The sequence below is a fragment of the Ignavibacteria bacterium genome, from assembly GCA_017302895.1.
Classification (GTDB): Bacteria; Bacteroidota; Ignavibacteria; order Ignavibacteriales; family Ignavibacteriaceae; genus UTCHB3.
This window is the reverse complement of the sequence record JAFLBV010000001.1, coordinates 1,038,088-1,095,758: the sequence shown is the minus strand read 5'-3', so window position 1 is coordinate 1,095,758 and position 57,671 is coordinate 1,038,088. Positions and strand designations below refer to the sequence as shown.

Below are 57,671 nucleotides of genomic sequence, written 5' to 3'. Positions count from 1 at the left end.
AAGTGAAACTCAGCGTAATGAAATTTAGTGAATTGAAGCCCCACTTGAAGCCAGCTTTTCTTTTCGCTGCAGGTTGCGTCGTGCTGCTCCTTCTGAATTTTTTCTTCCTGCTTCCTGCCCGTGCGGAAATAAGAAAGGAATTTGCATCTCTCGGACTGACTCCGGGAGATGATATCAATACGGGAATGCAGGCGATTTATTCAAAAATCGACCTCTTGATCAACAATGATACCACAACAAGATATAACCTCTTTCCCTCAGTGGAAACGCGACAACTTCGTCTTCTTGTGGACAGTATCCAGTTTTCACTTACGACCGGATTCAGATATTCCATTTCCGAGATGGATTCTGTAAAATACAAAGATTTTGTTATCAAACAGTTCAAAATCCAGGGAAAATCTTCATTCCTCGGTCTCTCCGGTTTTATATCATCAATTGAAGAATATCCGATGCTCATGAGATTTGCATCCGCCGATTTCAAGTATTATGGCGTTCTGGAAGGGAGTGTTTCATTTGTCGAGTACGAACTGGTGCTCGCAGTACCACTTCAACCGGAAGGATTTTTTCTGCCTCAGGTTACCTGGGAGGCTGACAGTCTGTTTGAGCAGGTTGATATTTTTCTTCCTTTTGTTCCAAACATCCAGTCAGTTTCCGATGCAGGAACAATAGACCTTTCCGAGTATGAACTTCGTTCCATTAAGAACGGGGAAGCTGTGTTCCAGCATCTGAGATTCAATACAAAAATGGTTTTGAAGACGGGGGATGAAGTAAAACACGGGATAATAAAGGAAATCACCGAAAACAGCGTAAAAGTCCTCTTTCTTAACAGGAATGAAGTTGATTTGGTTGAATTAAAAGTTAGTGATTGATTATATTTTGTTTCAATATTTTACAGAGTTGCCATGAGTCTAATTTTAGCGGTCGATGACCACGAACAGAATATCAAGTATCTTGAAACAATACTAAAGCGGGAGAAGCACGACTTCATATTTGCGTATGATGGTGAAACAGGGATGAAAATGGCGTTTGAATATCTCCCCGACCTGATTCTGCTGGATATCATGCTTCCGGGAATGAACGGACTTGAGGTGTGCCAAAATCTCAGTTCCGACGAAAAAACAGCCGACATTCCGATAATTCTCGTTACCGCAAGAGTAACGGCCGAAGACACCTCCATCGGTTTACAGGCAGGTGCCCATGACTATGTTAAAAAACCGTTCGACAGAGTGGAGATTCTCGCAAGGATCCATTCAGCCCTGAAATTCAGAGAGATCAGAAAACAGATGATCGAGTCGGAGAGACTGAATATGTTCGCCGCGACAGTGGTAACCGCCAATCACAAAATAAAGCAGCCGCTTACCGTAATTAAACTGGCTGTTTCTGCACTGAAAAGAGAAATCAGCAAACCGGAACTTTCGAAAGAAGCCATTACGAAAAGAATTGACTACATCGAAACCGCAGTGAACGATGTCGCCTACATCCTCGATCAGCTCAAGGAAATACAGGAGCCGAAGATGTCGGACTATGTAAAAGATGTGAAAATGGTCGATATCGAGAGTTCAACAAAGCTTTCTGACCCGGAGCTGTAGTTGTTCTCAAAATTCAGAAGTGAAATTAAAGTCCGCCCCGATGATGTGGATGTGAATAATCATGTCCATTTCACAAAATATCTCGATTATGTACTTGCCGCAAGATATGACCAGATGGAAAACAACTATAAATTCCCGATGGATGATTTTCTGAAAAGAAAACTCACATGGGTCGTCTCAAAAACCACAATTGAATATAAACGATCGCTCATGATGGGTGACACTGCACTGGTTGAGACCGGAATGGAATCTTTCGGGGGAGCCAACTGTACGGTTGATTTTACCATATTTAATAAAAAAACCATGAAGATCGTCGCAACCGGAAAGTTCTTCTACACTTTGGTATCTTCTGAAACTGGGCGTCCGGTTCGCCTCCCCGATGATGTAATCTCCTACTACTCTATTTAAACATAAAAAAGGCTGCCATTTTCAGACAGCCTTTGATAAAAAGCTCCAACCGGAATTAGTTTTGAGTAGTACCGGCTTTTTTAGCGCTTGGGTGTGTAACCTTTTCGGGTATCGCGTGCACTTTGCTTTCAGGATTATGACAGCTCATGCAATCGATATCTTTAGGGTTAAAGTTTTCAACCTTCATTTTGTCGACATGGCATGAAAGACAGGCTGCTGCTTCTTTTGGATTGGCAACTTTGTTCTTGTCAGCGATTTCCTTTGCTTCCGGTTTGTCGAAAGCTTCAGTTACTTTGGCATGATTGGTCTGAAGCCATGCCTTGAACTCATCAAATTTGTTTTTGCCTTCTTTATGACAACTGTTGCACATTTTTATTTTTGCATCAGCGGGTGCCTTTTGGGCGGTTACTGTACCGGCGGTAAAAAAGAATACCACAGCGGCTAACAATAAAAGGTTCTTCATAGGGTTTTGTCCTTTACTAATTAATTTTTTTCGCAACTTAAAATAATCCTCTTTATATTTATATGCAAGATATTTTGTAACATCTTTCACTATTTTACCACCCAAAATCAAAAAAGTTCCATTATTTTTATGTCATGGCAATAGATTAAATTGCATTCCTTAATCTCAGTTATTATGCCAAAGAAAAAAACAGACAATTCCGCTTATTCTTTCCTGCCCGTGGATTCACTTCCGATTGGGATCGTGATTTTCGACAACGACCTCGTGACCACATCCATCAACTCCGCCCTCTTCAGGATGGGAGTTCTTAATCAGTCAATTTCGGAGGACAACCAATCCGTCAATCTTCTTGAAACCCGGCTTTTCGATTATGTCGATCTTGCTGAAGACCTCCTCAAAGTAAAAGATGGAATAGCCTTCGAAAGAGAGATAAGAAGAATAAGTTCGGGGAAAAGAAACATAAGCCTGATTTGTAAATGTGTTCCTCTTTATTCGGATGATGACTTTTCAGGTGGGCTGATAATAGTGGAGGATCTCCGGGTAATTCCCGAACTCGTAATGAGTACGAATCTCCACTATGAAAAGACCGGCGACATCCTTTCGTCATTGTACGATCTCGTCTTCATAACAAAGGATGATGGTAAAATTCTTTTTTACGGAGGGCGACAGGTCTTCAAGTATTTAAGCGAAAGTTCACCTGTCCTGAAAGAGTCTGTTTTTTCACTCCTGAAACTGAATCCGACTTCCATTAAAGTGACAGAACTGCAATCATCCACTCTGATTGAACTTAAAAAGGACCGGGAATTACACTTTCTGAACCTTAAGTCAATTCCTTTTTTCGATGCTGACGAAAAACCCAGAATTCTGTTCACCCTTGATGATGTGTCGCATCAGGAGATGAATTTGAAATCTCTTGAAAAGCAAATAGGAGAACTCTCGACTTACGCAGTTCTCGCTGAAAAAGGGGGGCTGGCGATTTTCTCCGTAAACAAAAAAAAGGAAATCGTATCATGGAGCAAGGAAGCCGAAAACTTTTTTGGCTACAAAAAACTTGAGGTCTTCAACAAAAATGTCTCCCTGATTATCAACCACTTCCCGCCGTTACTCAAGGGGGGTGTTTTCAGGTCTCTCTACAACTCTGCAAAAAACACCGGACTCGGTGAGTTCAGACTGATCGAAAATATCGATTCCCAGGGCGGCGCCACCATTATCTGCCGGGATATTTTCGAAGAGGAAAAGGAAAAACGGGCTCTGCAACTTACAAACCGGCAGTTGAGAACCTTTTTGAATTCATCCGAAGACCTCATCTGCGAATTCGACAATGAAGGACGGATCATTAAGGCAAATGAAAGATTTTACTCGATCCTCTCATATGATTCACAAAAAAGAGACCTGAATCTTAACGATCTTTTTACGGATGAGAGCATCGTAATTGACCAGGTGCGAACTTCCGGCATTCAAAAAAGAAATTTAAGAGCTAAAACGAGCACCGGCAGAGTCTTCCCGGCGGAAGTTACTTTCGTTTATTTTGAGGAAGACGAGACATTCTCAAGCTTTGCCTGCCTGATAAGGGATATTTCCTCAAGGGAGAAGACTACTCAGGACATCCTTCTGATGCAGTCAATCTTCGAGGCATCCAACGATGGAATTGCCGTTGAAGAAGCGGATTCTCTCATCTTTGTGAACAACAGCTTTGTGAGAATATTCGGATATGATTCTGAACTCGAGATTATCGGGAAAAGCTTCAATTCCTTCATACATCCTGTAGATGACCCGTTGAACTCAACAGAGGGAAAGGAATTTAACGGAGTAAAAAAAGACGGGAATGCTTTCATCGCAGAGGTGTCGAGAGCTTCATTCGAATTTAACAACAAAACCTTTAATGTCCTAATCGTCAGGGACATCACTCAGATGAGGCTCGCCAGGAAACTGATCGAGGAGTCCGAAGCAAAATACAGAAGTATAGCCGAGAATATTGATGACTTTTTGTGGGTCTCCGAAATAGTCGAAAACCGGCTCTCTCCTGTTTTTGTCACCTCCTCATTTGTCGCCATGACCGGTTTTAAAGTCTCAGAATTTGTCGGAAACAACCATTTCTGGTTCAGGATAATCCACCCCGAAGACCTCGATGGCTATTTCCTTGACCTCAAAAACCTGCTCAGGAACAAATACAAAAACGGCGGTGCTCTTGAATGCAGAATAATCGCAAAAAACGGCGCCTCAATCTGGGTAAAAAATAAAATTTCTTTCGTGAGGGAGGGCGACAAGATTGTAAAAATGTTCGGGCTTGTTTCTGATATCACAAAACAAAAGCAGGCTGAAGACGAAATTAACCAGTCCACCGAAAACCTGAAAAAACTGAACGAAGCCAAAGACAGATTTATCTCGATTATCTCTCACGACATGAGAACCCCGTTCAGTTCCATCTTGGGATTTACCGATTTCCTTCTCTCCGAGGAAATGTCGCCCGAAGAGATGAAAAAATACATCACTTATATTCAGGATTCGACAAAAATCATGCTTGGACTGGTAAACTCCCTTCTCGACTGGACACGGCTCCAGACAGGAAAAATGAAGTTCGAACCCGTCAAACAAAATCTGCATCTTATCGTCAGTAAATCTTTTTCTGCAGTATCCGGAACAGCCCTGCAAAAAAATATTACACTTCAAAATAATATACCTGAGGAAGTGGTTGTTTTTGTCGATCAAAATCTTGTGTTGCAGGTTTTCAACAATCTCTTCTCCAATGCCATTAAATTCACTCCCAAAGGAGGTTTGATTACCGCCGGGATTACAGGGAAAGTGGAGGGCCGATTCCTTGAAGTATTTGTGAGGGATACAGGAGTCGGAATAAAGAAGGGGGATTTGGACAAGGTTTTCAAGGTAGACACAAAATTCACAACTGTCGGTACTGCCGGTGAAAAAGGAACAGGTCTCGGTTTAAGCCTCGTAAAGGAAATTGTTGAGAAACATGGAGGGAGTATTGATCTGACAAGCAAGGAAGGAGAAGGGACGACCTTCAACCTCTCGTTGCCAATCGCCTCATCCCGTATTGCTCTCGTGGAATCCAGTGCCACCGACCGGGTACTGTACGCAAAGATCATCTCCAATCTCCTGCCGGGTTATGAGGTTGATCAATTTAAGGATATCGAAAGTGCTGCAAAAAGTATCATCAATTCTGTACCAGCTTTGGTAATCTCGGGACATTCCTTCGATGAGAGGACGGGACTTGACCTGATTAAAAGTATCAACTCATCCTTCGACAGGGCAAGGATACCTGTGATAATTCTCGGAAACGGGCTCGGTAAAAGCGAAAACATTGCTTATTCAGAAGCAGGAGCGGAAGCCATATTCAATAAGCCCGTCAATCTTCAGAAATTTAAAGAAGCCATTTTGAATGCTGTCAAAACAATATTTACCCTGAAACCACTCAACAAATAGAATATGGATAATCTTAGAGACCAGATACTCGACTCAATTAGTGAAGCAGTGTTTACTGTGGACAAGAATCTCAGGATTACCTATTTCAACAGTGCCGCCGAGGAACTGACCGGTCATCTGAAGGAAGAAGTACTGAACAAAATTTGCAAGCGGGTATTCCAGCCGTCAAACTGCTGTGTCAAATGTCCCATGCTAATGGTACTTGAATCAAAGAAAAAGGTGAACGATTTTTATTCCGAAATCTGCACTTCAAGCGGTGAAAGGAAGCAGGTGAAAATGTCAGCTTCTCTCCTGCGCGCTGACGACGGCACACCCGAGGGAGGAATTATCTCCGTAACACCCGTCTCGGAAATTGAGAAGTTGAAAAGGGAACTTGAAGGAGAAACCGATTTCCATGGCATTGTGGGAAGAACCCCCGAAATGAGGGAAATTTTTGATCTTATTCAGGATGTGGCTTCAAGTGATGTCCCGGTATTTATAAGAGGTGAGTCGGGTACCGGGAAGGAAATGGTTGCAAATGCCATTCAGATTCTCTCCAACAGACGGTTCAATCCTTACCTGAAAGTCTCCTGTTCGATCTTCCATGACAATCTCCTCGTCAGTGAGTTGTTTGGTCATGCAAAGGGGGCATTTACAGACGCACACAAGGAAAGAACCGGAAGATTTGAAATTGCAGACACCGGTACCATTTTCCTCGATGAGATAGCAGAAATACCGCTATCGATGCAAATAAAACTTCTTCGTGTCCTTCAGGAAGGGACTTTCGAAAGACTGGGTGAGTCAACCACGAGAAAAGTGGATGTCAGGGTAATTGCAGCTACGAATATCGATATCGACCGCGCTCTTGCCTCAGGAACAATGAGAGAAGACCTTTACTACAGACTGAATGTTGTACCGATCATTGTCCCGCCCCTTAGGAAAAGAAGGGATGATATTCCATTGCTCGTCCATCATTTTTTGAAAAAATTCTCCAGCATTTTCAAGTCAGGGGAAAAATTCCTTGACGATGATGCCCTCGATGTGTTAATGAAATATGACTGGCCCGGCAATATCCGTGAACTTGAGAATGTGATGGAATATCTTTTTGTCAGGTCGCGTCATGATGACCGCATTACTGCCTCAAAACTTCCCGAAAATCTGAAAAGTGCCCGTAAAGCGGAATCAACAGAAAACGAACGGTTCATAAGCACAATGTTCAGCCACGATTTCTCCGAAAAGGAAAGAATTCTCACAGCCCTCACCAGACACCGGTGGAACAAAGGAAAAGTCGCATCTGAGCTGAACATGGGACGAACCACCCTCTGGAGAAAAATGAAATCACTTGGCATCGAAGAGAAATAAATTGTTTCAATTGTGAAACGATTTGTTTCTTATCCCCTAACCCGTTTTAATCAGACAACTTATCTCTCAATTAGCGCTCTAATGAAACATCATGTTTCATTATGCCTCCTTTTTATCCTCATTTCCGCTCGTTAAATCCAGCTTTTTTTTGGCAAGGTTTTTGCAGCATTACTGCACTATGTCAGAAATGTTAGCAAACAATTATTTTATAGTCAGAAACTACGCTAAAGCCAGAGAGGTTTTTCTAAGGCTTCCGGAAAGCGTACGAAACAGCGATGCAGTAAAGAAAAAACTTGTATTGTGTGAAATATTTCTCGGGAATCCCCTGTCAGCACTGGACTATCTTTTGCCTCTGGTGGTCCAGAATCCCGGGTTTATTTTCAAGACCGATTTGGAGTTGGAGGACTGCCCCTGTAGAGATCTCATTTGTGAGCTCGAACAACGACCCGGCTTTTCACAGGAAGATGATTTTTGCCTCCTCTCCATTTCCATTCTCTGGCTTTATTGCAGCCTTGAAAACTCACTTCATTATCTCGAAATGCTCACTTCACTCAACGAACACCCCAAAGTAAACGAACTGAAATTTCAAATACAAAAACACATAAACCACAATCTAATGATTAATTCAACGGAGTAATCCCAATGAAAATATCTACCGTGCTATTTTCTTTAGCATTAATATTGTTTCTAACATCTGACGGCTTTGCACAACCTCAGAATTTTAACACTTCACTTCATAAAACCCGCGCCGGTAAGTACTTCTGGTATTCAGCCGCCAACGGCGGTTTCGAGGGTCTAACCGGAGTTCCCGGAACTCATCCCAATCTTGAATGTGAAGGCTGCCACGGAGCAACCAATGCAGACGGACAGGCTTATACAGGTACCTACTCACCATCATGTATCGATTGCCATCCCTCAAACAGTGCTTTCAATCCTGATTCACTTAAAGAAGCCCAGTGTAAAAGCTGCCATTCAAGACAAAATACCGAAATTTCTCTCGGTTACAATGATGTGCACAGAGCTGTAAATATGAAATGCTGGGACTGCCATGGTACAGAGGATATGCACGGTGACGGCGTTCAGTACAACTCGATGTTGCAACCCGGAGCCATGAAAACCGACTGCCAGCAGTCAGGTTGCCATGTTACCCTTACTGCTGCACATGCCGGATATGACCCGCACCAAGGGAAACTCCACTGTAATTCATGCCATGCAAAATCGGCTATAACATGCTACAACTGCCACTTTGACTCGCAGGTTGAACATCACCTTAAGAGACCTCGCCAGCAAATGAAAGATTTCGTTTTCCTCGTAAACCGGGTAAAAGACAATAAAGTAGGTGTCGGTTCGATGCAGAGTCTCACCTATCAGGGTAACAAATCATTTTACGCAATTGGTGTTTACTCCTCACATACCATCGTAAAAACTGGTGCCAGAACATGTACAGACTGCCACGCAAACTTTGGCGGTTCCATTCCTGCAATCACTGAATTCAATACAACAGGTGCCATTAAGTTTGCAACCTGGAATCCTGCTGACAGCACCATGTCGAACCTTAAAGGTGTTATCCCCATACCTAACAACTATCAGACCTCCTTTAAAATGGACTTCCTGAAATACATGGGAAGTACAGGAGACCCTGTTGCACCATCGAAAAACTGGATTCCAATCGGAGAAGATGTGGCTGACGGTGCACATATGCAGTACACAAATCCTTTGACCTATCAGCAGATGCAGAAACTTGGTATGACCCCAACTTCAGTCGATGATTTCAATACATCCAAATTTGAATTCAGACTGAATCAGAACTACCCAAATCCGTTCAATCCATCGACCAAAATATCCTTCTCACTGCCGAATGATGGCGAAGTTACACTTCACATCTATGACAGTAATGGTAAACTTGTTCAGACATTATTGAATGGACCGATGAACACCGGACTTTATAACTTCACTTTTGACGGTTCAAAATTGGCGAGCGGAGTTTATTTTGCAAGACTTACGAGTGGGAAATTCGTGAGCACCCAGAAGATGATTCTCCTCAAGTAACATTGAGAAGCAAATGATCGCTATCCCGGCACCCTCCCTTTTCGGGAGGGTCACCGGGAATTTTTTTATAATTTTACTCTTACGCCTGCGGAAATTCCGAAATATGATCCGTTCGATTTCGATTCTGTGTAGGTAGTGCTTCCGCCCGATGTAGAGACAGTCTGCTGAGCAAATTCATGTCCGAGAAGGGCATACCTTGCGTTCACATCGAGATTAGCTACAACACCGATTCCAAAAACCACACCAACACCAATTCCGAGATATTGCTTTGTTTCTGATGCTTCAGAAGTCTTTACATGATAAGGATTTCCGGGTATTGGATCGGGAAGGGTTGCCTTAATGGTGGCAATCGATACTCCAAGATTTACCTCGGCATAAGGACGAACAAGAGCCGGAGTAAAATAATATCTCGCATTTGCAGTTATTGGTACCACGCTTAAAGGCATATCGAGATCCAGATTTGGATCAGTACCGGTAGCTTCTTTAAAAAGTTTGTTTATGTAATCATTGTTAAATTTAAACTGATTATAACCGACAGAAGCCGACACCTCAAATGGTCCCGGAACAGGGAGTATAACCGTGAGACTTCCGCCATATCCTGTTTTATACAAATCACCCATATCACCCTGGGGTAATGCCATTCCGACATTCACACCCAAACCGAATTTGGGGACCAACTGTCCGAATGTCAAGGGTACAAAGAACAAAACAAAGAGAACTGCATAGATCTTTTTCATAAAGACTCCGTTTGATGATGATTAAATTAGATGAAATAACGGGCAAATATACAAAAAGTTTGAAAAATGAAGGATGAATGGAGAGGGATGAATGGCGAAGGATGAATAGCGAATATTTGTTTTCAGCCTTCAGCCTTCTTCTTTCAGCCTTCGAGTTTAGTTGCTTCTTGCTCTTTTTATGAGGATGTTGTACATGGCAGCAAAGAGGTAGCGGACATCGGTAATCAGACCGTATTGATCGTAGGCACGGAGATACTTTTTCTCCGATTCGATGATTTCCTCGAGTGTGGTTGGGAGATCGGCATAAAATGGAGGGAGCAAACCCGGTTTGTGCTTAAGTCGCATTTCCCGAAGTTCGTCATCATAGAGACTCAAATAATGAGTGCTTAAAGGTCTTACACCTACAAGCTTTAACTCTCCTTTAAAGAAATTTATAAACATTGGAAGTTCGTCTATCCAGAGTTTCCGCATAATTCTTCCCCAGTAGGTTACTCTGAAATCATCCCTGATTTTTCCACCGTCCTGGAGACTGTTTCTTTCATAAACATATTTTTGCAGATATTCTGAATAAGGATGCATAGTGCGGAACTTGTAAACAAAAATAACTTTGCCATTTTTTCCGATGCGTCGCATTCTGAATAGAGGTCCGTAAGATGGTTCTTCGTTGTACTCGGGCTCTGAAATTTTTCTTACAGCGAAGTAGGTCTGCTCTTCAAAAGCCTTGTATTCCACAATCTCAAACCCGCAGGAGACAAGTCTGCCCAGCACTTCGGTCAGCGAGTAAACCCGGTTTGATCCACCCGTCAGGAAAAAATAAATCTTTCGGGTTATTTTCATCTTGGGGAAGACACGATGAAACATAAAATCTACAAAATAGACAGGCGCTGCCACCCACTTTTTGTATTTGCTGAATATCCTGCGTCTTCTTTGCGAAAAGGTCTCGAATGTGCCGATAAAAACTCCATTTTCAGGGAGTTTCCTGTTGACTGCTTCAAAAAACTTGTTCAAGTAGCGGATATGGTTCAGAGACCGGATATTGACGAAGTCGAAGACCTCATCCTCGGGGAGAGATTCGACATTAAACTTGGATGAAGTGTGTAACACTTTCGTTTCGACGCTGTTTAGTCTGACATGTTTTCTTATGAAACTCAAAGCTTTTGAGCCGACTGTATTGGCAATCCGGTAGTCGAGCATCAGGCTCTCAACGGGAATACCTTCACCCACGGGGATGTTGTGATCCTCGTAGTTGAAAACGGCTTTGTTCTTTGGTGTTTCGGAATTCATACTTATTAAAACATTTTTGATTAAATCTTATGCAAGATAACTATCAATAGTGAAAAAATTTTTGCGCCATGTCATATCATAACCTGATTCAACCCGGAGGTGACAATTGTCACAATCACGGCAAATTAACATCTACTTCCCTAACTCAGACTCTTTTATGGAATACGACCATTTTTCGATTCCGTTTTTGTCAAACAATTTACAAGTAAGAACACGCTCTTTTTTCTTCCCTGTGATTGAAATTTTTGCAAAATTCCTCTCCGTGAAAAGTGTCCCTTCTTTCCGGAAGTAGTTCTCCTCTTTAATAGCAGAATTACTTGCTCCTGCGGAAAATGTCGATATGGTAAATTCATGCAACGGGTAACTTCCCTCCCTCGGCATCACATCCACTTCGGAGCTGTGCCTGTCGCCGGTAAGGAAAATTACACCCTTGATTCCCTCAGCAAGAATATGATCGAGCAACCACTTCCGCTCTTCTTCAAAATTGGCATAATTTTCAAATCTTGCCACAGGATTCAGGAACTGTCCGCCCATACAAATAAACTTAAATGTAGCGTTGCTTTTTGCCAGAGCATCTATCAGCCATTCCCTTTGATGTTCACCAAGGACGGTTCTTTCACCCGTTTTACGGTTGTTGGGTGTCCTGTAGTATCTGTTGTCCAAAAGAAAAAACTCAGCATCTGAATATCTGAAAGAAGTGGTAATGCCGGGCTTCCCTTCCACTCCGTAAGTCGGGTTGCCCCAAAACATCTTAAAAACATCGAGGGCATCGGCTTTGTTTCTCCAGCTTCTGTCGCTGTCGTCGGGACCAAAATCGTGATCGTCCCAAATGGCATAATGGTGCATTGAGGCGAGCATCTGCTGCATTTCAGGCAGTGCACGGGTGTGGGAGTAACGATAAATCATCCCGTCGCGCGTTGCCCATTCAGCCTCCCGAAGGTATACATTGTCACCGAGCCAGAGCATAAAATCACCCTTGTTGGCTGCGATTTTTTCATATATCCCATAGTCACCGCCATATGGGGTTCCCGGTCTGTCGTATATTTCCTCATTCACATAGGCACAACTGCCGGTGATGAAAGAGAAATCGGGCGCATCTTCACGCCATTCCCACAATTTTTGAGTCTTAAAAGAAAACTTCCACGGTTTTTCTGTCTTCACCCCGTTAATGTAGAGGTCATAATTATAAGTTTTTCCCGGATCGAGTCTTTTGAGGATAATCCGGGCGGTAAATCCGTCGGATGCTGTAGTGATTATTTCATCAGAAGTGATTTTTTCAGAAATGTTGTCAACCGGATAGTACTGAAGTGAAACCCGCGCAGTAGAGGAAGTCTGTAACCAAATCAATACCTCCCTCTTCTCGGTGTAGCAAGGCATCGGACCCGCAGCAAGATTCGCCTGCTGGGCGTTTGCGCTAAAAAAAGAAAGGAAAACCAGCAACAAAAAGAGATTAATATTATTAATTTTCACGCTATTTGCGCTCTCACTATTAAAAAAAGATGCGTCATCCATCAATTTTCCCAATTAAGTTGCCAAATAAAAGACAATTTTCCCAAACCTGCAAGTAAATAGAGGATATGACGATAAAAAAAGTTCAATTTCCAAATATTTTTGCAGAAGACCCGTCTTTTTTGACAGGTCTTCATGCAAAATGGTTTAAATTGCCGCTTTTATAACCTCAAGAACTGCTCTCACATCTGAACCGCCAAAAAAGGTAATGACCTTTCTTCCATTGGTTGTGAGTGCAGACCGGTCTCCCATTGCCTGAGCAACGACCAGTGTACCGAACGACATGGAACCCTCGGGATTTCCTGCTTCCTCGGGGATCATGGCATCTTTATCAATACCTGCAATCACCTGAAGGAATAGACCGTTACCTGAGTCTCCCTTGTGCAACTGACCCGTTGAATGAAGGAATCTCGGACCGTATCCTGTTGAGACAGCCAGACGGTATTTCGTCTGAAATCTGTCCCTGATTTCTTTCAAAAGATGATCTGTTTCAGGAGATGAAGGCACATAAGCCTGAATGGAGAGGTAGCTTCTAAGGTCATCGCCGGGGTTACCTTCGTGAAGATTTTTCATAAATTCAGCAATCGCTCCTTTGATCTCTTTGGCGGAAATATCGCCGACTACCTTCAAACCGTTTTCTTCAAAAGCTACGACTGGTTCAGGCAGCTTTCCCTCTTCCTTGTACTGTTTAAGTACTGCTCTGGCAGAGACCTTTGCGGATTCAACATCAGGCTGGTCAAACGGATGGATACCCAATCCCCATCCCGCGATCGCAGTGGCAATTTCCCAGCGGAGAAATTCGTAACCGAGGAAAGATTTGTCGGGAACGATTATCTCTACTCCGGGGTGGCCGGCTTCCACGAGCGCATCAAATTTGTCTTTCAATTCTCCCGTTTTCTCATCGGAGAGGTAGACAAATATTCTGTCACCTGCATATCCTGATGGATCGAGAACTTCTTCTCCCTCTACGGGTAAAATCCCTTTCCCAACTTTTCCCGTACTCTCAGCTATCAACTGCTCTGCCCAGGGTCCGAAATACGAGAAAACTCCCGGAGTGATGAAAGTGACTTTATCGTAAGCAGCTTTGGCACCTTCAGACATCAGAACACCCAGCGCGGCAGGAGATCCTGAAGCGAGTTTTGATTCGGCAACCATCATGAAGGTTTTATCAAGCAGGTCTTTTATATCAATTCCACAGAGAGCTGCGGGAACCATGCCAAACAAAGAGAGAGCGGAATATCTTCCTCCGATGTTCGGATCGTTTATGAATATTTTTCTGAATCCGAGTGATTTCGCCATATCCTCGAGACCACTTCCGGGATCGGTAATCGCAATAAATCTTTTTTGAGCAGTTTCTTTTCCGAATTTATTTGCCACGGAAGTGAAGAAATACTTCATAAATGAAAGTGTTTCAACTGTACCGCCTGATTTTGTGGAAACAATGTACAGAGTCTTCCTGTCGGCGAGCTTTGCTTCCTTCTCAAGAACCGCGGCCGGATGAGTGCTGTCCAAAATCTCCAAAGAAAGATATCCCTCTTTAGTACCAAACATCTGGCTGAAAACCTCGGGAGCGAGGGAGGAACCACCCATGCCAAGGAGGAGCGCATTTGTAAAACCTTCCGATTTGATATTGGCAACAAAACTGTTTATCTCATCGAGGGAGGAATATGTATTCGCCGGACTGTCAAGCCAGCCGAGTCTGTTGGATATTTCGACAGGAGAATCACTCCAAACGGTATGATCACGGGCAAATATTCTGCCGGGAACATCCTCTTCAGCAAGTTTTTTCATGCCTGATGCCAAAGAATCCGCCAATACTGTCGGGTGGAAATTAACCGTATTCCCTTCCCTCAAAATGGCAAGCGACTTTTTCTCAACAGACCCCAGAAGGGAATCGAATGACTCGGCAAAAAGCCTGACGCCATCTGTCTGGAGTTTATCTGTAATCGCAGCAAGATCGACACCCGCACCGGCAAGAGCCGCAACCTGTGCTTCTGCTTCTTCCACACCCTTGTCAAGCGTGATTTCAAGTTTCCCGTGATCGAGGAACGAGTCTATTGTTGCAGGAGGCATCGTGTTTACCGTAGGACTGCCAATCAGTTCATCAACATATAAAACATCAGAATATGCGGGGTTCTTTGTACCTGTGCTCGCCCACAAAACTCTCTGAGGCATGGCACCCGATTCAGAAAGTTTTCCCCAGCGTTCGCCGGAGAAGAGCTTCCCGAATTCCTTAAAGGCGATCTTTGCATTCGCGACAGCAATCTTCCCCTGAAGTGAAGTGTTGCCCGCTTTCTCAAGTGCTGAATCGACCGAGGAATCAACTCGACTCACAAAAAATGATGCTACGGAAGCAACCTTTGAAACATCTCCTCCGTTTGCTTTCAGAATTTCGAGTCCCTCAATAAAAGCCATTGCAGTTTCAATATAACTGTCGATCGAGAATATCAGTGTTACATTTACTGAAATACCGTGCGAAACAAGCTCTTTTACCGCGGGTATTCCCTCCTTTGTAGCCGGCACCTTGATCATAAGATTAGGGGCACCAACTGCCTGATAGAGTCTGACCGCTTCCTCGATTGTCTCTTTAGTTTTGTATGCGAGTTTAGGGTTAACCTCGAGACTGACATATCCGTCCAGCCTTTTGGTCTTTTCATAAACGGGAAGCATCATTTTGCAAGCGGATTTTATATCCTTAATCGCAAGCTGCTCATAAATTTCAAGTGTTCCGGCTCCCTTTGCCAGCAATTCCCTTATTTCAGAATCATACGCATTGCTTCCGGCAATCGCCTTGTCGAAGATGGTGGGATTTGAGGTGATCCCCCTTAATCCGTCATCAATCATTACGGCAAGTTTTCCTCCGTTTATGTAATCGCGACTGATAAAGTCCAGCCAAAGCGACTGACCAAGTTCCGCGAGTTTTTCAATTTTACTCATTTTCCATCTCCTGAAATTTAAATCAATCCGGCAGCTATATAAGCTGAACCATGAAGCCCAGCGGCGCTGTCTTTGATAAGATAAACGGGAGTATTCTCTACAATATAGCTGAGTCTCCCTTTTTTGGTGTAGGTCTCAACAAAGGAACCTTCGATAATCTTTTCGGTTATTTTCGGAGGAATTCCACCACCGAGGTAGATGCCACCCGTTGCCATAAGTGTGAGAACCAGATTTCCCGCCTGAGCTCCGAGCACCCGGATGAAGATTTCAAGAGCCAAAACAGCCAGTTCATCTTTACCTTCAAGTGCAAATTTTGAGATCATTGCCGCCAGATCCTCTGTCTCGATGGCTTCGAGAAATTCTGCGGAAGGTGTGGCGATACCTGTTTCCTTTAAAAACTTGTAGATACCCCTGAGACCAAGCCCTGAAGCAATTCTCTCGACACTTACGCGCCCGTATTCTGCTTTCATGAACTTCATCATATCAATTTGCAGGTCATCAACCGGTGCGAAATCTGCGTGACTTCCCTCTGAAGGAATCACTTTGAACTTTCCGTCACCGAGAGGTACAAGGAATCCCTGACCGAGACCCGTTCCGGGTGCGAGGACAGCCTTAACGCCATATCCGTTGGTTGGTGAACCTGGATAAACAGTAAGCAGATCATCATCAGTAAGAAAAGGGATTGCGGAAGCGAGAGCGTAAAGATCGTTTACAAGCTTAAAATTCTGAATGCCCGTTGCTTTGGCAATCACAGCTTCATCCATTGCCCAGGTAAGGTTTGTGGAACTGCTGATTCCGTCGACCACAGGACCGGGAACACCGGCACACCCTGTCTCAATTTTATAACCTGTATCACTTAAAAAATGACAAATTATATCTTCGAGGCTCGCATAATCAGTCGAATTGTATCTTTCCGACTTGTGGGCTGTAAGTTTTTTACCTTCAATCGAAAATACCGAAAGAACCGTTTTGGTTCCACCGGCGTCACATGCCAATATCATATTATTCTCCAATGAAAAAAATACTAAATGATGCTTTACGGCAGTCTGTATGCTTCAGTATCCAGATACCAGACAACTCCGCTAAAGGAATTGCTCACAAGGCCTGCGGGGTATTTCTCCCGCCCCTTGTTATTAAGTATCTGTTCCACAACGCTTTTCTTTTCTTTGCCAAAAGCTAAAAATATTGTTGTTTTACTCTTATTTATCAATTTACCTGTGATTGTTATTCTGCGTTGTCCCGAATCAGGATGTGTAGCCACCGCAACGATTTCTTTGCTCTCCATCAGCTTGATCGCAGGAGGAAAGATTGAGGCGGTGTGCCCGTCTGCCCCCATACCGAGAAGACAGATATCCAATTGCAACTCAGGGCCAAGTTGTGCCTCGAGTACTCCCGTATATCGTTTCACTTCCTCTTCAGGTTTGTTTTCACCCTGAATTCTGAAAATGTTCTCTTCGGGAATGTTGAGCGGATCAAGAAAATGATTTTTTGCATTTCCATAATTGCTTTCAGGGTCAGAGGGAGCCACGCACCTTTCATCGACCCAGAAAAACTTAACCTTGTTCCAGTAACCTGTGTTCGAATACTCTCCGACAAGCGCCGAAAAAAGAAGCGCCGGGGTGCTTCCTCCCGAAAGTGCCATCGTTACAAACTCTTTTTCCTGCAACACTTCCCCGATTTGCCTGTCGATAAAAGCTGCACAGGCAGATGCCGACATCTCAGGTGACGGGTATATTCTTATCACATCCTTCATCTAAAGCTCACAATAGGTTTCATCATCAGTCAGGTTTTTGCACGGATAACGCCAAGTCTGTCCGTTGGAGTGCAGAAGTGCATCCGCCTCCTCTGGACCCCAGGTACCCGCAGGATAACCGTAAATCTTAATTTTTTCATCCTCTTTCCATGCCTGCAACAGAGGATCGATAAATTTCCAGCAGGCTTCAAGTGCATCTCCGCGTGTATAAAGCGTGGAATCACCCATCATGCAGTCATATATCAAACGCTCATATGCTTCGGGAAGTCTCCCCTCCGATAATGATGAATAATGGAAATCCAGTGAGGCATTTTTCACCTGGTAACCTGCACCGGGTTGCTTTAATGCAAACCGAATGAGTATCCCTTCATCAGGTTGAATCCGAATGATTAATTGGTTTGTTCCCGATTCATCGTCAAATATACTTCTAAAAAGGCGGTGAGGGGTGTTCTTAAACCGGACCACAATCTCCGTTACCCGGGTAGGAAGCCTTTTCCCGGTTCGAATGTAAAACGGGATACCTCCCCATCTCCAGTTATCAATGAAGAATTTAAGCGCAACAAAGGTCTCGGTACGGGAGTGAGGGTCAACCCCCTTTTCCTCCCTGTAAGCACCAATCGGTTCGCCTTTTATCTTTGAAGCGATGTACTGCCCTCTGATGACATTCTTTCGGATATCACTATCTGAAAAAGGTTTGATTGACTGAAACACTTTAACCGTTTCGTTCCTGATGGAGTCGGCATCAAATCCTGCAGGGGGCTCCATCGCAGCAAGCGCTACAAGTTGCAACAGATGGTTTTGCACCATATCCCTCAATGCACCGGCGGTGTCATAGTATCCGCCCCTGTTTTCAACTCCTATGCTCTCGGAGGAAGTCACCTGAATGTGATCGATATAGTTCCGGTTCCAAAGAGGCTCAAATATCCCGTTCGCGAATCTGAAAACAAGAATGTTTTGAGCAGTTTCCTTGCCGAGGTAATGATCAATTCTGAAGAGTTGATTCTCGTCAAAAAACATCAAAAGCTTTTTATTGAGAGCTTTGGCAGTTTCAAGACTGTATCCGAACGGCTTTTCGATTACAAGTTTTTTAAGTCCGCCATTCGGTTCGTTATGGTTCAGTCCTGCAGCGGCAAGTCCTTCTGCCACGGTTTCGTAGAGAAGTGGTGGAGTCGCAAGATAAAAGATGTAGTTGCCTTTTACTTCAAAATCATGGTCGATCTGCCTCAGTCTCTCACGAAGCTGGTAGTAGTTCTCAGGATTTAGCGGATCAATTGAGATGTAATGAAGTTGAGAGAGAAATTCATCGTCATATCCCTCCCCTTTCTGAGCCATTTTCTTTCGGAACTCATCATCGGTCATCGAGGTTCTGCCTGTCCCGAGAACAGCAAAATTCTTTGGAAGCAACTCCCGTTGCTTTAGCGCATAGAGTGCGGGAATCAGTTTCCTCTCGGTCAGGTCACCCGAGGCTCCGAAAATTACCAGTATTTGATCAGCCGGCACTTGCTTCTTACTCCTTGGTTTTCATTTCGTGTCCGCCAAACTTGTTTCTGAGAGCAGAAAGGGTTTTCATCGCGAAACTTTCATCCTGACGGCTCTGGAATCTGTTAAAAAGCGAAGTGGTTATTACATGAGCGGGAACATCAAAATCTATTGCTGTCTGTACTGTCCATCTTCCTTCACCGCTGTCGGCAACAAAATCTTTTACTTTTTCAAGTTTTGGGTCTTCCTTGAATGCGAGATTTGCAAGATCAAGAAGCCATGACCTGACTACACTTCCGTGCTGCCAGATTCCTGTTACTTTCTCAAGATCGATGTTGAACGGGGATTTCTCCATTATCTCAAATCCCTCGGCATAAGCCTGCATCATTCCATATTCAATTCCGTTGTGTACCATCTTAACAAAATGTCCTGCACCGCTCGTTCCACAGTAAGCATGACCGCCAACTGGTGCGAGTGTCTCGAGAACGGGGAGAATAAAATCAACAGCTTCTTTTTTGCCGCCGTACATGAGGCAGTATCCGTTTTGGAGACCCCATACTCCGCCACTGGTACCGCAGTCGAGATACTCAAATCCGAGTTCTTCCACCATTTTATTGCGTGCCTGTGTGTCCCTCCAGTATGAATTTCCACCGTCAACTATGATATCGCCTTTGTTCAAATATTTTACAGTCTCAGCGATGTTATCGTCGACTGCCTGTCCCGAGGGAACCATAAGCCAGACAACTTTTCTTCCTTCGAGTTTAGAGCAAAGGTCTGCTATGGAGGTGGAACCAACAGCGCCTTTGGCAACTGCTTCTTTTACCTTCCCTTCAGAGCGGTTATAGACCACCACTTCGTGTCCACCAAGCAGAAGTCTCTCAACCATGTTTGCTCCCATTTTACCAAGACCTACAAATCCTATTTTCATCTTTTCTCCGTGTTCTTAATGTGTTTCAACTGCTAATTTCCATAAATGGTGAGCTTTGGAGCTCTCGGTCCGTCAATCTTTTTCAGATTTTCAATGGCATTTTCATTCAGCCGGTAGAACCGGAATCCGAGGAAATTCCAACCGTTTTTCTTTTTCTTTGCCTTAAATTCATCCCAGTACGACTGAATCGTCTGAATCTTAACCACAGGATCGGCAGAATGCATAAAATTAACCTGTCCGTCTTTTTCAACGGAGACAAGTCCTACATGTCCAACCCACGGTTCGCTTCCGGGATATGCCCTTACGATATTTACAAAGTCACCTGTTTTTAAGTAAGGGAGCACCTTGTAGAGGGAATCACCAGGGATATAAGTCCATTCAATTTTTTCTTTGGGTATATTCTGTCCTATACCGTGTTTTTTGAAGAATTTAGCCCTGTCAATCTCGGAAGAAGTTTTCACGACAGCGTTTCCGCCGATTTCATCCGTAATTTCAGTTATAAGCCAGGTGTTGTTCTTCACCCAGTCAGCTTCAGTATAATGGTTTCTCGTGAGCATGCCGATTTCGCCGTCTTTGTAGCGGATTCTCTGCAACATCGCAAAAAATTCCTTCCAGTTGTGACTTAGCGACATGGCATATATGTGCTCGCTGAATACCACACAATCACTCTTGTTCAGGTTGAACAGAGGTTGTTTATCCTTTATCTCAAACGGAAACTCACCGAGAAGGTAGATGTCATATTTCTGTCCCATGTTCTGTTTTGCAAGAATCTGAATTCTGTCCCTTAGTCCCGGCACAGTTTCCTGCAAAAATGAAAGATACTGATCAAGTTCCTCTTCAGTAAATTTATAAAGAGGTTTCTGAAGAAGTTTTTTCATCTCTTTCGGAATTGTGACATTAGCCAGTGAAGCGGGAATATTTAATTCTATCGACACTTCAGAAGGTTTGTTTTTGTCGCCCTTTTTGTCCTTCCCTTTTTGAGGCACAATACATATAACTGCCGTAAGGACGATAATAACAAGATATTTAAACATTTTTTCTCCTTTTATTTGGGTGGAAACTGCCGTAGAATTCCGGCAACTGTGTTTTTCAAAACGGTTCGCGGGTCAGCTTCCTTACCGATCAGCCGGGTATCCCAGCCGCGCCAGACAACATTGCCCGTTTCTCCGTCAATTACATCTATGACGACCAGACCCTTCATCGCAAAAAGAGGTTCCTCTTTAACCGACCAGAATCCTTTCCACCGCTCAAAGTTTACACTACCGTAGGATGTTTCCACTTCTGCTTCAGTATAAAAAGTTACAACAAAGTCATGAACTTCATTTCCTTTTTTGTAACCCTTCGACTGCAAAATGGAGTCAATCTCTCCACCAATAGCCTGAGCCATAACGGGAGAATTACTCTTCAGAGCGGTACTCGGATAGATAGTGAAAACTTTTAGCGTCGAAAAATTGAAGTTTTGCTGAAAGTCATAGTCACTCGTTGTGGTTCTGCACGATGTAAACAGCATCATAACCGCAAGACTCGATACTATTATAATTGGATTTTTCATTCTTTTCAATCACTGTGACCGGGAAATATTCTTTTTCAAAGGGATTTGTCCCCCGTAAAAGGATATACGGTTTCCCGATTTATTTTAAAATACGCAATTTTAAAAATAGTGAATTTAAAGGCAATCTTATTACCCTTTATGTGTGACTTGAGTAGTTGAGAGATTGAAGATCTTTATTAAAAAATAGTGGCAAAAGACAAGGAGCAAATTTGGATAAAAAATAAAAAATTGAGGAGCAGTACCGAACTTTTTGCCTGACCTGCATTACACTAATTTTTCAGATGAACCGATGATATAAAAGGCTGACCCTCTCGAGACAGCCTTAATAATTTAACATTCTGGTGCGGGCTTTTCAGCAATCAACCTTCATTCCTCAGCCCTATTTAAGCAGCAACGCCTTCATCGTTTTGGAATATGATGTCCTGCTCTCAAGCGATTGCGCTTCAAGCCTGAAGATATAAACTCCGGATGAGAATTTGGTTCCATCGAACTTTCTATCATACATGCCTTTCTCCATCTCTCCTGATACAAGTTCAGCCACCTTCTGTCCGGTGATGTTGTAAACCGTCAGCGTTACACTGCTTTTCTCTTTTAACGAGAACTTTATCACAGTTTCAGGGTTGAACGGGTTGGGGTAGTTGTTGTAGAGGTTGTACTCGTAAACAACTGTCTCCGGTTTGCTGCTTCCCGGCTTTTGTTTACCTGTCGGTTTGTTTACGGGATTGCTCTCAGGCAGTTCACTGAACAGCAGGTTCGCCATCTTTGTGTATTCAGAGCCGGGATGATTCCCGTTCAGGTATGCAAGAAGGGGTGCCACCTTGCCGGCTGTGTCAATCACACCTGATGATTTATATTTCTCTTCGAGGAGACTGTTGTAGATCATCATAACTTGTTCACTGTTGTCGCCGGCTCCATGCGCCTTGTTGTTGCCGGCATTCAGGATTTCCTGTTTGTAGGTTCCCATGTTTTTAGTGTCGATGTGCATAAGGAGCATAGTCACCGGTTTGAACAGTCCGCTTTCTCCTCTCACCTCAAGCAGGGTGCTTTTCAGCTCGCCCATACTTTCTAAACTAAAACATTCCGGCACCATCGATACCGCAACCCTCTTGTACCTTAAATCGTACTGACCCTTTATCACTCCCGTAAGAAGGGAAAGGGCATCCCGGAGTTGACCCTTTCGGATAAGTTTACGGGCGTTCTTCAACACTGATTTTACCGTGTCTTCTCCATCACCACTCTCCATAAGCTTGGGTGTACCGGAAGTACTGCTTCCTGCAACAGGTCTGTACCATATCCCGGAACAGGCTGTGTTATAGCCGTCGGTAATTACGCCGATATATCCATCCAAATCTATTCTGAATTCACCGGGGTCTTCAGTACCCCAGTCATTGCCATATGCTTCTATCTCATAATAAATTGTTGGTATTTCATTTATCGCATGGAGACTTGTTACATCTTCAACGAAACAGTTGCCTCCTGTGTAGTTCTCCTTGTCATCCGCATATCCGAGTACGGGAAGCGAATTGAGAGAATATATCGCGATATTATTGCTAAGGAATGAGTTTCCACCGGAAGTGTTGCCCGTATCCAACAAAACGGGTGCTGAACCTGTGTATGCTGACACTCCCTTTCCGGCGTTGCTCTCAAAATGGTTGTCATGTAACCTTGGCATTGAGCCAACCATTGTGATTCCTGACAACTGACTGTTGGTTATCTGTGAGTTGCGGATAACTGTGTTGTCGGCTCCGTAGTTATAGCTGTAGTATAAACTTATCCCATAGTGGGTATTGTCAATGGTCACCCCGTCGATCGTGTCACCCGGACTGATGTGAGAATAAATCCCGCAACTTGCGTTCTTTATCACTGCATTTTTAATCTTGAGGGGCGTTCTGTAAGCGTAGATACCGTTTCCCGCACTCCAGTTCTTTGAGCCAAAATCAAACTCAACCTTGTTGTTCTCTGTTCCGTTTACTTCCAGTTCGCCATCTTCAACCAATAATCTTCCGGAATTCCGGAAGGTAAGCTTTGTACCGGCATTCACGGTTAGTTTTACTCCGTCCGGAACAATAAGGGTTGTGTCAACTTCGTAGGTGCCGGAAGGTACTGCCTCACTGACCACGAGGGATCCTCCCGCCAGAATTGTTGGTTCAAACTTCAACAGTGTTCCATCTCCCGCATTTAGAAACAGTGTAAACAATGAATTCTTCGAGGTAAAGAAGGTTTGACCTGTTTTAAGGTTCGTAACTTTTATATTTGTATAACCTGAAGCTACAGTCGAATCAATTTTAAAGCGGATGTAACGGTTTGAGTTGTCACTGCCCTGAGTATTGCATCTTCTGTTCACTATGTAGATGTACTTAGATTTTGGATTATAACCCGCAAGATGGCTATACTCTTCAAAATATCCTGTTTGTACCATCGGGGGGTCTGTAGGATTTACAGGGAAACTTCCCGTAGGTGATGTTTCTATTTCACTTATCCAGTTTTTTGGATTTGCAGAAGTTTCATCCCAATATTTGGCAGCAAGCCATCTGAGTTTGAGTAAAGTAGATTCCATCGGTTTAACAGAACCAATGAAATCTCTTACGGCGGTGTATCTTTCGTTAGTATCCTGCTCAAACGCAGGATTTTGCCAGGTTCCTGCTTTTGTTACATAGTTATATTTCGGGTAATTTGGTGGCTCATTTTGATCAAATAATCCATAAGTGCCCCATCTTTTATTATTTGCTAATTCTTCACTTCGGGTTGGGATCATGTAATACATGAATCCCTTGACTCCATACGCCAGTGACAAATTTCCCATTGCAAATATCTCATCTTTTGTGGGAGGTCGTTTCCCTCTAACAAGGTTTTGAACATAGTTACCATTTGTATCCAACTGATGTTCTGCATGTACTTGAAGTGTCATGAAAAGAGGCAGATCATTTTCCGGTTCTTCATCATACTGCTGTGCTGCGATCTGTGAGGGCAACAATCCGGCGTAATTGTAACTATATGCTCCATGCGTCTGTCCAAATGAAGAACATTTTATCAGGTCACTTAATTTTTCCTGGACTTTCCATTGTTCATAGATACAGTTTTCGCCAAACGGATACATGTTAAATAATACATAGTTCTTATGTGGGGCATTTTCTGTTTCCCTTGCATACTTGTGATCAAAACGCAGAAAGTACTCAGGTACACTTCCCGTTGCGCCGTTAACTTGAACATTAGTCGAACTGCCCAGTATGGATGGGATTGCATTTTGCAGTATCCCTCTTGCCCTGGCAGTAAGCATAAAAGGCTCATCGTAGTAGAAATCCTGTAATAAGGTATCAGATATTGAACTCTGATATGCGTCTTGTAATGGACCGGCTACATCAGTCTGAAAATCAATTGTGTTGGTGATAAATGCATCCCTGTATTTCTCGTTATAAATCACCACCTGATCAACATATAGATCGGATTGATCGTACCAGTATATGTAGAACTGAAGATTTTCACCTTCGGCAATACTAAACGCGTTTGACCTGAACCAGTCATAAACCCCGGCAGCATGTGTAATATCATTCCAAGATACATCCTGCTCAAGATAAATATTAGAAAGCGGTGCATCCGTATCATCCGGAATTATTGGGGGCCTTTTGTGGAATCCATTCGGTACCGGCTGAACATGTTCTTCCTGTAATTGTACCACAATTTTAAATAAAAGGGGATTACCGGAAGCAGTTACTTTCTTCAATTTAATATCGATGAAATATTCCATATCACCGTAATAGAATTGTGTCCAAGGCAAACCACCCCAAAGCAGCAATCCTTCATAATCTTTGTCGGCTTTTGCAACCCGAACCCAGATTCCCTCATCTTCACTATTTGCGCCAATTACATCCATATCACCGGGCGGTTTTGTTTCATCGGTCATACACCAATAACTCTCTTTGTTGGTCCCGACACCGAATCCAAAGTTGTTTCCATCTGTTAGATTTGTTACTTGGTCGCCACCAAATTGAAGGGTATATTTGTCACGAAAGTGTCCAAATGCAGAAAGATAGTTTGCCGGTCCGAAATAGAAGTTCCCCATATCTCTCCAGCTAAACCCCATATCGTTTATAAAGAAGTCTGTTGAAGGATCAGTATTTGGATTTAATGCTTTATATTCTGCCCAGTCAGTCACCAAATTGGTGATACCGAGTTTTTTAAGGTAAGGGTAATAATAATTTAGTGAACCGCTCATTGAATTTTTGATTTGTGTACCGGTTGCCAATGAGTTTGGCGGATAAAGATATTGAACGGAAAAATCAAAAAAGCTAGTGTGGGGAAAGTAATCTATCCCCGGTCTGTTCTGTGAGAATGCACAAAACGAAATGAACACAAACATAATGTAAAATCTTGCATGTTTCATCTTTTTAATTTTCTTTTATTTTATTTAATATATATTACTTTGACGGTTTTGGTCGTCGCCCCCTTCTGCAGGTCAGAAGAAACCCTGATCATGTAGGTGCCGCTTGAAATATTGAGGGCACCAAAGTTTATATCCTCATTGTGTTCACCTCTTGTTTTGTAGTTTGATTTCGAATAAATTTCTTTCCCCATTATGTCGAATACATGAATTTGTATAATTCCATCTTTGGGGATTATGTATTTAAGATTTGTGGTCCCGTCTATGGGATTTGGGGAGGTAAATATCTCAATTTCTGAAGGAAGGGATAAATCCTTCTCATCTCCAATGTCAGTGGGTTTTCGTGTCCCCTTTATTATAAAAGTGTTACCCTTTGGCTCAGAATTATCGTAGTAAGCATTCTCCAGGATACATATATCATCAGCATCATCACCCGTAACATCACCTATCCTGCCGCCAAAATTAAAGGAATAAAAACCGGGGTCTGCGGGAGAATAGACTCTCGCTTTTTCATCCGGAATTGGGTTGCCTCCAAGGTAAAGCCTCGCGCTGGTGTAGAATGTGTGAATTATTATGTCGTTAAACCCATCTGCATTTACATCACCGGGGGAAAACAGATATGACCAACCATTGTTTTGTGTGTTAAAACCTTCAACTGCATTTGTGTTCACAGGTCTTGAACCGTTGAAAAGCACGGCTGTGAACCAGTAAGGAAATAAATTTTCGATTGCGTTTACCGTGATAATATCGCTTTTCCCGTCTCCGTTCATATCAGGCACTGAAAAAATTCGTGAGGAAAATTCTGCATACACATTTTTGATATCGCTCCATTCTCCAAATTCGAAGTTCTGATCACCATAGATAAATCTTCTTGCAAATGTAGGATTTCCTTGAGGGTTGTAAATCATAAATGTCGGATCAGCCTTCCCATCTCCGTCTATGTCTGCAAAATGTATCTCTTCTACTCGCGCTGCAATCCCATATCCATCTGTTTGGATTGGTGGAGTGTATGTATAAACCTCTTGAAGCGGATTTGTGTTTGAAGACTTAAAAAAATACATTGTACCTGTGCGATTTCCGCTTGAAGGTGGGATTGTGTAATATTGATGACACAGTATCAATTCTTCCCATCCGTCTCCGTCAATATCCGCCGGCCATTCCCGTCCCATCATAAGTATGTAAGATGCAGAAGTATCAGGGAACTGGAATTCAAAATCCGGTATAGTATCAAAATCCGGTCCGCCATAATACACTTTGTAGAAATGGTTGTTTTCCCTGAATGATTTTTGACCAATTATAAGGTCTCTGTAGCTGTCCCTGTTTACATCACAGGCAGTAACAGCATAAGCACCCGCAGGATGAAAGATCGAATATGCAGGAATAGAACTCAGTGGATCGCCTCCATAGAAGAAATGGGCAAATCCCCATTTTTTGTATTCTCCATTTGCACTGTCTTGTTCGACAAGTACAAAGTCATCGTAACCATCGTTGTTCTGATCTCCCATATAGATTACAGATTGATCCCAGTGCCATGCCCGGCGGACAAGCACAACAGAATCGAACTGGGCACTAACTTCATTTGTGCAAACAACTAAAAGAAGCAGAACTGAAAACGAAACAAATTGAAAGGGGTTGTGTGTTAGTTTAAACATATAATTTCCTCACACAAGGTTTTGTGTTGATGGATTAAGAAATAAATATTGTTTAGAAATGTTTCCGGAAGGCGCAAAGCGATCGGCAATCCCAAATCGAATTGTTTTGGAATTACAGGAGATGACAGGATAACAAACAAAAACTGAGGTATGATCTGTTTCCCGGCAGAAGAAAAAAATATTTCCCTAATGCTAATAAAAAACCCGGCTTGGAAAACAATAAACAATAAACTCATTTGAGTAAACCTGCGAATGATTACCTTTTTCTTACATAATCTACTTATTTTTCATATTCCGTGCAAGAAATATTTTCCTATTATTGAAATTTATTTCAAAAAAGATTTATAAAAGGCTGCCTCTCTCGAGACAGCCTCTTTTTGTGGTGATCAGTGATCAATGATAAATGATCGGTGATAAAGAAAGTATTTCAGCCCTCTGCCTTGATCCCTCAGCCCTATTTAAGCAGCAAGGCTTTCATCGTTTTGGAATAAGTTGTCTTGCTCTCAAGCGATTGCGCTGTCAAACGGAAAATGTAAACTCCGGATGAGAGTTTGGTTCCATCGAACTTTCTATCATACATGCCTTTCTCCATCTCTCCTGATACAAGTTCTGCAACCTTTTGTCCTGCAATGTTGTAAACATTCAGCGTTACACCGCTCTTCTCCTTGAGGGAGAATTTAATAACCGTTTCAGGATTGAATGGATTAGGATAATTATTTAGAAGATTGTATTCAAAAACTTCCGAATTTGTCGTCTGAGATTGTTGTTTAGGAAGTCCAAGTGGAATAACTGATTTGTTGGAAAACACCATAGTGTCTGCGAGCCTTACAACAAGGTCTTTGATGAACAGGGAGTTGGGAAAATCAGTCCTCAATTTATTGAATGTGATTTTTGCTCCTTTTTTATCCATTTGAGAACCGGTCTGATACAATGCTTTTTTGTACAGGGAATATTCAGCAGGGTATTTCCCCGGATATCTCGTAATGATATCGTCATATACTGTGTTTACATCCTCTGTAAAAAGTGCAGTGGTAGCCTGGAGCAATCCTTTTGCCGTTGAATTTGTCGTTGCATTATTTCCGTTTGCTATATATTGACCAAGAGCTTCTTTACCCTCCTCCTTAAAAGTACGGATCAATAAAGATATTACAGCCGGAATCAGCTCATCATTAGAGTTATTATCTATTATGTCGCTGCAGATGTCTCTTGCTTGTCTTAAATGTCCCTTTTTGTACATCCTTTTTGCAAGTTGAAATTTCTCAACTGTTGAACCACCTTCACCCGTAAAATTATGTTTTACCGATGCCAGTTCGTCACTTGGTATAACAAGAGGATTATCACCTTCGTACTTGAATGATGGTTCGTCAACAAGTAAACTTGTTAAATCACAATAATTCGATTTCGATTCCCAGTAGTCATACTGAGCCATTACTTCCGAATAATTCTCAACATAAAAATTATCAGCACTCAGGAATGTATTATATGCACCGTCTGGTATCCCTGAACCATCATCGTAGCCAAAATTTAATTCCGAATTATTGCTATAAACACCGGTAGTGTGACTCAATATATTGATATTGGCGATTTCCTGCATCAAAAAGCAGTTGAATTCACTGTCCCAAAACATCATTGCATTTTCACCGCCAGATATCACAACATCCTCTGCCATTAATATTACATGGTTGGTTGTTATGCCACGCGTAATACATTTGTTTAAGGTTATATTCTGAAGAACATTTGTTCCGTAGGGTGAACCTTGTTCTTCCATGGATATTCCAAAATAACAACTGTCGATAATTGTATTGCTGACAACGAAGGTCGAGCACCTGTAAGCGTAAATCCCCGCGCTCGCATTTTTGATCCGTGCATTATTTATGGAAACATCAGCATACCGTGCAACCAATCCATTACCAAGTGTCCAGTTCGGAGATAAAAAGTTTATCACTGAAGGATTTGATGGTGTTCCCTCAATTTCAAGGTCAGAATTATATACATATAGCCTTGAAGAATTTTTAAAGGTTACATCAGCGCCATTTTCAATCCGGAGTTTTTTGTATTGAGAAAGTTCCAGACTGCTGTCAACTTCGATGGATGATGAGACCGTTTCGTTTTCAACAAGCAAACCACCGGCTAAAATTGTCGGTTCAAACTTCAAAAGTGTTCCATCACCAGCATTAAGAAAAAGAGTAAACAATGAATTCTTTGAGGTAAAGAAAGTTTGCCCTGTTTTCATGTTGGTGACTTTAATATTGGTGTAATTTGAGGCCACCGTGGAGTCAATTTTAAAGCGGATGTAGCGGTTTGAGTTGTCACTACCCTGAGTATTGCATCTTCTGTTCACTATGTAGATGAACTTGGATTTTGGATTATAACCCGCAAGATGGCTATACTCTTCAAAATATCCTGTTTGTACCATCGGGGGGTCTGTGGGAGTCACGGGGAAATTTCCGGTGGGTGAAGTCTCAATGTTACTTATCCAAGGTTTGGGTATTGCCGAGTTCTCGTTCCAGTATTTGGCATCAAGCCATCTTAACTTTAGAAGGGTATTTTCATACGACTTAAAGGAGGCAATAAAATCTTTAACAGCATCAAATCTTTCGTTTTTTACTTGTACTGCCTCAGGATTTTGCCATAATCCAGTCTTACCAATATAACCATAAGGATTTCCAGCCTCATCAAACAACCCATAAGTACCCCAACGAGTTTCAGCTCCCCATATTTCGCATCGAGTTGGAATCATGTAATACATAAATCCTTTCACTCCAAATGCTAAAGAAAGATGACCCATTGCAAAAATCTCATCCCTGGATGGTGGGCGCTTCCCTCTCTGCGAATTAGGAACATATTCATTGCTGGAAGTTAGTTGATGTTCAGCGTGCACCTGCAATGTCATAAATAAAGGCACATCATTCAGGGAGTCACTATCGTATTGTTGAGCCGCAAGTTGAGAGGCGCGTAAACCGGCATAATTATAACTATATGCTCCGTGAGTCGAACCTAATGAGGGGCATTTAATAAGGTCATTTAATTTGTATTGAACCGTTGTTTGATCATACATGTTATCCTCTCCAAACGGATACATGTTGAAAAGGATGTACTTCTTGTGTGGTGCGTTCTGCGATTCACGCGCGTATTTGTTATCGAAGTGGAGAAAATACTCAGGTAAAGACCCTGTTGCACCATTTACTTGTATATCCGGCCGATTTGTAAACATGTTTCCCAGGGTGTCTTGTAACTTCCCTCTTGCTCTCGCTGTGAGCATAAACGGTTCATCGAAGTAAAAATCCTGAAATCTCGAATCAATTATTCCGGAATAAGTGGTTTGTAATGGTTGAAATACATTATTCTTAAAATAATCATGTGTATTTGTTATAAATGAATTTTTATACTTGTCATTATACATCGCAATTTGATCAATATAGATATCCGATTGATCATACCAAACTATGTAAAACTGTGTGGTAGTTTGTCTGTTTATTGTGAAGGCATTAGATCGGAACCAATCATAAGTTCCGGCCGCGTGAGTGATATCATTCCAATAAACATATTGTTCAAGATATGCATTCGCCAAAGGTGCATCTGAGGATTCAGAAACGATTGAAGGTTTTTTATAGTACCCATCGGGCGCCGGTTGAGTGTTGTTCTCAACCGCTTGACAAACTACAATTTTAAAAAGCAGTGGATTTGAGCCTCCCGCGGGAACTTTTTTAATTTTGATATCAATGTAGTAATTCATATTCTCAAAAAAGAACTGCAACCATGGTAAGCGACCCCAAAGTAATAAGCCATTGTCATCAAAGGCGACACGGGCTCTTCGTACCCAATTGGCTCCATCTCGTACACTATCTCCCGTCTCCGGGATTATGTTAGGGACAGGCTTTGTATCAGTTGTCATGCACCAATAACTTGATCTGTCTTGACCATCCAAATATGAAAAGCCAAAGTTGTTCCCAAAAGAGAGGTTATCTGCAGGTGTACCACCAAATCTAAGACTATATTTGTTTTCCATGTGGCCAAATGATTTAAGAAATCCTGCGGGAGTAAAGGCTCTAATACCATTATCTCTCCATTCAAATCCCATATCGTGAATGAAAAAATCAGTAGCAGGATCCGATGATGGTCTAACATTTTTGTATTCCGCCCAATCAGTTACAATATCCGTTATTCCCAATTCCTTCAGTCTTGGATGATAATAATTACTGTCACTAACTGATAATTCTATTTGGGCAGAGTTACCATGAGGCGGGTGCAGGTACTGCACCATAAAATCAAAGAATCCGATCTGAGGGAAGTAATCTACTCCCGGTCTGTTTTGTGCGAATGCACAAAACGAAACTAATACGAATATGAGATAATATCTTGCATGTCTCATAATACTCAACTCCTGAATTTATTTAATATATGCCACTTTTACGGTCGTGACAGATGAACCTTTCTCCATGTAGGATGAAACCCTGATCAAGTATGTACTGCTTGAAACATTAAGCGAACTGAAATCTAAATCTTCACTATGTTCACCCCTTGCTCCAAAGGCAGATTTTGAATAAATTTCTTTCCCCATTATGTCAAACACTTCTATGCGAATAACTCCATCATTCGGCTGGATGCAGTTGATCTTAATATTTTTGTTGAAGGGGTTAGGAGAAGCAAACACTCTTAACTCTGAAGCAAGATCTGTGCTGTATTCAGATTTGATAGAGGTGGGTTTTCTTGTACCTTTTATTATGAAAGTGTTTCCTGCTGGTAAATTATTATCATAGTCTGCATTTTCCATTATACAAATGTCATCGGCTCCATCTCCTGTAACATCTCCAATCCTTCCGCCAAAATTAATAAAATACCACGCTCCATCAAGAGGTGAGTAAATTCTTGCTTTTTCATCCGGGACAGGATTGCCACCAAGGTAGAGTCTCGCGTCGGTGTGGTAGGTGTGAAACACGACATCATTGTAAGAGTCTCCGTTCACATCTCCCGGGGAAAATAGATAACTCCACCCGTTGGCTTGAGTATTAAAACCCTCTACGGCGGTTGTATTCACGGGTTTTGAACCGTTGAACATCACGGCTCCGAAATAAAACGGGTAGATATCTTCAAGTGCATTCTTTGTAATTATATCCGCCCTTCCATCACCATTCATATCGGGGACGGAAAAAATGCTAGATGAGTAAGAAGCAAAAGCATTCTTAATATCAGAATATTCATTAAAGCTATATGTGTTATCTCCATAAAGGTATCGTCGTGCGCTTCCAGGAATGGCTGCTCCTCCAATCACAAAAGAAGGGTCTGCTCTACCATCACCATCAATATCTGTAAAGGAAAAACTTCTTAGAGACCATTGCATTCCATATCTATCAATTTCTATAGGCGGGGTGTAGGTATGATATTGTTGCAATGGGGTAGTAGCTGATGTTTCAAAAAAATAAAGTGTTCCAGTTTGGTCTCCATTATCGGGCGGAATTGTAAAATAATGTTGGCATATTATCAGTTCTTCCCATCCATCCCCGTTAATATCAGCGGGCCACTCTCTCCCAAGCAAATAGATCGTTTCTCCTGTTGTATCAGGAAAATTAAAGGTCATATCGGGGAGTGTATCAAAAGCAGGACCGCCAAAATAAACTTTGTACCAATGATTGGTTTCATGCCATTTTTTTTGTCCGATTATGAGGTCTCTGTAATTATCCCTGTTTACATCACAAGCGGTTATTGAGTAGGCTCCTGCAGGATGTCTGATAGAAAAAGCCGGAGTACTGCTTAACGGGTTACCTCCATAGAAAAAATGTGCATAACCACCACCATATAGTTGTCCATTTGCACTGTCCTGTTCAACAAGAACAAAGTCATCGAAGCCGTCATTGTTCTGATCTCCCAAATAGATAACCGATAGATCCCAATGCCATGCTCGCCGAACAAATACAACAGAATCGAACTGGGCCGAAACTTCACCAAATACAGCAAGTGTAAAGAAAATGGTACAGTACAGTCGAATGTTGAAATATTTGATATTCATTATTACTCCAATTAGCATTATTTAAAACAAAAAACGGAGATTCACACATAACCATTCCATCGGGCAGCGAACTGTCCGCGGGGGCAATGTGTCAATCTCCGTTTTTAATACGGGACTACTAAACACACAAACTATTTAAAGATTAACAATTGTCTCCTACGGCTAATTCACCGTCTATTGTTGATCTTATCGATATGGGTCTTCCTTAAAATAAAAAATTAACTTTACTGGAAAGAAATTACATTTAAAATTTGATATAGTCAAGAGGTTGAAAAAATAAATTTTGAACAATATGACTCGGACCTATAAAGATAAATTGTAAAAGGGAGTGGTTGTTATTGGTTATTACGAGTTTATTATCAGAGAAGTTGTTTCAAAAAAAGGCTGCCCCTCTCGATACAGCCTTAATAATTTAACATTCTGGTGCGGGCTTTTCAGCCATCAACCTTCATTCCTCAGCCCTATTTAAGCAGCAAACCTTTCACCGTTTTAGAGTATGTTGTCCTGCTCTCAAGCGATAGGGCTTCAATGCGGAAAATGTAAACTCCTGATGAGAGTTTTGTTCCATTGAATCTCTTTTCATGCAGACCCTTTTCCATCTCGCCCGCGGTCCCGATTTATCGGGACCACCTTCTGACCAGTGATGCTGTAAACTGTCAGCGTTATGAAGCTTCTCGTTTCCATTGACCGAGAATGATATTTTGATTAATAAATCTGTTAATTCGTAGAAAAACATTTCTGAGTTCGTCCTGATAACCTAGATTAAACTTCAGGCAAAAAACTTTTAAGAACTGTAAGTCTTGATGTTGCTATGGGAGGGAAGTTTTGGATTGTGATGGCGCAAGTTTCTTTGTTTTACCGGGTAATCAGTTTGAAAAAGGCTGAGGTGTCAATCCTGAAAATTCTTTAATTCTGTTAATCCTGATTCAGACAATATTAGACCAAAATAATTCACTACAAGATCAAAAAATGCAATTTGTGGCATGTAATCGATGCCCGGTCTCATTTGCGAAAATGTTAACCCGTTAATGAATACGAATAAAAAAAGTAACTTTTTCATGGTTAATTCTCTTTTCTTGTTGTTTGTTCACCTATTTTATTAATTGAACCTTAACACTTTTGGCTAAAGTTTTTTCACCCGTTTTTAGGGTGATATTAACTATATATGTGCCGCTTGAAACGGCATGGTTTCCCAGGTTTATCTGTTCAGTTTGGGTCCCTTTCTCTTTTTGTAATGATTCGTTATATATTCTCTGACCGAGGATATCATATATCTCAAGGCCGAGTACCCCGGAATCCGGCAGGGCATATTGAACAGAAATCTGTCCGGTGGTCGGGTTTGGTGATACCGTCACTAATAATATGTTCTCTTCTTCTTTTTCCTCCTTTTCTTCTTTAACCGATACAGGTGTTCTTGTCCCTGAGTATATGTAAATATGAGACAGTACTGAGGTACCTGCTGTCTCCCCAACACAAATATCTGCAAGTCCGTCTCCGTTTATGTCACCAACTCTTCCCCCCAAATGCATACTGTTTAACCAGTAGTTGGAAAAATATTGTTGTGCAGCCTGACCGGTTATCGTTCTGCCCCCCAAGTATAATGCAAATCTGATATATGGAACATACTTCAAAAAATCACCGTATCCATCTCCGTTTACATCCCCGGGCGAAAATCCATACCCTCCTGAGATTCCTCCCGCATTCATCAATAAATCAGGCACAAGGTCGGGTGGTTTGCTTCCAAAAGATAAAGCATACTTGCCTGATCCTGCAATCGATAGGAGCACACATATTTCACCTTTGCCGTCTCCATTCATGTCATTTAGTAGATACACTTGACGAAGATGATTCACTGAATCAGACGAGAATTCATAGTAGTCACTGAAATTAAAACTGCTATTCCCATAATAAAATCTGAGTAGTATACTCTCTCCATCATCTGCAATAACTGATAAATCGGATTTTCCATCTCCATCAAGATCAGAAGAAAATATTAGATTTTCAAAATAATACATGTTTCCAATTCTGGGGATCGAGAAATACTCAAGTGGTTGATTTTCTTCAAAATTTCGAACAAACCCAATTTTGTGTGAGATGCCTGTTTTAAACACCAATTCTTCCCACCCATCACCATCAAAATCTATTGGCCACATTTTCCCTATAAAATAAGCGGGTACTGTCGAATCAGGAAGTGTTAGCACATAATCGGGTATTGTATCCAAATCGGGTCCACCATAGTATATATTGTATCTGTATAAATCTTGTGAAATCCCTCCAATTCTCATTACTATATCACGATAACCATCTCTATTCATATCGCAACCCGTAATAATTAGCGGATTAAGTATTCTAATTCGGAAAGCTGATGTATCCGGTATAGGGTTACCGCCATAAAAGAAGTGTGCATATCCCCAGTTGTCAAATCTTGAATCCATCTTGCATATAATAAAATCATCACATCCGTCATCGTTTTGGTCCCCCATGTAGATAACGGATTCATTCAAATAATATCCGGAGTCTAATAACATAAGTGAATCGAACTGCGCATTTAGCTCTGTTGTGCAACCAACTAAAAGAAACAGAACTGAAAACGAAACAAATTGAAAGGGGTTATTAGTTAGTTTAGACATAGAATTTCCTCACACAAAGTTTTGTGTTGATGGATTAAAAAATAAATATTTTTTAGAAATGTTACCGGAAGGCACAAAGCGATTGGCAATCCTAAATCGAATTGATTTGGAATAACAGGAGATGACAGGATAACAAACCAAAACGGAGGTGGGGTCTGTTTCCCTGCAGAAAACAAAAATATTTCCCAAGTGTTGATAATAAGCCCTGCTTTAAGAACTATAAACAATGAACCCATTATACCTTTTACTCACAATGAATTGCGCAACATTGAATCAAATTAAAATCCAACGCTCACTTTAAAATCATAACAACATCCAAATAAAAAAAGGTAAAAAGTAATACATTTTCCTGATTGCATTATAGAAAAATTTTTTTAATTCTGAGAGTTCCAGAATGATTTTTCGAGGGCAGAATAATTGTTTAGTTTACAGGGAAAAATAGTAGCAAAGGTGAAAAAGGTTTAATTCTGGGATTGATGAAAAAAAAAGGCAGGGAAGAGGCATCAAACTTTTTGGCTGAACTCTTTGCAACTAATTTTTCAGGTGAACCGGTATTTCGGTACCTCTGTACCTTTAGGTTCCGTAGTCCACAGGATCTAAGTTTCTGAGGTTCTGTGATTCCTGGTTTCCGAGGTTCTGAAAAGAGAGACCAGCCTCATGGTTTTCAGAGCATCGAACCAGATGTCTTTTTGTTTTGAAATCTGGGCTGAACTCTTCGATGATTTGTAAATGCTCCTCATCGCGGTTGAGAATTTGTAGGACTCCAAAAAGTCAAAGGTCTCTTCATCTGTTTTGCGGATGGTGTCAATCAGTTCTTCAACGGAAGTGTAATTTTCATGATATACACTCAAAAACGATTTGAGCCGTTCAAACACGATTGGGGGATAGGCCATGATCTCTTTTCCTGTCTCTTTCCTGTCGTTCATTGCCTTTCCTGTTCCGAAAATTACTCTATCACTCACTCTGTTTGAGGGAAACACCAAGACCTCTTCAATACTTTCAATCTGAGCGACCTTTGCGATGCTCTCGAGAAAATAGAAATCCTCGGCAGCCCTCCGGGTATTCATGCCCCCTGCCTTTACATAAGTTGAAACATTCGAAACCATGGTCGAACCGATAAAATGCCATGCGTATGGGGAACCTGCGTATTTGAGTCCTTCGGTGTACGATCTCAAATAAGCTTCATATTCCCTGATAGCTTCGATATTTTCAGCATCATCTTCTCTGTGTTTATATTCCAAAACTGCGGCTTTGCACCCTCTTTGGGCAAGTTCGATGAGCGTTGTAAAATACGAAGTGGCAACAAGGCAATCGGCATCGACAGAGACGAGGAGAGAGTTATCGGGTCGGGCGGGATCAGTGAGGGAAATTGCCGAATCGAGACCTGTTTTCCTAGGGTACCCGGCTCCCGCAAACTTTACCGGCACTTCCCTCCCCTCACCGGGCATATCAATAATTGCAACGGGAAGGGGGGAGCTGTTGCCAAAATCAGTCAAAATCCTTACTGTCTCACGACTTGCATTTTTAATTTCGGATGTAGCATCTTCAGGGTGGTTAACGACAAAAAGACAGGCGATTTTTTCGAATGTTGAAGGGTCGTTTGCGAGGAATGATTCCAAAAGGAGGGGAAGGTTTTCAAGTTCATTGTAGCAGGGCACCACAACAACCACTTCTCTGAAGTTTGAAAAATTCTGATAATCCGGCTTAAGATGAAGACCCCGTTTTGCAAGATATGCTGCGACGGGGTCCTTAAATTTATTCAAATATTTCGAATCCTGCTTCTTCGATCAATTTTCTCGCTGCGGTAATGTCCTCGGGGGCAACCCAGTTAACATGAACGCCGTTTTTTTCGAGTTTGGTTATACCCGTAATTTGCTTTTTGGCATAATCGTTAATAGCATTGAGCAGTTTTTGGATCATGTCGTTTTTGGAAAGTTCTGATTTGAGATACTTACCGGCAAATTTGTATTCGAGACCAAAATATTCGAGTCTTTCGGCTTTGATTCCGGAATTCATCAGTTCCCTGACTTCATCAACCAAACCTTCACGGAGACGGTCGGCAAGCCTGATTCGAATTCTTTTGTAATACTCTTCTCTGGAAACCTGTGTGGAAATAACGAGAGGATTCAACTCGATTGGGGGGTGGGTAAGTCCGTTTTGCTTCTCATACTGAATGCTCTCGCGTGCAATTACGAGTGCTTTTGCTGTTTTAAATTTCTCAACGAGGTCAGTCCTGTTATGAAGCAAGGGGTTCAGTTCTTTCAACTCGGCGATCAGTTCTTCATGTTCCTGTACCATAAGCGCTTCAGCTTTTTCCTCGAGGTTCAGAACCTTGATCAGCGGGTAACGAAGGAAAAGAGCTGTAAAATACATGTAAGTGCCTCCGCAGAGCACGGGCACTTTACCACGGCTTACTATGTCGTAGTAACTGTTGTAGAAATCTTCGAGAAAACGGAAAACGCTGTAGTCTTCCTTCGGGTCGAGAATATCAATGAGGTGATAAGGGATTTTCCCTTTAGGGGTTCTGTAAGCATTCAGGTCCTTACCGGTACCGATGTTCATGCCGCGATAAACCTGTCTTGAGTCGCAGGAGATTATCTCTCCATCGACGAGAGAAGCGATTTTTACAGCAAGATCAGTCTTGCCTGTGGCGGTCGCTCCAATAACTGCAATATAATCATACATCATACGGGCAAAGCTATAATTATCTCAGTTCCCTGAGTTTTTGTTGATTCCAGGTAGATAAATCCACCATGTTCTTTAATTATCTTGTTGGCGATTGGAAGTCCCAACCCGACACCTGTTTTTCCGTAGGTGTAGAACGGTTCAAAAATCTTTTCCCTAAGATCAGGGTGAATCCCAGTCCCGGTATCTCGAATCGAGATGAGGATGTTCGATTCATTCGCGGAAGTGGAGAAATAAATCTTTCCCCCCTCAGGCATCGCATCGAACGAATTCTGTGTGATGAGCGTAAGGGCGTGAATAAAAAGCTCTTTATTGAAGAACATCACCATGTCGGCGTTATATTTTCTCAGAAGTGTAACTTCCCTCTGTTTCGCCGGCTCCGAGACCTTCACGAGGAAGTCATCCAAAAGCTCACTCACCAGATAAGGCTGTTTCGAAAAGCCCGACACTTTCCCCACAAAAAATTGTATTGAATCGAGAAATCCTTTTAAGCCGGCGGCTCTTTCGCGAATGATATCGAATCCGTATCTGACCTTGTCAGTCAGTTTTCCCCTGTCAAGGGTTTCACTGATCGAAAGAATGGTCTCGACCGCGATTTTGATTTCCGATCCGAAAAATGCTGTATATTTTTGAAGATCCTCGTATTTCCCTGTCAGTGAGGTTTTGCCGTCCGCTATTTTGTCCAGGATTCCCGAAGAGGCTTTTGCAATATCTTCAATTGACATCACATCATGTGTGGTAAATCTTCCGTTGTTCGATGAGAAGAAAAGGAAGCAACCATTCACCTTGTTTTCTCTCCCGATAAGGGGATAGTAGAGAAGTGAAGAGGGAATCTCTTTTTCGTCGATATTTTCCAGCCCTTCCATCATTCCCGAACTGTCAAGGTCGAAAAGTGTTACGGGCTCCTGCATTGTGATGAGCTCGTAGGCTATTTTTTCACGAACGGCGAAGTTTGTATCCTCTGATATATGCCCCGTAACAGAGGAGAGGAAACCGCCGTCGAATACAAACATAACGAATTCTTTGGCGTTTACGAGCTTTAAAACATCTTCTTTTACAATGTCGTAAATATCAACCGGTCTTTCAGCAGTACAGATGGAGGTGATTAGCTCAAGTTGTTTCCTAAGGGCAATTGTTTCACCGCTGTTTACAATTGTGATTTTTTCGGGTACCGGCTGCCCGGCTACCGACGGAATTTCAACATTCTCCCGAAGCTCCTCTTCTTCTGAAGTGGTGATTTGCTCTGCCGGTTCTTCCGGTAAAGGCAGTTCAACCTCGACAGATGAAAAGTCACCATCCGCTTCGAAATAGGGTTCTTCTTCAGTTTCCTCTAATGCTGACCGGTTTAGCAGGTCGTAGTCAGGCTCCTCAATTTCCATCGGGGGCTCTGCATATCCGTCAAGAAGTTCCAACTCCTTATTCGGATCAAAATCGTCCATCTCTTCTACAAAATCTTCATCTTCTTCAGGTAAACGGAAATCGTCATCGTCTTCATCGCCGAGTTCGAAATCGTCATCCTCGAAATCCTCAAAATCATCGTCATCTTCGAAAAAGTCCTCTTCAACAACAGCTTCATCAAGCTCATCCACTTCACGAAGAAGTTCTTCTTCACTGATTACCTCGTCACCGCCTTCACCTTCCTGTATAAAAAGGGTATCCAACCGGTCTGGTTTTTCAGTTGTATCCTGAGTGTCCGGTTCATTTACAGGCTCAAAGTCCTCATCGTCAAAATCGAAATCATCGTAAACGCCTTCCTCCTCAGGTTCTTCCGCAGGTACTTCAATTACGGGTTCTTCGGGAAGTGTCGCAGGTGAGACTGTTTCAACATCCCTTCGGCTAACTTCCACTGGTTCAAGCACCACATCCGGATCGGGAGGAATTGAAAACTGTTTCCCGTCAGGCTCATTATTGTCGATGATTGTCTCGGCACCCTCTTTTGTAAGATCATAGGTTTTTGCGAGATTAATCTTTACATTTATTCTAATTTCATCATTCCCGTACAGATATGCCAAAAACCGTTCTCTGCTCAATACAAAGAATTCAGAGTCGATCTCTGTTATAGCGGTGGAGGTTCTTTCTTTCCCCTCAAGCACTTCCCTTTCGCCAAAAAAATCACCCGCTGCCCTTGATACTATCTTGGCACCGGTTTTGGTTTTGATCTTAATCTTCACAAGTCCATACAGAATGAGGTACACATTATCGGAGGGCTCTCCATTCTGGAAAACCAGCTTACCTTCAGGAACCTCAACGATGTTGCTCTTTAAACCACCGAGGGAGGCAGCAACATCAGGAGCTTTTTTGAAGAAAAAGTTCGTCTTTAATTTTTCGACTAATTTTGAAGTTGTTAACATTTATGTTTGAGAATAAAAAATTTTTCATTTATAAACAACTAACTTAATTAAATGCATCGAAATGAAATAGAAAAAGGTATCGATCATTTGCGTAAAAATGACCCAATCCTTAAACCTTTAACGGAAAAAATACCTCCTTACTGGTATGAACCCCGCGAGGAGTACGCAAAAGACCTTATTACAGCCATATTAAATCAGCAGCTTTCGATAAAAGCAGCTTACACCATTGAGCAACGATTCCTTAAAAAATTCGGGGATCCACCCGATTTAACCGCCCTTCTCGAGGCTGACCACCAGGATGTCAGGGCTCTCGGACTTTCGAATGCAAAAGTTACTTATGTTAAAGCAATTGCGTCAGCCTTTCTGAATGAGGAGGTACACTTCCACAAATTCCCGGAAATGAGTGATGAAGAAATAATCAAGGAACTTGTTAAAATAAAAGGTGTCGGCGAGTGGACTGCCCACATGTTCCTGATGTTCACTCTTATCAGACCAAATGTATTGCCTGTGGGTGATCTGGGGATCAAAAGGGCGATTATGATCAACTACGATCTCCCCGAAATGCCCGATGCGAAAACTGTTGCAGAAATTTCCAGAAAAGGTAATTGGGCACCTTACAACACGATCGCATGTTATTATTTATGGAAGAGCATAGACCAACCGGGTGCTGCGTCCCCTATTTATTGAATCTTTTTTAAATTTGAAACATCATACAACATGTCAGAAGAACAAATAATTGACCTGGCCAAATCCGGAGACAAAGATGCTCTGCGTGACCTGGTGAAAAAATATGAAAAAACCATTTTCAGTTTTGCGTTTAAAATCTGCAGAAACAGGGATAAAGCAGAAAATGTGATGCAGGAAACCTTCCTGAGTATGATTAAATCACTCAAAGGTTTCGACGGAAATTCAAAACTTTCCACCTGGCTCTACCGTATTTCCATGAATCACTGTCTGATGTCGGCAAGAAGTAAAAAGAAGGAACTGTTTGTTGAACCCGATAACGACGACGAACTTTTCAACGAAAAATATGCCGCTGACTGGTCGACAATTCCTTACAAATCTGTTGAAAATGCAGAACTGAGGGAAATTTTGGACATGGCGATTGACAAACTGGCTCCCGAATACAGAATTGTCTTCACCCTGAGGGATGTTCAACAGCTTTCAACCGAAGAAACTGCCGGAATTACGGGTTTATCAGTACCGGCTGTGAAGTCAAGGCTTCACAGAGCAAGAGCTTTTTTAAGAAATGAGATATCCGAGGCTTTCAAAAAATGAAATTCGAAGAAGTAAAATGCAAAGATGTGATGCTGCACATCTGCGAAAACCTGAAAGAAGATATTAACTCCGAAAAGTGCAGAGCCATCAGAGAACATATCGAAAAATGTGATGCCTGCAAGGATTATTGTGCCTCCGTGGAATGTACCATCGACTGGTACCGCGAATACAATCCCGACTTTACGGATGAACTTCACAGAAATTTATTAAGCAAACTTGGTCTTGAATAATCACAGGAGATAACCATGCCAATTTATGAATATAAATGCACAGAGTGCGACCACAAATTTGAAATTCTTCATCGCTCAGTCACAAAGATTGAAGATGTAAACTGCCCAAAATGCAAGTCAGTAAAGATTAAAAAACTGATTTCCACATTCTCTGCTTCAGTGCCGGGTGGATTTTCTTCAAAAGATTACTCATCATACTCTGCCCCCTCATGCGAGTCGGGTGGCGGTTGCTGTGGTGGCGGATCGTGCAGTCATTAAAAAAACAAGAGGAATCATGAGAAACAAATTTATTCTTCCCCTGGCACTGCTGATATTCGGCTTCTTCGGATGCAATGCCCAGAATACTTCGGACCCAAACTCAACAGGAAAATCCTCCTCGAGGACTGAAATCTCTGTTGATGAACTTAAAAAATTAATCGACAGCAAAGACAGCAATCTTGTGATTCTCGATGTAAGAACAGCAGAGGAACTGACAGGTGAGCTTGGTGCCATTCCCGGAATCATCCACATTCCCGTTCAGGAACTTGACAGAAGAGCCAATGAACTCGATAAATACAAAGACAAAGAAATAAAAATTATCTGCAGATCAGGAAACAGGTCGGGCAAAGCCTGTACCCTGCTCAAAGAAAAAGGCTTCAAAACTGTGAATGTTGCGGGCGGGATGAAAGCCTTCAGAAAAATTGAACCTAAAGAGTGAGAGAGGGGCGTGTGCCCCTCACTCTATTTTTTCTGAATTGTAAAACTTCCTTCGAGTGTCAGGTCACTTGGGGTTTCCGCTCTGATATCGGTTCCACCACCTTTTACCGAACCTTTTATTACCGAACCTGTTTCACTTATCTCAATCTGACCCATATTACTCAGGAAGAGATATTTACTTGCAGGGTCTGCCCCGGGAATCCATCCACTGATGGTAAACCCGTTTTTCCCGTTTCCTTTACCACTCATCTTGCCGACTTCAAATTTTCCGGCTTTATCTCCGGTGAAAGTAATTTCCACCTGGGCGGAGTCTTTGTCCAGCATCCCTTTGAACATCAAAACGGTTACACCGTCAGCGTCAGAATAAGAGGCGGATAACGGTTTCAGGGTATGTTTTCCATCCTTAAACATCTCCCCTTTGATGGTGAGGGTCAATCCGTCGCCGGTTGCCTCTTCCACGGGAGCAGGAGCAGGAGCGGCAGGTTTGGTCTCAACACTGTCGCTAAGAGTGTATTCACGGGAGTTTTTGTCTGAACAACCGTAAAAAAATGTGAATGCGATTAGCATCAGAATCGGATATATGGTCAGCTTTTTCATATTTGTTTACCTGTTTTAATAATTTCGTTTTCGGTCAAAATTGCAAAATTGGCTTTTTAACAATGTCAAATATAAGAAAATCGTTCCGACAGGAGAACACACAAGTAAAAAGATGCGTAAATTTTTATATTTCATAAGTTTACAATAATTGCTTAATTTAATGCTTTAGTTTTAATAAAGTCCGGAAATTGTAATGAAATTGGTTGTCAAACTTCTTTTACTGGTATTTTTATCGATCTCTGCAGCCTCTGCACAGTCTGTGGAGATAACTGTCAAAGACAAAACCAAGAAAATAAAGACAGTAAAAAAATCGAGCGTAACATATCTCTCGCTGAATGATCTGTCGTCCAAATTTTCTCTTAAACTGACCAAATCGAGCGAAAACACAAAGTTTGATCTGGCAACATCCTCCAAGTCTTCTATCAAGTTTACTGCAAAAAATCCAAATGCAGTAGTTACAAAAGATAAAAAGAGCAAGACCTACAAGATGTCGAAATCAGCAATCAGGGAAGGGGGCGACCTTCTGATTCCTGTTGCAGCAAGCAAGGAAGCATTCTCTGCCGCATTCGAGGAGAAGTATTCGTATAAATTTCCAAAAGATGGTTCGATAGCGGACGATAAAGAGACAAAACCTGAAAAGGAAGACAAGCCCGTAACAAAAAAAGATGAGAACGACGACGACAAGGATGTAAAGACCAATAAAAAAACTGTTATCGGTAAAGCATCCTACGAAGTGAAGTCGAACGGAATGATGGCAACATTTTTCTATACCGGCGAAGCAAACGGAATTAAACACTCCCTGAAAGACGAGAGTAAAAAATATATCTCGATCACCATTGAAAAATGCGATATTACACTTAAAAACATCGAAAAAACTTTCAAATCAGGACCTGTGAAGGAAGTAAAGGGAAGAGTCAGAAAAGGGACGGGTGAACTGATGATCTATGTGAACGACTCCTATTCCTCCTATGAAGTAAAAAGAATTAAATCAAAAAAAGAAATTCAGGTTCTTGTTTATTCAAAGTCGGAGACAGGTGAAGCTCCGGTAAAAAAAAAGACGACTGGAAATTTGATGTAGTCGTCCTCGATGCCGGTCACGGCGGAAAGGATGCGGGTGCTGTTGGCACCAACAAGACGAGGGAAAAGGATGTTAACCTTGCTGTAACTCTGAAGGTCGGGGAACTGATTAAAAAAAATCTCCCCGGCGTGAAAGTTGTTTACACGCGAAACAACGATTCGTTTGTGGAACTCTACCAAAGAGGCAAAATAGCAAATGAAAAATCGGGCGATCTCTTTATTTCCATTCATTGCAATTCAACACCCGAGAGAAACAGCAAAGCGAGCGGATACGAGATTTACCTGCTCCGTCCCGGCAAGACAAAAGATGCTATTGCAATCGCAAAGATTGAAAACAGTGTAATCAAATATGAAGATGACCCTGGGAGATACAAAGAACTTGACGATGAAAATTACATCCTCACTTCCATGGCTCACGCAGCTTATATGCACCACTCGGAGAAGTTTTCCGGATTATTGAACAAAAGTTTTAAAGAACACACCAACCGTTCTTCGAGGGGAGTTAAACAGGCAGGGTTTTATGTTCTGATAGGTGCTTCAATGCCAAATGTACTGATAGAACTTGGATTTATTTCAAATGTGGAAGAGGAAAAATACCTCGCAAGCGGGAAAGGGCAGGACCAGCTCGCAAAGTCCATTTTTGAAGGGATAAAAGCTTACAAAAATTATTACGATATTGCAAACGATAATTAACAACTTTTCGAGGTTACATGACTAAAACCTTAGTATGGATTCTAATCTTTCTGGCGGCTTTTGCCGGACTCTTCTTTCTTCAACACCTGACCCGTGATACCGGTGCCCCGGCATCAGGTGCAGGATACAGTGAAGGAATGGGCAGTTCGGAAACTTCAGGAGCCGGTGGTAAAGAGCTGGTATCTCAATTTGGTTGCTTGAACTGCCACGGCGGTGAGCTTGAAGGCACAAAAGCAGCACCACCCCTCACCGGGCTGGGTAAATATTACGACAGAGAAGCTTTGATCGCATACCTGCGAAATCCTGACAAGAATAAAACAGGTGCGCGTTTCGACGATTACAAAACGAAATATGCTTCCGGCATCATGCCGGCATACGGGAATAAAGATCCAAAAGATCTTGGCAAGATTGCTGATTACCTGTTGTCAAAGTAGAATATTTGCACTGAAAAGAGAGGCTGTCTCAAAAGGGGCAGCCTCTTTTTTATTTTAAAGCGAGCACTTTGTTAAAGATTTCGAGTAAAATCCTTTTTCTGAACGGTTTCGACAGGAAATAGTCAAAACCCTCTTCGAGAAGTTTCTCATCGTCACCTGACATCGAATATGCCGTAACAGCCACGACGGGAACCCCGGCAAACCGGGGCATCTGTTTGATGCTCTTAAGGAGGTCGACACCATTACCACCCCGCCCGAGGTTGAGGTCGACAAGCATCATCACGGGATCGCTGTCAGGCTGATTCAGATAAGTCTCTGCCTCATCAAAACTGTATGCACTCTTTAAATCAGCCATTCCCTCAAGAATGATTTTTATAAGATCGTGCATCATGTGATCATCATCTATGAGAAATACGACAGGAAGTCCTGACTTCATCTCTGATTCACTTTCCAACTGGTTGACAATTTAATTTTTACTATCACTACTTCAAAATTAACATTTTTTTAGTCTCCAAGAAGGTGCCTGCTGTAATCCGGTAGAAATAAACACCACTCGTCAGACCGGAAGCCTCAAAATCGATAAAATGCCAGCCTGCTTCCATTTCACCCGATACAAGAACTTTTTTAGTCTGTCCCGTCGCATCGAAGACCTCGAGTTTTACCATGCTCCTTACGGGTAATGTATAACTTATTCTCGTGACCGGATTAAAAGGATTGGGGTAATTCTGCCCAAGGGCATATTCTGCAGGATTTGCACTCTCAACTTCAACCGGTCCATAAATGGTTGAAGTGCCGTCAAAATCGATCTGCTTTATCCTGTATGAAATTATCCCCTGCACGGCTCCGGTTATGTTGTCCTCAAACGCATATGAGGCGGGCGACTGGCTTGTCCCCCTTCCCGGCACAAATCCTCTCTCCTCCCATCCTGTTTCGCCCGTTCTTCTTTCTACAACAAAACCTTTGTTGTTCAACTCTGATGCCACTTCCCACTTTACGGTTGGCAATCCTTTGGAATTGATGGATGCAGTCAAGGATGTAAGCTCAACAGGTACAACCGAATAGCCAACTATACCAATATCATCGAGGTAGATACCGTCTTTTTGTTGTGTGTTATCGGTTACAAGTCTGAACCTCAGCAAAACCTGCTGACCTGCATAGGGTAAAAGGGAAACTTCCTCTTTAACCCAGCTCAGCCTTGATCCGTCATACACAGGCTGGTTTGGCGGCTGGAACGATCCTGTGCTCATCTCGGTATATTTCCCCTGTAAAGCGGTAAATGAGGAACCTCCGTTGGTGGAAATCATCACCTGTGCATAATCGTAATTGGATTCGATATCATATTTTAACCAGAACTCAAGTTTAGGATTATTTACTCCCTGCAAATTCACGGGGTTTGTGGTGGTCATCGTTACCGTTGCACTCGCAATGTAATTACCCGTTTTGCTGTCGGTAAACGACACCGGGGAAGAAACAAATGATGTGGTGGTCGCCTCCCACTTTGGTGATGTTCCCGGTGTGGCGGTAACTGTCCAGTTGGTCAAAGGGTTGCTGGTAGTATCAAGAAAAATGTAATTTGGAACCCCAAGAGTTATCAAAAGTGTATCCTGTGACATTACCGTGTTCTCTTTTACAGTTTTAATCATCACTTTGTGAGAGACTCCGCTGCCGGCATTCCATCCGATAAAGAAACTTAACGGTTGAGCAACAACCGCAGTATCCATCGAAGCGAGATTGCCAAGCGCAGTTGATCCGGTCACAACTGAAATATCCTGCGAAAGTGACACAAGCTCCACCGAAACTCCCGCTGCAGGAGACAAGCCCCTGTTCTTGAAAACAGGTCTCATTGTTACCGTTTCCCCCGGATTGAAATATTGCCGATCAAATCGAGGGGCAAACAAAGAAACGAACTCCCCTGCAACCCACGACTTGAAAAGGAGGGGTCTCAGGTTCAGTTGAACAAGTGGGAAAATTCTGCTTTGTGCGGGCCAGAAACCGTCTGCATCCCCGCCAATCTCGAAGGTATAGCCAAACGATTTTGGCTTTGTTGTCTGCTCTCCGTAAAACCAGTCACGGGAACTGCCGTTCGAATTGTAGCCGAGGATTGTTCCCCCGTTCCCGTACTCAAATCCGTTATATTGCGACATGTAGCTGCAAAAGTCGCTGTAGATTGCATTGTCAGGGGTTACCTGATTTATATATCCCCACGGGTAGAGCATCGCATTTGCATAAGAGTGGAAATTGATGTATGTCCTGAAATTCTTCTGAATGGATAAATTTCTTATAGCAGCCACCTCCGGTTCTGAAAATGCCGAGGGTCCTCTGTAGGTTTCAGATGATGGTTCGGGACTGGAACCTGTATTGTCGTAGCCCCACATAAATCCAAAATTCCTGTTCAGATCGACACCATAGTTACCGCTGCCGCTGTTCCTCCTGTTTTTCCTCCAAAACCCTCCACCGTTTGGGTTTGTTGAGCGGTTGTATTCATAGCCGTCAGGGTTCACAACAGGAACAAAAAATATTTCCCTGTTATTCACGAGATATGTCACCTCGGGATTTGTACCATAGTTCTCGCAAAGATAGTACATGTAATACAAGACCGTCATCATCGAAATCGGTTCACGGGCGTGTATCAACCCGTCAAAAAGTGCTCTCGGCTCATCCTCGTTACTGTTTGGATTGTCACTTATCTTCGCTGCCCAGATCGGTCTTCCGTTTTCCGTCTCCCCGATTTGAAATTTTGCCGTTATCAGGTTCGGGAATCTGGCATGAAGAGAGTCAAGCTGATTTATCGCCTCCTGGAAAGTGTAAAATCCCCCCATCGATCCAAATCCGAATCCTTCAACTCCATATCTCTCTCTGCTCTCACTTAAAAAAGCAGCAGATTCCTCCGGTTTCAGTTTTGGAAGTGAATTGTAGTAACTGTTCCAGTCCTCAATCAATACTTCATATTGCAGCCCGGATGACTGAAGCTGTCCAAATTCCTTTGAATTTAGGAACATCCTGATGGTTCCGTCTTTTTCAACCGATGTTTCCTCAAGGTCGAATGCCAATTGAGCAATTGCTCTGAACCCTTCGGTCTGAGACGGGAAAATTTTAACTTTTTTATATGTTTCCTGTGCAAAAAGGATGGACACCAGGAGAAGAAAGATGGTAATTGTTTTTTTCATAGAGATAGAAGGAGAGTGTTTGTTTAAATTGATATTTATGCCCTTTAAAATTCGTTAATTATTGAATTACAACAAAAAAATATTTTTAAAAGGTTTGCGTTTTAACACATTGCAGGTTGGAACCCAAAACATATATTTGCACATCAATTTAATCAATTATTACAGGTATTACAAATGCGCAAGTTCCTTTTTATTCCACTCATTTCCCTTTTTATATTAGCCGGCTGCTCGAAAGACGATAATCCGGTTACACCACCCGTTGACAATACTCCATCAGCTTATGCGGCATCGTGGAAAGACTCGGTTCAGTCAGCAAGCGGACTCGAGTATGCAATCGTTACATTTAACGGCTCGGGAACCAACGCCTCACTCGCCGGACAGGGTTATCTCCTTTTCAGAAAAACAGGCTCAAGCACCGTTACTGTTACAAGAACCCTTAACCCCGTGGGCTCGGTAAGAAACGATTCATTGTTTATTGTCTTCAGTTCCGCTTCTGAAAATGAATGGGAATTTAAAGGAAAACTAAACTCGACCACAGGAAGAGTAAATGGTGAACTTCAATTGAAATTCAAAAGTTACCCCCTGATCGCAGATACCACTTATAAATTTAACATGTCACTGAAAAAACAGTAGCAAATAAATTCCAACTCCAACCCCGATAGCCATCGTTATCGGGGTTTTTTATTGGGTCAGGTTTAGATATATTCGCAGATGCAATGTGAATAAATGAAAACAAAAACCGATGAAACTTAAATATCTTCTCCTTGCACTGCTGCTCCATATCCCCTCGGGTTTTTCGCAGTCGGGCTTTCTTAATTTCCTTTCCTACATCAATACAATTCAGGACCCTGTCCGGAAAATCGCTGTGGCAGACAGCTTTGTGAATGCAAACAGAACCACGGGTATCCCCATTAAAGAGGGGAATATGGCGGTGTTTCTTTACAACTCAAATGCGAATTATATCCAGCTTGCGGGTGATTTTACTGCCTGGTCGGCAAGCATTACCATGAACAGGATAACGAACACCAATCTGTTCTACTACTTCCGCTCCTTTGAAATGAATGCCCGCGTCGATTATAAAATTGTGGTGAATGGAAGCACCTGGATTCTCGACCCCCTCAATCCGAAACAGTGCCCCGGTGGATTCGGTCCCAACTCCGAACTTGCAATGCCGGAATATGTTCAACCATGGGAAATTATACGCAGACCCGGACTTCCTGCCGGTGAGCTTCTTGCATACTCCATCAACAGCACAAATACAGGTACCTCTTTCAATTATTACATCTATCTGCCACCGGGATACGACTCAACCTCGACCCGTCGCTACCCTGCCATATATGTTCAGGATGGCACCGATTACCTCTCCCTCGCTCAAGCAGCGACAATTCTCGACAATGCAATCGACAGCGGGAAAATAGAACCTGTGATAGGAATCTTTGTAAGACCGAACAACAGAAATGATGAGTATGCCGGGACACTCAGGAACAAATACATGTCGTTTTTTGCTCTTGAGCTGGTTCCTTTTATCGATGCTAATTACAAAACCATTCCCGATAAAAATAAAAGACTTGTGCTCGGCGACTCATTTGGAGGGAACATTTCTGCAATAATTTCGTGGAACTACCCCAATATCTTTGCGAACTGCGGCTTGCATTCGGGTGCTTTCTGGCCCAACGATTATGAAATCTATAACACGATAATTTCAGCACCGAAAAAGGATATAAAGTATTTTGCAATCTGGGGTACTTATGAATCACTCTACGGCAACATGAGAAGTTTCAGGGATACACTGATATCAAAGGGCTACACTGTCTGGACGAAGGAATTTCCCGAAGGACACAGTTGGGGGTTGTGGCGTGCAAATCTGATGAATATGATCCACTGGTTTTTCCCGGCGGGACCTGTCTCGGTCGACGACAAGTCTTCCGTACCCGTGGTTTTCCAACTGCTTCAGAATCAACCGAATCCGTTCAATCCCGAAACCAGAATTTCTTTTACTCTCACCACTCCCGGAAAAACGAGTTTGAAGGTCTATAATCTAAACGGAAAAGAAGTGGCGGTTTTGATTGACAGGGATCTTGCGGCAGGCTTCCATACAATTAATTTCCGTCCCGGCGATCTCCCCTCGGGAATCTATTTTGCCAGACTGACAAGCGGGAAAAACAGCGGAACGATCAAACTCGCATATATCAAATAGACGGGGTGTCGGATATAGAGCGATTTTAACCTGTCGTCAGGCGAGACCAAGTCCAAAGGCTGAAAGAACAGCATCCAGAACCATTTGCGTGGAGATCATTTCCATACAGTTTGGTTTGAAGTCGCACGACGGTTTGTAGCAAACAAGACAATCCATCTGCGGGTATATCTTCGTTATCCTTCCGTAATCCTCTATCTCATTGTATGAAGTGGGACCAAACAGGCAGATCACCCTTTTCTTCAGTGCTGTGGCAGCATGCAGAGCCATCGTATCACCCGTTATCACAACCTGTGGTATGTCAAGAAGTGCGAAAAAGGTTCGGAGATCGTTGTTTGTACCTGTCGAAATCAGTTGAGGGAATTTTTCAGTAAGCTCATTTATTCTCTCTTCTTCTTCCCTGCCGCCATAAAGAAGAATTTGAATTCCGGAGACAACACCATAAAGGAATTTTATCAGTTCCTCAAAACCATCCATCCTCCACTGCTTCAGTTGCCATCTGCCCGATGCACCAACATTTATTCCCAGCAGATATTTTGCCTCGTACAATGCGTGTTTTTCGATGAATTGTCGCTTAAGTTCAAGCTCTCCGGCATCCAGTATCACCTGAATCTCCCCTTTTTCATAAGGTAGACCGGCAATTTCGTGGATTATCTGCTGATAAGTTTTGGTATTTGCTTTTTTGAGGTGATCGAAGGCTCCCATCTCAAACCACTCATTAGCCTTGCTGTCAGAAGGAATGACCTTCCCCGTATTGTCCGTTTCAAAACCGTATTTACAGAATGAGCCGACAACAGTTGCAAGAGGAGCACTTTGAGGTGATGCATCAGGATGGATTACAATATCAAAATTTTGTTCGGCAATTTTTAATACCTCAACAGTATCCTCAAATGCCACAACCCTCTCGACCATGTCAATATTCTTAAAAACGGGAACAGAATTTCTTTTTGTTACCCATGTGATCCGGCATCCGGGCCATATTTTTTTTATCGCGGGGAGAATGGAGGTTGTTCTTAGTACATCCCCAAGAGCATCAAGCTTGATGATTAATATCCTGAAACCCGTTTCACCCGGGTCATATTTTTCATAATCGTTACAATTCGTGCATATTCTCCCCTCCAGCTTGTTGAATTTGCAGGGTCTGTCGCCGGGGAAGTGGATGCAGTCATGTTTCAGAATCATCGGGTCTGTTCCTCTATTATCTGCTTAAAGAGAGCGGGCATGTTGTTGAAACCATTCGCCGAGACCTTTTCAGAAATGTGGGCGGGGAAATCAAATTTTTCTCTCTCCTCAAAGAATTTTATCACACCATCAACAATCGCTTCAGGTGAATCGGGTTCGATTACATAGCCCGATTTTCCCTCATCAACAAATTCTGCCAGACCACCAACCCGCGTAACAAGTACCGGCTTCAAAAATCCGTACGCCACATTAAGAATCCCCGACTGTGTCCCGCTCCGGTAGGGAAGGATCACAAGGTCGGCAGGCTCATAGTATTTGTAAACTTCCTCATTCGAGATAAACTTGTTGATCATATACACGGAGGAACTGATGTCTCGTTTATTTATTATGTTTTTATAAAACTCAAATTCATCATAAAACTCTCCCGCAACAAGGAGTTTTATTCCGGGATCTTTAGCTATTATCCCGGGCATTGCATCGAGCAAAAGATCGAGTCCCTTATACTTGCGTACATATCCAAAGAAAAGGATTACCTTGGAATCCCTTGAAAATCCGAAGGATACTTTCGCCTCCCCGGAACTTACTCCACCCGAACTTTGATAACAATCGTAAACAGGTAGTTCACTCCTGTAAATTTTTCTTGCACCTGCAGTCTTTTTAAGTTCTGATTCAACTTTGGCAGAGAGTGTCAGGAATGCTCCGGCGTTTTTTAAACCGATTTTTGTGAGTGTATGATCGATAAAACTCCCCTCGTGCGAAATGTAGTTCTCGGTTATAAAAAGAATTCTTCCCTTATAAAAATTCTTTATCCGTGAAGAGATTACCCTGTGGCAAGGACCAAAAAACGGTTGCCACCAGTCGAAAACAACAAGGTCCGCTTCCTCTTCCCTCAGTTTCTTCGCCACCTTTAACCAGTTAAAAGGATTGATCGAGTTTATCAGTCTCTCGTTTGGTGCCTTTTTAATGTTTTTTTCACTCTTGTCAAACTGGGTGGTTCCCGGGAAAAGAAATGAAGGATAAAGAAGTTTGTAGTTGTATATCTTTACTTCAAAATCATCTTTCAACACATCATACAAACTGGAAACAAACAATGAGTTCCCTCCCCTGTAAGGGTATGCGGGACCGATAATTACTATTTTCTTTTTCGTCATTCTCTCAAAAAGCTAAAATTAAACTTCAAATATAATGGTTTTTAGCTGATCGGATGCAGACGGACAGAGTTTACCATTTGACAGAGAGGAATTCCGTGAGTGTCTGCTTTTGGATAAACATCCTAAAACCAAATTTAAATTTAAGAATATATCTTTTTCTGAAAAGCTTAAGAAAGTGCCCTTTTTATTTGCCGGAATACCTGATCCCCTGACCGTCCTTTCCGTTAACGGGTGATTAAATGTTTGGATAGTTTTTTTCTCATCAAATTTATTTAGTTGATTTAGTTTCTTTTTTGTACTTTAAACAGTATAAAAATGAAATGTTTATGAATTACCAATCATTTAGAACTGCGTTTTCTGATTATCCCCTTTTCACTTCCGGTGACTTTGCCGGTTTAGGTGAAAAGATTTACTACCACCGGTTGGTGGAGTGGCAGAAAAAAGGATACATCCGCCGAATGGCAAAGAATGTCTTCACATTCCGCGGGAACCGGCCGGATGAGTGGATGCTTTTCCTCGTGGCGAACAAGCTATACGCCCCCTCGTATATTTCACTCGAGAGTGCTTTAAGTCTGCACGGTTTGATACCCGAGACAACCTTTGCCATAACTTCGGTGAGCTCAAAGAAAACCACACGGTTCGAATCTGAATCCGGCCTTTATATCTACAGGAAGGTTAAGCCCGCTCTTATGTTCGGTTACGACCTGAAAGTTTACAGAAACACCGCCATACGGATCGCTACTCCCGAAAAGGCAATTCTCGATTTTCTTTATCTCAATCCCGGACTTGAGGATCAGGGTAAGCTTGAAGAGTTACGAATAAACTGTGACGAGTTTGCCGGAATTAATTTTAAGAAGATCACCGCCTGGCTCAAGTACATCGATTCCCCTGCAATAACCCGACGGTTCAGGAAACTCGAAAGGATTGTTAGATGATAAGCCTGGAAGCGATAAGTTCATTCTATTCAGGAAAAGAAGTTCAGTTCAAACGACACATCTTGAGGGAATATCTGCAGTACAGGATACTGGCTGTTGTATTCAGCAGTAACTACGCCGATAAGCTCTGCTTCATAGGCGGAACCGCGATCAGGATTGCGCATGGTACCAAACGATTCTCCGAGGATATCGATCTTGACAACTTCGGTCTGAGTTTGGATGAGTTTGGAGAGATATCTGATCTGATTGTGGAAATGTTCTCGGATGAAGGCTATTCAGTCGAGATTAAAATAGTAAGCAGAAATGCTTTCAGATGCTATTTCAGATTCCCGGGATTACTGTTTGATCTCGATCTTTCCGGGTATGAATCGGAAAAGATTCTTATTCAGCTTGATACAGAGGAACAAATTATCCCCTACAAACCAGACTATTTTCTACTGAATAAGTTCGATGTTTTCCAGAGAATCAAGATTGCTCCACCAGGGGTACTGCTTTCGCAGAAGTTGTGGGCTATTCTTAACAGGAAAACACTAAAAGGCCGGGATTTCTACGATGCAACCTACCTCTTTGCGAAAACAGAGCCGGATTTTAATTATCTTAATGCAAAAGCCGGTATTTCAAATCTCGACGGGCTGAAGAGCCGACTCCTTTCCAGGTGTCAATTACTTGATACAGGGAATCTAAGGGAGGATCTGCTGCCTTTTTTGATTGAGCCGGGAGAAGTGATCAGAATTGATGCTTTTGCTGATCTGATCAAAGCCATGTGATGAATTAAATCTCGAGGTCAGTTCTAAGGCATCAGGCAATACATCACTTCTCCATAAGCCTCAAAACTTTAAATGAACATTGATTTAATATTAGTGCATTTTCCTTGGTTCCCCCGTTATAAGTCTCGCGCCAGGCTTAAAAGAAATGTAATACCACACCCATTCTGCCATTACACGGTAGCGGTTACGGAAGCCGATAAGATACATAATATGAATAAATGCCCATAAAACCCAGGCTATAAATCCCGAGAGTTTGATGTTGCCCGCCTGAAAAATTGCTTTTGCTCTTCCGATTGTTGCCATGCTTCCTTTGTTGGAATAAACAAAGCCCGGAACAGTCCTGTTTTCGAGTCTGTTTTTTATCAATTTGCCGATATACCTTCCCTGCTGCATTGCCACGGGTGCAATACCGGGGAGAGACTGACCGTTTTCGATGAAGTTTGCAGCATCGCCAATTACAAATATATCTTCGCTCTCTTTTATGCTGCAGTTTTCCCGCACCATCGCCCTCCCCATTCTGTCTGTTTCGGTTCCGAGAGTTTTTATCAGAGGAGAGGCAGTATTTCCTGCCGCCCAGATGATATTGTGCGTTTCTATTCTCTCGTCACCCAGCGTCACGCCTTTCTCATCAATATTGGTTACCATGGTGTTAAGCCGCACTTCCACCCCCATGTTCCTGAGGTTTTCGGCAGCTTTTTCGTTTAACGGGGAGTCGTATGCTCCAAGCAGCCTCCCCGAACCTTCAACGAGTATTATTTTGGTCTGACGGGTGTCGATATTTCTAAAATCGTTCCGGAGGGTCTTTGTGGCAATCTCCGCCAAAGAACCTGCAATCTCAACTCCGGTAGGACCTCCCCCGATCACAACAAATTTTACGGGAATGTTTCTCCCCGTTAAAAAAGCCTCGTTTTCAGCTTCTTCAAAAGAAACAAGCATGTTTTCCCTGATATTAAGCGCATCCTTGAGGGTTTTGAGTCCGGGGGCATTCTCCTCCCAGTTATCCTTCCCGAAATAGGAATGCCGGGAACCGGGGGCAAGGACGAGGAAATCGAAATTTACCTTTTGACCGTCAACAGTAACCGACTTGTTTGATTTGTCGATGTCAGTCACTTCTCCAAGGATAACCTCAACATTCTTCTGCCTCTTTAAGATGGTACGAATTGGTGCCGAAATGTCGGCGGGTGAAAGGGCACTTACAGCAACCTGGTACAGAAGTGGCTGGAAAAGGTGGTGGTTGCTTTTGTCGATCAGCACAATTCTGACCGGTGAATTTTTAAGCGATTTTACGAGCTGGAGTCCGGCAAAACCCGCACCCACAACTATCAGTGTTTTATTTTTATCTGTTTTCATTTCTATTCTTCTGCATTTAACAATATTGGATATATAATAGAAACAAAAATTTTCAACTTATCGTTTAACTTCCCTATTTAAACACTTCCCTCAGCATCCTCGTCTGCTCCTTCAGATTTCCCTCCAAAGCCTCACAATTCAGGTATCTGATTTTCTTTTGCTGACAATAAACCGAGAGAGAACCGTCATCGGTGACTGTTGCTGCCGCCTGAAGAACAACATTTATCCCCTTCCCTTTAATCAGTTCGAAATCTGAACGGTCAACCACAAAGAAAAAATCATGCGGACTCATCTTCGGATTTTGGAACACCTCATCTGCATCCCTCACCAAGGAGCCCCCTTTCAAATAATCTTTGAGGGAATAACCTCTTTTATTGTTGTGAACCGCAACTATTGTATCATATTTTGCCAAAAGACAGGTGATGCTTTCAGCAAAAAGAGATGTTGCTTCTACTGCCTCAGGGGAGGATTTGCCATTGGCTTTGAGTGTTTTCTCTATGCCGGCTGGGGTAAATATTCTGTTGGGATCAAACCTGTATTTTTTCTTGTTTATCCGGAACGCGATCTTTCTCTCTCCTTGTGCCTGCACCTCGAGGAAAGGGTCATCCGTCTCAGAAATCAACTTTTTCGTTGCATCAACTGAAGTGTTCTCGTCGTCATGAAGATTTATAAAAACCTTACGGGAAACGGAACCGAAATTATAAAATTTTATTTTTATCTCCGTCTCCCCGGCTTTGAGGAGGAGAA

At 42.4% G+C, this 57,671-nt stretch carries 47 protein-coding genes and 1 pseudogene (2 of these 48 only partly in view); 20 read left to right on the top strand and 28 right to left on the bottom strand.

Features of this window, described 5'->3' with window-relative positions; all coding sequences use genetic code 11:
- The 4 genes in view from J0L60_04230 to J0L60_04215 are tightly spaced (at most 33 nt apart) and all read left to right on the top strand, a layout consistent with a single transcriptional unit that may run on beyond the window.
- Positions 1-6: the final stretch of a hypothetical protein gene (locus J0L60_04230; protein ID MBN8545322.1), read on the top strand. It extends 1,257 nt beyond the left edge of the window; 6 of the gene's 1,263 nt are visible here — the last part of the coding sequence; its start codon lies beyond the left edge, outside the window; its stop codon occupies positions 4-6.
- The gene (locus tag J0L60_04225) at positions 3-869 is read left to right on the top strand and encodes a hypothetical protein (protein ID MBN8545321.1); all 867 of its coding nucleotides are present in this window, start codon (positions 3-5) and stop codon (positions 867-869) included. Before J0L60_04230 ends, J0L60_04225 begins: the two co-directional genes overlap by 4 nt.
- Positions 870-902: 33 nt before the next feature.
- Entirely contained in the window at positions 903-1,589 is a 687-nt protein-coding gene (locus J0L60_04220; GenBank protein MBN8545320.1) for a response regulator, read from the top strand.
- The gene (locus J0L60_04215) at positions 1,590-1,997 is read left to right on the top strand and encodes an acyl-CoA thioesterase (protein ID MBN8545319.1); all 408 of its coding nucleotides are present in this window, start codon (positions 1,590-1,592) and stop codon (positions 1,995-1,997) included.
- 55 nt (positions 1,998-2,052) lie between these two features.
- On the opposite strand, the gene J0L60_04210 is transcribed toward J0L60_04215, so the two are convergent.
- Positions 2,053-2,460, bottom strand: coding sequence for a hypothetical protein (locus J0L60_04210; protein MBN8545318.1), 408 nt, complete (start codon positions 2,458-2,460; stop codon positions 2,053-2,055).
- Positions 2,461-2,634: 174 nt separating this feature from the next.
- On the opposite strand from J0L60_04210, the gene J0L60_04205 reads away from it, so the two are divergent.
- The 4 genes from J0L60_04205 (at position 2,635) to J0L60_04190 (ending at position 9,291) form a co-directional block, all read left to right on the top strand.
- A complete protein-coding gene (locus tag J0L60_04205) occupies positions 2,635-5,901 on the top strand; it encodes a PAS domain S-box protein (protein MBN8545317.1) in 3,267 nt (1,088 codons plus the stop codon).
- A 3-nt stretch (positions 5,902-5,904) separates the two neighbouring features.
- The gene (locus J0L60_04200) at positions 5,905-7,242 is read left to right on the top strand and encodes a sigma 54-interacting transcriptional regulator (GenBank protein MBN8545316.1); all 1,338 of its coding nucleotides are present in this window, start codon (positions 5,905-5,907) and stop codon (positions 7,240-7,242) included.
- 178 nt (positions 7,243-7,420) lie between these two features.
- Complete coding sequence (locus tag J0L60_04195) at positions 7,421-7,879, top strand: hypothetical protein (GenBank protein ID MBN8545315.1); 459 nt, start codon at positions 7,421-7,423, stop codon at positions 7,877-7,879.
- A gap of 5 nt (positions 7,880-7,884) precedes the next feature.
- On the top strand, positions 7,885-9,291 hold the full coding sequence (locus tag J0L60_04190) for a T9SS type A sorting domain-containing protein (GenBank protein ID MBN8545314.1): 1,407 nt from the start codon (positions 7,885-7,887) through the stop codon (positions 9,289-9,291).
- A gap of 65 nt (positions 9,292-9,356) precedes the next feature.
- Here the strand turns inward: J0L60_04190 and J0L60_04185 are convergent, their stop codons facing one another.
- The 20 genes from J0L60_04185 to J0L60_04090 form a co-directional block, all read right to left on the bottom strand.
- Positions 9,357-10,028: a hypothetical protein gene (locus J0L60_04185; protein ID MBN8545313.1), complete on the bottom strand. Its 672-nt coding sequence runs from the start codon at positions 10,026-10,028 to the stop codon at positions 9,357-9,359.
- 156 nt (positions 10,029-10,184) lie between these two features.
- Entirely contained in the window at positions 10,185-11,312 is a 1,128-nt protein-coding gene (locus J0L60_04180) for a sugar transferase (GenBank protein ID MBN8545312.1), read from the bottom strand.
- 132 nt (positions 11,313-11,444) lie between these two features.
- On the bottom strand, positions 11,445-12,824 hold the full coding sequence (locus tag J0L60_04175) for an alkaline phosphatase family protein (protein MBN8545311.1): 1,380 nt from the start codon (positions 12,822-12,824) through the stop codon (positions 11,445-11,447).
- Between the two features lie 144 nt (positions 12,825-12,968).
- Positions 12,969-15,758, bottom strand: coding sequence for a bifunctional transaldolase/phosoglucose isomerase (locus J0L60_04170; GenBank protein MBN8545310.1), 2,790 nt, complete (start codon positions 15,756-15,758; stop codon positions 12,969-12,971).
- Between the two features lie 17 nt (positions 15,759-15,775).
- Positions 15,776-16,759 carry a glucokinase gene (glk, locus tag J0L60_04165; protein ID MBN8545309.1) on the bottom strand — a complete coding sequence of 328 codons (984 nt, stop codon included), beginning with the start codon at positions 16,757-16,759 and terminating at the stop codon, positions 15,776-15,778.
- Positions 16,760-16,794: 35 nt separating this feature from the next.
- Positions 16,795-17,511, bottom strand: a complete 717-nt coding sequence (pgl, locus tag J0L60_04160; protein ID MBN8545308.1) for a 6-phosphogluconolactonase — start codon at positions 17,509-17,511, stop codon at positions 16,795-16,797.
- The gene (zwf, locus tag J0L60_04155; GenBank protein MBN8545307.1) at positions 17,512-19,011 is read right to left on the bottom strand and encodes a glucose-6-phosphate dehydrogenase; all 1,500 of its coding nucleotides are present in this window, start codon (positions 19,009-19,011) and stop codon (positions 17,512-17,514) included.
- A 7-nt stretch (positions 19,012-19,018) separates the two neighbouring features.
- Positions 19,019-19,918, bottom strand: a complete 900-nt coding sequence (gene gnd, locus J0L60_04150) for a decarboxylating 6-phosphogluconate dehydrogenase (GenBank protein MBN8545306.1) — start codon at positions 19,916-19,918, stop codon at positions 19,019-19,021.
- Positions 19,919-19,950: 32 nt separating this feature from the next.
- Positions 19,951-20,952, bottom strand: a complete 1,002-nt coding sequence (locus J0L60_04145) for a DUF1460 domain-containing protein (GenBank protein ID MBN8545305.1) — start codon at positions 20,950-20,952, stop codon at positions 19,951-19,953.
- An 11-nt stretch (positions 20,953-20,963) separates the two neighbouring features.
- On the bottom strand, positions 20,964-21,470 hold the full coding sequence (locus J0L60_04140) for a DUF4136 domain-containing protein (GenBank protein ID MBN8545304.1): 507 nt from the start codon (positions 21,468-21,470) through the stop codon (positions 20,964-20,966).
- 379 nt (positions 21,471-21,849) lie between these two features.
- Entirely contained in the window at positions 21,850-25,851 is a 4,002-nt protein-coding gene (locus tag J0L60_04135) for a right-handed parallel beta-helix repeat-containing protein (GenBank protein ID MBN8545303.1), read from the bottom strand.
- A gap of 20 nt (positions 25,852-25,871) precedes the next feature.
- Entirely contained in the window at positions 25,872-27,500 is a 1,629-nt protein-coding gene (locus J0L60_04130) for a T9SS type A sorting domain-containing protein (GenBank protein MBN8545302.1), read from the bottom strand.
- A gap of 454 nt (positions 27,501-27,954) precedes the next feature.
- Entirely contained in the window at positions 27,955-31,509 is a 3,555-nt protein-coding gene (locus J0L60_04125) for a T9SS type A sorting domain-containing protein (GenBank protein ID MBN8545301.1), read from the bottom strand.
- 381 nt (positions 31,510-31,890) lie between these two features.
- Complete coding sequence (locus J0L60_04120) at positions 31,891-33,507, bottom strand: T9SS type A sorting domain-containing protein (GenBank protein MBN8545300.1); 1,617 nt, start codon at positions 33,505-33,507, stop codon at positions 31,891-31,893.
- 481 nt (positions 33,508-33,988) lie between these two features.
- Positions 33,989-34,243: a hypothetical protein gene (locus J0L60_04115; protein MBN8545299.1), complete on the bottom strand. Its 255-nt coding sequence runs from the start codon at positions 34,241-34,243 to the stop codon at positions 33,989-33,991.
- Positions 34,244-34,396: 153 nt separating this feature from the next.
- On the bottom strand, positions 34,397-34,567 hold the full coding sequence (locus J0L60_04110) for a hypothetical protein (GenBank protein MBN8545298.1): 171 nt from the start codon (positions 34,565-34,567) through the stop codon (positions 34,397-34,399).
- A gap of 31 nt (positions 34,568-34,598) precedes the next feature.
- Entirely contained in the window at positions 34,599-36,137 is a 1,539-nt protein-coding gene (locus J0L60_04105) for a T9SS type A sorting domain-containing protein (GenBank protein MBN8545297.1), read from the bottom strand.
- A gap of 596 nt (positions 36,138-36,733) precedes the next feature.
- Positions 36,734-37,900: a hypothetical protein gene (locus tag J0L60_04100; protein ID MBN8545296.1), complete on the bottom strand. Its 1,167-nt coding sequence runs from the start codon at positions 37,898-37,900 to the stop codon at positions 36,734-36,736.
- Positions 37,893-38,825, bottom strand: coding sequence for a tRNA (adenosine(37)-N6)-dimethylallyltransferase MiaA (gene miaA / locus J0L60_04095; GenBank protein MBN8545295.1), 933 nt, complete (start codon positions 38,823-38,825; stop codon positions 37,893-37,895). The genes J0L60_04100 and miaA overlap by 8 nt, the downstream gene beginning before the upstream one ends.
- Positions 38,822-41,173 (bottom strand): cyclic nucleotide-binding domain-containing protein, encoded by a 2,352-nt coding sequence (locus J0L60_04090; protein MBN8545294.1) that lies wholly within the window; start codon positions 41,171-41,173, stop codon positions 38,822-38,824. The genes miaA and J0L60_04090 overlap by 4 nt, the downstream gene beginning before the upstream one ends.
- 51 nt (positions 41,174-41,224) lie before the next feature.
- Between J0L60_04090 and J0L60_04085 the strand changes: the two genes are divergently transcribed.
- From J0L60_04085 to J0L60_04065, 5 genes are read left to right on the top strand one after another with little or no spacing between them, the layout of a single operon-like run.
- Entirely contained in the window at positions 41,225-41,860 is a 636-nt protein-coding gene (locus tag J0L60_04085) for a DNA-3-methyladenine glycosylase 2 family protein (protein ID MBN8545293.1), read from the top strand.
- A gap of 30 nt (positions 41,861-41,890) precedes the next feature.
- Entirely contained in the window at positions 41,891-42,451 is a 561-nt protein-coding gene (locus J0L60_04080) for a sigma-70 family RNA polymerase sigma factor (protein ID MBN8545292.1), read from the top strand.
- Positions 42,448-42,681 (top strand): hypothetical protein, encoded by a 234-nt coding sequence (locus J0L60_04075; protein ID MBN8545291.1) that lies wholly within the window; start codon positions 42,448-42,450, stop codon positions 42,679-42,681. Before J0L60_04080 ends, J0L60_04075 begins: the two co-directional genes overlap by 4 nt.
- Before the next feature lie 15 nt (positions 42,682-42,696).
- On the top strand, positions 42,697-42,939 hold the full coding sequence (locus J0L60_04070) for a zinc ribbon domain-containing protein (GenBank protein ID MBN8545290.1): 243 nt from the start codon (positions 42,697-42,699) through the stop codon (positions 42,937-42,939).
- A 16-nt stretch (positions 42,940-42,955) separates the two neighbouring features.
- Positions 42,956-43,378, top strand: a complete 423-nt coding sequence (locus J0L60_04065) for a rhodanese-like domain-containing protein (protein MBN8545289.1) — start codon at positions 42,956-42,958, stop codon at positions 43,376-43,378.
- A 23-nt stretch (positions 43,379-43,401) separates the two neighbouring features.
- Here J0L60_04065 and J0L60_04060 read toward each other — a convergent pair whose 3' ends face one another.
- Complete coding sequence (locus J0L60_04060; GenBank protein MBN8545288.1) at positions 43,402-43,974, bottom strand: hypothetical protein; 573 nt, start codon at positions 43,972-43,974, stop codon at positions 43,402-43,404.
- Positions 43,975-44,167: 193 nt separating this feature from the next.
- Between J0L60_04060 and J0L60_04055 the strand changes: the two genes are divergently transcribed.
- From J0L60_04055 to J0L60_04045, 3 genes and pseudogenes are all read left to right on the top strand, one after another.
- Positions 44,168-45,052: a hypothetical protein gene (locus J0L60_04055; GenBank protein ID MBN8545287.1), complete on the top strand. Its 885-nt coding sequence runs from the start codon at positions 44,168-44,170 to the stop codon at positions 45,050-45,052.
- A pseudogene (locus J0L60_04050) lies at positions 45,052-45,744 on the top strand (N-acetylmuramoyl-L-alanine amidase). The gene J0L60_04055 and the pseudogene J0L60_04050 overlap by 1 nt, the downstream one beginning before the upstream one ends.
- A 17-nt stretch (positions 45,745-45,761) precedes the next feature.
- Entirely contained in the window at positions 45,762-46,178 is a 417-nt protein-coding gene (locus J0L60_04045; protein ID MBN8545286.1) for a cytochrome c, read from the top strand.
- Positions 46,179-46,227: 49 nt separating this feature from the next.
- Here J0L60_04045 and J0L60_04040 read toward each other — a convergent pair whose 3' ends face one another.
- Both J0L60_04040 and J0L60_04035 read right to left on the bottom strand, forming a co-directional pair.
- Positions 46,228-46,614: a response regulator gene (locus tag J0L60_04040; GenBank protein ID MBN8545285.1), complete on the bottom strand. Its 387-nt coding sequence runs from the start codon at positions 46,612-46,614 to the stop codon at positions 46,228-46,230.
- 46 nt (positions 46,615-46,660) lie between these two features.
- Positions 46,661-49,345 (bottom strand): immune inhibitor A, encoded by a 2,685-nt coding sequence (locus J0L60_04035; GenBank protein MBN8545284.1) that lies wholly within the window; start codon positions 49,343-49,345, stop codon positions 46,661-46,663.
- Between the two features lie 174 nt (positions 49,346-49,519).
- Here J0L60_04035 and J0L60_04030 point away from each other — a divergent pair, with 174 nt between their 5' ends.
- Together J0L60_04030 and J0L60_04025 are read left to right on the top strand one after the other, a co-directional pair.
- Positions 49,520-49,978, top strand: coding sequence for a hypothetical protein (locus J0L60_04030; GenBank protein MBN8545283.1), 459 nt, complete (start codon positions 49,520-49,522; stop codon positions 49,976-49,978).
- Positions 49,979-50,087: 109 nt separating this feature from the next.
- On the top strand, positions 50,088-51,542 hold the full coding sequence (locus J0L60_04025; protein MBN8545282.1) for a T9SS type A sorting domain-containing protein: 1,455 nt from the start codon (positions 50,088-50,090) through the stop codon (positions 51,540-51,542).
- A 36-nt stretch (positions 51,543-51,578) separates the two neighbouring features.
- Here J0L60_04025 and J0L60_04020 read toward each other — a convergent pair whose 3' ends face one another.
- A complete protein-coding gene (locus J0L60_04020) occupies positions 51,579-52,721 on the bottom strand; it encodes a glycosyltransferase family 9 protein (GenBank protein ID MBN8545281.1) in 1,143 nt (380 codons plus the stop codon).
- Entirely contained in the window at positions 52,718-53,872 is a 1,155-nt protein-coding gene (locus J0L60_04015; protein MBN8545280.1) for a glycosyltransferase, read from the bottom strand. Before J0L60_04015 ends, J0L60_04020 begins: the two co-directional genes overlap by 4 nt.
- A 326-nt stretch (positions 53,873-54,198) precedes the next feature.
- Here J0L60_04015 and J0L60_04010 point away from each other — a divergent pair, with 326 nt between their 5' ends.
- Entirely contained in the window at positions 54,199-54,807 is a 609-nt protein-coding gene (locus tag J0L60_04010; protein ID MBN8545279.1) for a hypothetical protein, read from the top strand.
- A complete protein-coding gene (locus J0L60_04005) occupies positions 54,804-55,574 on the top strand; it encodes a nucleotidyl transferase AbiEii/AbiGii toxin family protein (protein MBN8545278.1) in 771 nt (256 codons plus the stop codon). Before J0L60_04010 ends, J0L60_04005 begins: the two co-directional genes overlap by 4 nt.
- A 90-nt stretch (positions 55,575-55,664) precedes the next feature.
- Here J0L60_04005 and J0L60_04000 read toward each other — a convergent pair whose 3' ends face one another.
- Both J0L60_04000 and J0L60_03995 read right to left on the bottom strand, forming a co-directional pair.
- Positions 55,665-56,924 (bottom strand): NAD(P)/FAD-dependent oxidoreductase, encoded by a 1,260-nt coding sequence (locus tag J0L60_04000; protein ID MBN8545277.1) that lies wholly within the window; start codon positions 56,922-56,924, stop codon positions 55,665-55,667.
- Positions 56,925-56,997: 73 nt separating this feature from the next.
- Positions 56,998-57,671, bottom strand: partial view of a protein tyrosine phosphatase gene (locus J0L60_03995; protein MBN8545276.1) — the 3' portion only. It continues 139 nt past the right edge of the window; only the last 674 of its 813 coding nucleotides appear in the window; the start codon falls outside the window, past its right edge; it ends in the stop codon at positions 56,998-57,000.

Excerpts from the sequence above, each read along its gene's own strand:
- J0L60_04110 (MBN8545298.1), bottom strand. The coding sequence starts at position 34,567 with ATGAAAAAGTTACTTTTTTTATTCGTATTCATTAACGGGTTAACATTT.
- J0L60_04220 (MBN8545320.1), top strand. The coding sequence starts at position 903 with ATGAGTCTAATTTTAGCGGTCGATGACCACGAACAGAATATCAAGTAT.
- J0L60_04090 (MBN8545294.1), bottom strand. The coding sequence starts at position 41,173 with ATGTTAACAACTTCAAAATTAGTCGAAAAATTAAAGACGAACTTTTTC.
- J0L60_04105 (MBN8545297.1), bottom strand. The coding sequence starts at position 36,137 with ATGTCTAAACTAACTAATAACCCCTTTCAATTTGTTTCGTTTTCAGTT.
- J0L60_04070 (MBN8545290.1), top strand. The coding sequence starts at position 42,697 with ATGCCAATTTATGAATATAAATGCACAGAGTGCGACCACAAATTTGAA.
- J0L60_04185 (MBN8545313.1), bottom strand. The coding sequence starts at position 10,028 with ATGAAAAAGATCTATGCAGTTCTCTTTGTTTTGTTCTTTGTACCCTTG.
- J0L60_04125 (MBN8545301.1), bottom strand. The coding sequence starts at position 31,509 with ATGGAAAACAAATATAGTCTTAGATTTGGTGGTACACCTGCAGATAAC.
- gnd (MBN8545306.1), bottom strand. The coding sequence starts at position 19,918 with ATGAAAATAGGATTTGTAGGTCTTGGTAAAATGGGAGCAAACATGGTT.
- J0L60_04015 (MBN8545280.1), bottom strand. The coding sequence starts at position 53,872 with ATGACGAAAAAGAAAATAGTAATTATCGGTCCCGCATACCCTTACAGG.
- J0L60_04030 (MBN8545283.1), top strand. The coding sequence starts at position 49,520 with ATGCGCAAGTTCCTTTTTATTCCACTCATTTCCCTTTTTATATTAGCC.
- pgl (MBN8545308.1), bottom strand. The coding sequence starts at position 17,511 with ATGAAGGATGTGATAAGAATATACCCGTCACCTGAGATGTCGGCATCT.
- J0L60_04200 (MBN8545316.1), top strand. The coding sequence starts at position 5,905 with ATGGATAATCTTAGAGACCAGATACTCGACTCAATTAGTGAAGCAGTG.
- J0L60_04075 (MBN8545291.1), top strand. The coding sequence starts at position 42,448 with ATGAAATTCGAAGAAGTAAAATGCAAAGATGTGATGCTGCACATCTGC.
- J0L60_04080 (MBN8545292.1), top strand. The coding sequence starts at position 41,891 with ATGTCAGAAGAACAAATAATTGACCTGGCCAAATCCGGAGACAAAGAT.
- J0L60_04040 (MBN8545285.1), bottom strand. The coding sequence starts at position 46,614 with ATGAAGTCAGGACTTCCTGTCGTATTTCTCATAGATGATGATCACATG.
- J0L60_04180 (MBN8545312.1), bottom strand. The coding sequence starts at position 11,312 with ATGAATTCCGAAACACCAAAGAACAAAGCCGTTTTCAACTACGAGGAT.
- miaA (MBN8545295.1), bottom strand. The coding sequence starts at position 38,825 with ATGATGTATGATTATATTGCAGTTATTGGAGCGACCGCCACAGGCAAG.
- J0L60_04140 (MBN8545304.1), bottom strand. The coding sequence starts at position 21,470 with ATGAAAAATCCAATTATAATAGTATCGAGTCTTGCGGTTATGATGCTG.
- J0L60_04085 (MBN8545293.1), top strand. The coding sequence starts at position 41,225 with ATGCATCGAAATGAAATAGAAAAAGGTATCGATCATTTGCGTAAAAAT.
- J0L60_04190 (MBN8545314.1), top strand. The coding sequence starts at position 7,885 with ATGAAAATATCTACCGTGCTATTTTCTTTAGCATTAATATTGTTTCTA.
- J0L60_04065 (MBN8545289.1), top strand. The coding sequence starts at position 42,956 with ATGAGAAACAAATTTATTCTTCCCCTGGCACTGCTGATATTCGGCTTC.
- J0L60_04045 (MBN8545286.1), top strand. The coding sequence starts at position 45,762 with ATGACTAAAACCTTAGTATGGATTCTAATCTTTCTGGCGGCTTTTGCC.
- J0L60_04130 (MBN8545302.1), bottom strand. The coding sequence starts at position 27,500 with ATGTTTAAACTAACACACAACCCCTTTCAATTTGTTTCGTTTTCAGTT.
- J0L60_04145 (MBN8545305.1), bottom strand. The coding sequence starts at position 20,952 with ATGTTTAAATATCTTGTTATTATCGTCCTTACGGCAGTTATATGTATT.
- J0L60_04035 (MBN8545284.1), bottom strand. The coding sequence starts at position 49,345 with ATGAAAAAAACAATTACCATCTTTCTTCTCCTGGTGTCCATCCTTTTT.
- J0L60_04000 (MBN8545277.1), bottom strand. The coding sequence starts at position 56,924 with ATGAAAACAGATAAAAATAAAACACTGATAGTTGTGGGTGCGGGTTTT.
- J0L60_04195 (MBN8545315.1), top strand. The coding sequence starts at position 7,421 with ATGTCAGAAATGTTAGCAAACAATTATTTTATAGTCAGAAACTACGCT.
- J0L60_04020 (MBN8545281.1), bottom strand. The coding sequence starts at position 52,721 with ATGATTCTGAAACATGACTGCATCCACTTCCCCGGCGACAGACCCTGC.
- J0L60_04170 (MBN8545310.1), bottom strand. The coding sequence starts at position 15,758 with ATGAGTAAAATTGAAAAACTCGCGGAACTTGGTCAGTCGCTTTGGCTG.
- J0L60_04175 (MBN8545311.1), bottom strand. The coding sequence starts at position 12,824 with ATGGATGACGCATCTTTTTTTAATAGTGAGAGCGCAAATAGCGTGAAA.
- J0L60_04210 (MBN8545318.1), bottom strand. The coding sequence starts at position 2,460 with ATGAAGAACCTTTTATTGTTAGCCGCTGTGGTATTCTTTTTTACCGCC.
- J0L60_04115 (MBN8545299.1), bottom strand. The coding sequence starts at position 34,243 with ATGTTTTTCTACGAATTAACAGATTTATTAATCAAAATATCATTCTCG.
- J0L60_04055 (MBN8545287.1), top strand. The coding sequence starts at position 44,168 with ATGAAATTGGTTGTCAAACTTCTTTTACTGGTATTTTTATCGATCTCT.
- J0L60_04010 (MBN8545279.1), top strand. The coding sequence starts at position 54,199 with ATGAATTACCAATCATTTAGAACTGCGTTTTCTGATTATCCCCTTTTC.
- J0L60_04120 (MBN8545300.1), bottom strand. The coding sequence starts at position 33,507 with ATGAATATCAAATATTTCAACATTCGACTGTACTGTACCATTTTCTTT.
- J0L60_04005 (MBN8545278.1), top strand. The coding sequence starts at position 54,804 with ATGATAAGCCTGGAAGCGATAAGTTCATTCTATTCAGGAAAAGAAGTT.
- J0L60_04135 (MBN8545303.1), bottom strand. The coding sequence starts at position 25,851 with ATGAAACATGCAAGATTTTACATTATGTTTGTGTTCATTTCGTTTTGT.
- J0L60_04205 (MBN8545317.1), top strand. The coding sequence starts at position 2,635 with ATGCCAAAGAAAAAAACAGACAATTCCGCTTATTCTTTCCTGCCCGTG.
- J0L60_04060 (MBN8545288.1), bottom strand. The coding sequence starts at position 43,974 with ATGAAAAAGCTGACCATATATCCGATTCTGATGCTAATCGCATTCACA.
- J0L60_04025 (MBN8545282.1), top strand. The coding sequence starts at position 50,088 with ATGAAACTTAAATATCTTCTCCTTGCACTGCTGCTCCATATCCCCTCG.
- glk (MBN8545309.1), bottom strand. The coding sequence starts at position 16,759 with ATGATATTGGCATGTGACGCCGGTGGAACCAAAACGGTTCTTTCGGTA.